The organism is Streptomyces sp. NPDC057697 (assembly GCF_042799335.1).
GTDB lineage: Bacteria > Actinomycetota > Actinomycetes > Streptomycetales > Streptomycetaceae > Streptomyces.
Genome location: NZ_JBHVJA010000002.1, coordinates 164,813 through 221,150, shown reverse-complemented (window position 1 = coordinate 221,150; position 56,338 = coordinate 164,813). Strand labels below are relative to the sequence as shown.

The window sequence follows — 56,338 nt, the reverse complement described above, 5'->3', positions numbered from 1 at the left end:
GTCGGCCTTCGCGGTGCCGTGCTTCCTGCGGTAGCGCCGGTCGCTGGTCTGCGAGCCGACCAGCGCCTCGGAGTTGGTACGGGTCAGCTCGCCGAGCCGGGCCGAGAGCCGGGGCAGCAGCCCCTTGTCCTTCATGGTGTGCAGCAGGGTCTGGGTGCCGTACGTACCGGCCGCGACGACCACCTCGCGGGCGCGCAGCCGGGTGGGCCTCGCCTTCCTGCGGCGGTCGGTGGGGACGGTGACGACGCGGTAGCCGCCCTCCGGGTCGTCGGTGACCGCGATGACGGAGGTCATCGGGTGGATGACGGCTCCGGCCTTCTCCGCGAGGTGGAGGTAGTTCTCGTTGAGGGTGTTCTTGGCACCGTGCCGGCAGCCCGTCATGCACTCGCCGCACTCGGTGCACGCCTTGCGGGCGGGGCCCGCGCCGCCGAAGTACGGGTCGGGGACCGTGCCGCCGGGCTTCGCCCGCGCCGTGCCGTCGGCGTCCTTGCCGTCGCCGAAGAAGACGCCGACCGGGGCGAGGTGGAAGGTGTCGCCGACGCCCATGGCCTGAGCGGCGGCCTTCAGATGGACGTCCGAGGGGGTCGTCGTCGGGTTGAGCCGCACCCCGAGCATCCGCTCGGCCTGGTCGTAGTAGGGCTTCAGCTCGTCGTGCCAGTCGGTGATGTCCGCCCACTGCCGGTCCTCGAAGAACGGCGCCGGAGGCACGTACAGCGTGTTGGCGTAGTTGAGCGAGCCGCCGCCGACGCCCGCCCCGGCGAGCACCATCACCTTGCCGAGCAGATGCACCCGCTGGATGCCGAAGAGCCCGAGCGCGGGGGCCCACAGGTAGTTCCTGAGGTCCCAGGAGTTCTTGGGGAGGGTGCCGGGGGTGAAGCGGCGGCCCGCCTCCAGCACCCCGACCCGGTACCCCTTCTCGCTCAGCCGCAGCGCCGACACCGCACCGCCGAAGCCCGAGCCGACGACGAGCACGTCGTAGTCGTAGGCGTCGTCGTCGGTTCCTTCCGGCGCGGCGGGCCGGTTCTGGGCAGGGCTGTCCTGGGACATGGCTCTCCTCGGTGCGGAACGGGCGGAAGGTGCTGCGGGTACGACCGGGGTCAGCGCAGGCGGAACGCCTTCATCGCCTTGAGGCTGACGCTCATGAACGCCGCGTACTTCTCGTCGTCCATGCCGAAGGACGGGGCGAGCGGGATCAGCCGCTGCTGGGCGACGGTCTGCGCCTCGGTGTACTTGAGGATGCCCTCCGAGCCGTGCCGGCGGCCGAGGCCGGAGTCCTTCATGCCGCCCATCGGGGACTGCACGCTGCCGTACGCGGGGGCGTACCCCTCGTTGATGTTGACCGTGCCGGTCCGCAGCCGGGCGGCGACCCGGTGGCCGCGCCGGGAGTCCTTGGTCCAGACGCTGGAGTTCAGGCCGTACGGGGTGGCGTTGGCGAGGGCGACGACCTCGTCCTCGTCGGTGAAGCGGTAGATGGAGACGACCGGGCCGAAGGTCTCCTCGCCGCACACGGCCATCGGCGCCTCGACGCCGTCGAGGATGGTCGGCTCGTAGAACAGCGGGCCGATGTCGGGGCGGGCGACGCCGCCCGCGACGAGCACGGCGCCCTTCTCGACGGCCTCCGCCACATGCCGGGTGACGGTCTCCAGCTGGCGTTCGCCGACCAGCGAGCCCATGTCGGCCCCGTAGGCGAGGGAGCTGCCGAGCCGCATGGCCTTCGTACGGGCGGCGAAGCGGGCCACGAAGTCGTCGGCGATCGACTCGTGGACGTACAGCCGCTCGATGGAGATGCAGAGCTGGCCCGCGGAGGAGAAACAGGCGCGGACGGCGCCCGCGGCGGCCTTCTCCACGTCGGCGTCCTTCAGGACCAGCATGGCGTTCTTGCCGCCGAGCTCCAGCGAGACGCCGACGAGCCGGGCCGCCGCGCCCTGGGCGACCTCGCGGCCGGTGCGGGTGGAGCCGGTGAACGAGACGTAGTCGGCGTGCTTGACGACCTCGGGGCCGACGACGGGGCCCTCACCGAGCACGACCTGGAAGACCTCGGCGGGCAGTCCGGCCTCGATCAGCAGGTCCCGGGCCCAGAGCGCGGTCAGCGCGGTCTCCGTGTCGGGCTTCATCACCACGGCGTTGCCGGAGACGAACGCGGGCAGCGCGTCGCCGACGGACAGTTCGAGCGGGTAGTTCCACGGCGCGATCTGCCCGATGACGCCGCGCGGCTGGCGCAGCTCGGTGACCTTGGTGAGGGTCGGGACGACCCCGGTGTGCCGCTTCGGCTTCAGATACGCGGCGGCCCTGCGCCCGTAGTGGCGGGCCGCGACGGCGACGGCCTGCACCTCCTCGTGGGCGTGCAGCCGGGCCTTGCCGGTCTCCAGCTGGATGAGGTCGAGCACCTCGGCCTGGCGGCCGAGCACCAGGTCGTGGAAGCGGAGCAGTACGGCGGCGCGCGCGCGGACGGGGGTGGCGGCCCAGGCGGGCTGCGCGGCGCGGGCCCGCTCGAAGGCGCCCGCCACGTCCTCGGGGGTGGACTCCGGCAGGTCGGCCAGCTTCTCCCCGGTGAAGGGGGTGTGGTTGGCCGTGCGGCCCGATCCGGCCACTCCCCGGGTCAGCTGGGCGACCACCTCGGGCGTCACCACATCGGCGGCGGTGCGCGCCCCCGCGGGGGCGGCGGCCACCGGGTTGGTGCCGAGCGGGGCTGCGGAGGTGGACGTGGGCGCCTGCGAGTCCGTCATGAGGGCGAGAGTACGTCCAGCCGCACACTTTGGGTACCCGTGGGTAACGGGTTTTCACACTCCCCACAAACAAGCCAGCGTTCACTGGCAACAAAGCCCCTGATCAGGAGCCCTTCCCCTGCGGCACGGCCCGGCGGACCTCATCCGGAGCTGTCGGGCGCCCGCCATCCGCGCAGCATCGTGTCGAACTGCGACCGGGTCGTGTCCCAGTCGTCCGCCGGTCCCGTCATGTACAGCGCGTACTCCGGACCGCCCTCCTCGCCGAAGTACATCTGGTCGATGGCGTGGCGCGGGCCCGGGTGGTTCTTGGTCTCGGTCCAGGTGAACTCCCAGAGCGAGCCGGGCCGGTCCCGGTACGTGTTGGAGTGCAGCGTCTTGCGCTGGTAGCCGGGCAGCCGTTCGGCGAGCTGCTTCTCCAGGCTCAGCATGTGCATGTACGGGTTGTCGAAGTCGGGGTCCGGGTCGTTGCTGATCCGGATGTAGTGCACGCCGTCGTCCGGGGTGTAGTCGACCTGGTTGCCGTCCGCCCGGCGCTCCCAGCCGTCGGGCACCACCAGGCTGAAGCCCTCGGGATCGTTCACCCGGTGCCAGCCGTCGGGCACCTCCTTCACGGGCTTGTCGGGCTTCTCCGACTCCGGCGAGGGCGTGGTGCCGGGCTTCTCGGGGGCGGCGTTCGTGTGCCTGGCCGTTTCCTCGCCCGCGGCGTCGCCCGTCCGGTCCCCGTACTTCATCGCGGCGACTCCCGCGCCGCCGCCGACCAGGGCCGCGGCGGCGATGACCAGGACCACGGTGCGCCAGCGGCTGCGCCGGGCGGGCGGTGCGGGCACCGGTGCGGCCGCCGGTGCCGGGGCCGGGTCCGATGCCGCCGGGTGGGGCATCCGGGTGGTTCCGGGCGCGGCCGGGCCGTCCCCGTCCAGGGAGCGTATGACCTCGTCGGGGACCCGCTGCGTCGGCACGTACGCCTGCGCCGCCACGGGCGCGCGGCCCTCCATGGCGTCCAGCAGCATCCGTTCCGTCTCCGCGGCCGTCGGGCGCTCCTCCGGCTCCTTGCGCAGCAGCGCGGTGATCACGGAGGTCAGCGGACCCGCCTTGGCGGGCGGCGGGGGCTCCTCGGCCACGACGGCCTGCATGGTGGAGATCGGGGAGGTGCGGCGGAACGGCGAGCGCCCCTCGACGGCGGTGTAGAGCGTGGCGCCGAGCGACCACAGGTCGGAGGCCGGCCCGGGGTCGCCGCCGCGGACCCGCTCGGGTGCCAGGTAGTCGATGGAGCCGACCAGCTCACCGGTCCGGGTGATGGTCGAGTCGCCCTCGATGGCGGCGATCCCGAAGTCGGTGAGCAGCACCTGGCCGTCCTTGGCGAGGAGCACGTTGCCCGGCTTCACGTCCCGGTGCAGGACCCCCGCCCCGTGGGCGGCGCGCAGGGCGCTCAGCACGTGGAGGCCGATCCTGGCGGCCTCGCGGGGCTCGATCTCACCGGACTCCTTCGCGGCGTCGGCGAGGGACGGACCGTCGACGTACTGCATGACGATCCAGGGCCGGTTGTCGTACTCGATCACGTCGTGCACCGTGACCACGCCCGGGTGTGTGATCCGGGCGGCCGCGCGGGCCTCCTTCTGTGTGCGGGCGTGCAGCACGATCCGATCGGCCTCGGCGACATAGAGACCGGCGGTCAACTCCTTGACCGCGACCGTACGGTGCAGCACCTCGTCGTGGGCGCGCCAGACCTTGCCCATGCCGCCGCGCCCGAGGACCTCGCCCAGCCGGTACCTGCCGGCCAGCACCAGTCCCGCGTCCGTTCCCTGTGATCGATCCACGTATCCCCGCCCCGTTCCTCGGGTGCCAGATTACGGAGGGGATGCACGGCCACGGAACCTCGCACCCCCCACGAGACCGCACTGTGATGCTTGTCGCTCCGTCACCGGGGGGTGGATTCACCCAGAGGGTTCACGGCGTCACACGGTAGGAGGAGATGGCTTGTTCGTAGATGTCCGAAACCTTGTCGCGCCGGTTCTCCGGGCCGATGACCTGGATGACGTGGTAGCGGCCGCCCACGACCATCACCAGATTGCGGGCGTAGACCTGGCGTCCCGACGCGTCCTGCCAGGTGAACTGGCCCTCCGCCATGGCCTGTCGCCCCACGTCGATCCGGCGCAGCCCGCTCGACCCGGACCAGGTGGAGTCGCGGAACTGCTGCAACTCCAGTTCCTTGTCGGCCTGGTACGCCAGCGGGTCGTCGCCCTTGGCCGCGACCGTGTCGCGCCCGGGGACGATCAGCAGGCTGAAGCCGTCGCTGCCGTAGCGGATCTGACGGTCCGCGTTGGCGGGGGTACGCCGCCAGCCCTTGGGCGCACCGACCTCGAAGCCCTCCGCGTCCTTGCGCAGGGTGTAGCCGGGGGCGAGCGCGACGGCGGAGCGGCTGGTCTGCGGCTGCTGCGCACCGGAGGACCCCGAGGACGCGCCGCTGCCGGAATCCGGCGCACCGGACACCGACGCACCCGGGCCCGTGGAGCGGGCGCCCTCCCGGTCGCCGGACTTGGGCAGGAACATCACGGCGTACGCGACGGCCGCGGCGAGGGCCAGCAGGATCAGCACCAGGAGCAGCCGCCCCAGCCGCCGCGGCGCCCGCCGCTCGCCGTCGTCGCGGGGGCGGGGCGGGGTGCGCAGCGCCTTGGGCCCCTTGGGCTCGCGCGGCGGTCTGGGCGCCCTGGCGGGCGGCAAAGGGGCTTGGGGTTCCTGGGACACCGGGGCCTGGAAACCCCGCTCCGCGACGGGCCGGTCCTGCCGGTCCTTGGTGTGGCGGTGGCGGCCGTGGGACGCGTTCCTGCCGCGCCGTCTGCGGACCAGCTCTCCCCTGCGGCGTACGACGGGGAGCCGGGCGGTGTCGGCGGACGGCAGGGGCACGACGTCCAGACCGGCCTCGGGCTCCGGCGCCGAGCGCACCAGGGAGCGCAGCCAGCCGCTCAGCTCCTCGAAGTCCGGCCGCTCGGTGGGGTCCTGACGCAGCAGGGACTCGACGACGGGGCGCAGCGGGCCGCACTCCTCGGCGAAGGCGGGCGGCTCGCCGCAGACCATCTGGACCAGCTCGGCGGCGTTCTCCTCGGGGTACGGGGCGTGGCCCTGGACTGCGCGGTAGAGCAGGGCGCCCAGCGCCCAGAGGTCGGTGGCGGGGCCGATCGGGGGCGCCAGCCGCCAGTTCTCGTGGACGGGGCCGGCCTGCTCCGGCGCCCAGCGCTCGGTGACCGCGCCGACCACGGCGATCCGGGCCTGCCGGGCGCGCTCGGCGGCGAGGGGGGTCTCCGGGCCGCGGTAGACGGAGTCCGTGTCCGCGCTCCCGGCGCCCTCGTCCCAGCGGCCCGGCCCCGGCTGCCCGCCGGAGCGGGGCGCGGGAAGTGCCGGGGGGCCGCCGCGCCGGGCGTCCGAGCCTCCGGCGGGGACGGGCCGCCCGGACGTGGGGCCGTCGCTCCAGGAACCGGTGAGATGCAGCCGCCGCGCGGGCGGCGGACCGTCCTCGTCGCCCTCGTCGTCGTCCCGGTCGTCACGGGACGCGTCGGCGTACGGGGAGCGGGCGTGCGCGTCCTCGGCGTACGGGTCGTCGGCGTACGGGTCGTCGGTGGCGTGGCTCCGGGGAGCGGGCGGGCCGGTCTCCTCCGGCCGCGCGGAACGCTGGAGGGGCAGGCTGCCGGTGTCCTCCACGCTCCCCGCCCCGGCGCGGCGGCGGTCCTCGCTGACGCGTGCGGCGGCGCGGGCGCCCTCCCGGTAGGCGGCGATGGCTCCGGCGCGCTCGGCCCGCAGGTGCGCGGCGTCCGCCGTGCCGTCGCGAGGGACATCGCGCCGGAAGCGGTCGCCGGAACGGCCGGCCGGGCCCGAGCGGTCGTCCGGGTCCTCACCGTCTTCGTGGTGGTCGTCCGGGTGGTCGCCGTGGCGGTCGTCCGGGCGGCGGCCACCGCCGTACGGGAAGCCGTCCCCGTACGCATCGCCGTCGCCGTCGTCGTACGCCCCGTCGCCGTGGCGGTCCTCCGTCACCCGGGCCGTCTCGATCGCCGCAGGAACCCGCGCGGCCGGCACCTCGGCCGGTGGTGCGGGGCTCGGCGGCAGGAGCGGCGGGGGCGGGGCGGCGGGCCGGGGCGGGGCGAACACGCCCGCCGGATCCGCGCCGGGCGCCGGTGGCCCGAACCCGTCCTCGTCGCCGAACCCGCCGCCGTGCCCGTCCTCGTCCTCGTCGGGCCGCGGTGTCGGGACGTACCCGCAGAGCGCCTCCTCCGCCGCACCGGCCGCCAGCCCGGTCAGCACGACGCGGCCGTCGTCGCAGATCAGCACCGTGCGGACGGTGATGTTCCGGTGGGTCCAGCCGTGGGCGTGCAGCACCCGCAGCGCGGCCAGCACGTCGGAGCCGATCTCGGCGGCCCGGAACGGGTTGAGCGGGCGGTCGGCGAGCAGCGCGGCGAGCGGGCGGGCCGCGACGAACTCGCTCACGATCCAGAGCGACCCCGCCTCGGCGAACACGTCGAAGACCTGGTCGAGCCGGGGGTGGTCGGGCACCTGGGCGGCCGCCTGCGCCGCTTCCACCGCGCGCCGGACGGCCGGGTCGGCGGGTGCGCGCCCCGCCCGTCCGGTGGTCCGGCGGGACGCCGGGACCGGATCGCCGGGGTCGAGCACCTCGGCATCCACCACCTCGGGCAACGGCACCTGCCGGACCAGGACTTCCTGTCCGCTGTACGTGTCGAACGCCCGGGTCTGGACCGGTTCGTACTCATCGGCGGAGGACAGCGGAAGGCGGTAGCGGTCGGCAAGCACCCGACCCGCGTAGTCGTCCACGACGCCTCCCCCGACGGACCCATCGGTCGCCTCGCCACCGTGCCCGGTCCCTTGCGCACACCCCAGGAATGCCACCACTCACGATACGTGCTCGAAAGGGACGGGGCACGGGGATGGGAGATCTGACGGACGCATCGGCCGTGCGCGTACCGCACTGCGCGCGTCAAGTCCCGTGCGGCGAGGCCCAGTAGGAGTGTCCGACATGTGGTCTAGGGTGAAGTTTCAGACAACGAGGCTGTGTACATCTGTGCACACGGGACCCAGGAGTTGCGTTGAACACTGGCAGACGAGTCGCCCTGGCCGCGAGCACGATCGCCCTGTCCCTGGGCGGCGTAGCAGCCACCGCCGGCCCCGCCGCGGCCGTCGACACCGGCAACTGCAGCAGCATCCACAAGACATGCATGGTCTTCTACTACAACAGCAACTACGGCGGTTCCGCGTTCATCGCCTCCGGCGACATCCCCAACCTGGGTGATTTCAACTTCACCACGGCGGGCGCGGGCAAGGGCCTGAAGGTCAAGAACCAGGCGGCGTCCGCCAAGTTCCGTGCCCACAACAGCTCGCAGGTCAGCTACGGGGCGATCTTCTTCAACAGCGGGTACGCGGGCCCCTGCGACCTCTTCGGGGGAATGGAGAACAGCGTCGCGTCCGCGCCGAAGCTCGCCAAGACGTACAACAACAACGCCTCGCTGCGCTTCTACCCGTACGTTCTGCCCAAGCTCCCGTCCGGGTGCAAGTCGTGGTGGTGACCCCGGCGCCATGACGGCCTCGTGAACGGCTCCCGCCCCCTGCCGGGGCGGGAGCCCTCACCGGGCGCGGTGCGGCACTTCGGCCCGACGGCGGCCGGCGAGGGACGTCGTCTCAGTCCCGGAGGACCTGCCGGGCGAAGCCGGTCTCCTGCCGCTGCGCGTCCTTGAGCCGGCCGAGGACGGCGCGGTGCTTCTGGATCAGCTCCCGCTGGATGGCCGCCTCCGCGGACATCCAACGCGCGACGAGCCCGGTGCGGACCTTGCAGTCCACGTCGGCGACGGCCACCGCACGCTCCTTGTCGGACGCCGTGCCGGCCCCGGTGAAGGCCCGGTCCGCCACGGATTCCAGCGGGCTCCCGTACGTCAGGCCCTTCTCCTTCATGCAGGCGGACCAGTCCTTCACCGCCGCCCCGACCTTTTCGTCCGTCAGGGACGTCTGGAAACTCTGTGTGTCGATGTCCGAGGCGACAGCGGCGGCGTCCTCCGCGCGGTAGCGCGTCCGCGTCCGGTACGCCGCCTGACCGGCACAGCCGTGTTCGGGGATCTTCTTTCCGTCGTACGTCCGCGCGCGCTCGCCGTTCTCCTTCTCGCCGGACAGCACCATGCTCTGCGCCGCGGTGAGCCGTCCGCCCGGGGCCGTGTCGGGGTGGGGCGCGAGGTGGTAGCCGTACCTGGCGGCCAGGGACGCGTCCGAGATCCCGTAGCGCCTGTTCTCCGTCGCGGCGGCGTCCTGCGGGGCCTTCGGGGGTTCGTACCGGAGCGAGAACCCCTTCATGCAGTCCTGGGTGAGCTTCGCCCCGGCCCGCGCGACCAGCGCCATGTCCTCGTCGCTCAGCGCGTAGGCGTCGATGGGCAGCCTCACCGGGGGCACGTCGCCGTCCGGCATCTCCCCACCGGGCCGCGCGGACCTCGTCGGGCTCTTCCCGGCGGGCTCTGGACCGGCGGTCTCTCCGGACGTGTCCGCCGTGCAGCCGCCGAGCACCACCACGGCCACCGCCGCGGCGACCGCGGCGGCCATCGCTCCACCGCGCCCCGTTCCCTCAGTCATGATCAGCGGCTCACGACTTGGGCGTGAACGAGTCGGCGAGGGTCTTCCAGGTGGCACGCCGCAGGCCGTCGTCCCAGTCGGCCGCGCGAGCGGTGTACATGAGCCCGTAGCCGAGGCGGTCGTTCACCACGAAACCGCGGTCCACGGTGTGGTACTTCACTCCGCCGTCCCGGTAGGTGAACTCCCAGTCGGCGGTGTTCCAGCCGCGGAAGTCGACCTTGTCGATCCGCAGGCGCTCGTAGTGGCCGCGCCTCATGTAGGACTCCTGGGCCTTCCAGTCCGCCACCGGGTCGCTCTTGGGGGTGGAGGTCCAGCCCACGAGGAGGCGCTGTTCGTCCGGACCGGTGAAGCGCGCCCCGGCGGCTCCGGTCGACTGGTACTTCCAGCCCTCCGGCAGACTGATCGAGAACCCCTGGGCGTGCTCGTAGCGGGTGGACTTCTCGTCGTCCTTCCCCTGCTCGGCGGACGACGTGGCCGAATTCGCCGGTTTCGACGGAGTGTTCGGGTTCTTTCCCTCGTCCTTGCCCTTCTCCGCTCCCTGGTCCTTCCCCTTGCCGCTGTCGGTCTCCGGGGAGCTGCCGCCGGTCGACGCCCCGGCCGAGGTGGACTTGTCGTCCTTGCCCGCGCCCTTGCTCGCGTCGTTGTCGTCGCCGCCGCCGAGCGTGAGCGCGAGGACCGTGCCGAGCACGGCGAGCACGATCACGGCCGCGATGATCACCAGGGTGCGGCGCGGCACCACGTCCGTGATGGAGGCCCGGGGCGGGGTGGCCGGTGACGCCGCCGGACGCTGCGGCGGCACGGCGACGGAGGCCGTGGCCGCGGGCCGGGAGGGCTTCGCGGGAGTGGCCGGGCCACCGGTCGACGGGGAGTCGGAGGGCTTGGGCGGCACGGAGGCCGAGGCGGCGGCGGTGGCGGCGGCCGGTGCGCCCTTCGCGTTCCGTACCGAGCGCAGGGCGCCCCGCAACCGGTCCCGTGTGCCCTCGCCCTGTTCCGCGGAGGGCGTCGCCGACTTGGCGCGGGGTCCGGCCGGGGCCCCGGGCAGTGCCATGATCTGGGTGGCCTCGGCGGGCGGGGGCGCCACCGGATCCGGCTTCTCGGCGGCGTGGATCACCTCGTTGAGCAGGGCGCGGGCGCCCGCGTCGTCGAGCCGCTGCTCGGGGTCCCGGGCGAGCAGGCCGTAGATGACCTCCTTCAGCGGACCCGCGTTCTTCGGCGGGTCGAGCGGTTCGGTCATCACCGCGGTCAGGGTGGCGATGGCCGACCCCTTGTCGTACGGCGGGGAGCCCTCGACGCTCGCGTACAGCAGTCCGCCGAGCGACCAGAGGTCGGCGGGCGGCCCCGGCTTGTGGCCGCGGGCGCGCTCGGGCGAGATGTAGGAGGGGGCGCCGACGAGCATGCCCGTCGAGGTGACCGACGGGTCGCCCTCGACCTGGGCGATGCCGAAGTCGGTCAGCACGACCCGGCCGTCCTCCGCGATCAGTACGTTGGACGGCTTCACGTCGCGGTGCAGGATGCCTTCGCGGTGCGCCGAACGCAGCACGTCGAGGATGGCGAGGCCCACCTCGGCGGCCCGCTTCGGCGTCAGCACGCCGTCCTCGCGCACGGCTTCGGCGAGGGACTTGCCCTCGATGAGCTCCATCACGATCCACGGCCGGTCGTCCTCGTCGACCACGTCGTAGACGGTCACCGCGCCGTTGTTGCGGATCCTGGCGATCGCCTTCGCCTCACGCAGCGTGCGCGTGATGAGGCGGCGCTTCTCGTCGTCGTCGATGGCCGAGGGGAACCGCAGTTCCTTGACCGCGACCGTGCGGCCCAGCGTCTCGTCGACGGCCCGCCAGACCGTGCCCATACCGCCCCGGCCGAGCACCTCCCCGAGCCGGTACCGCCCCGCAAGGAGACGTCCGTCCTTGTCCCGTTGGGGCTCCCGTGCCTGCTCCGCCTCCGACATGCGTCCCCTCTGCGATCAACCCGCCCTGGCAGAGCGTTCATTGTCCCTCACCCCGGCACCGGTCGTGGTGCGGGGTCCGCGGGCCCGTCATGATGTGCCCGGAGAAAGGGAATCCCACCATGCCGATGCCCAGGGCACTGTTCGTCGCCCCTTTGCTGCTGACCCTGTTCGGTCTGGGATCGGCGCCGCTGTCCAGCGAACCACATCCGGACCCCGCGGCCGCCCGTCTTCCCCCGCTCGTCACCGAGGGCGGCGCCCACGCGGCGGCGCTGCTGGCGCACCGCGTCTCCTCCGCACCGTACGACACCTATCGCTTGGCCGGTCCCGGTATCCGACGGTCGGACAGATTCCGCGCGGGCAGCATCACCAAGACGTTCGTCGCCACGGTCGTGCTCCAACTCGTCGGGGAACACCGGCTGCGCCTGTCGGACCCGGTCGAACGACTGCTGCCGGGGCTGGTGCACGGCAACGGGAGCGACGGCCGCCGTATCACCCTGCGCGCGCTGCTCGGCCACACGAGCGGCCTCTACGACTACACCGCCGACCCGTCGGCCCACCCCCTCTCCGCCACCGCGGCGCTCCACGTCGCCCTGGCCCACCGACCGACGAACACCCCCGGCCACTACGCCTACTCCAACACCGACTACGCCGTACTGGGACTTGTCATCCGAAAGGTCACCGGACACTCCTACGCCGCCGAGATCCGCCACCGCGTCCTCACCCCCCTCCGCCTCACGGGCACCTCGCTCCCCGGGGCCCGTACCTCGCTGCCCTCCCCGCACGGCCGCGGCTACACCCGCGACCCGGCCGACGGCAGCCTCCGCGACACCACCTCGATCGACCCGCGCACGGCGGGCGCGGCCGGCGAACTGATCTCCACGCTCGACGACCTGAACCGCTTCTACGCGGCCCTGCTGGGCGGCCGTCTCCTGGCACCCGCCCAGCAGGCGGCCCTGCTGAACACCCGCGCGTCGCACGGCGTGTACGGCCTGGGCATCTACCCGCAGAAGCTCTCCTGCGGCCTCACCGTCTGGGGGCACAACGGCCGCATCGCGGGCAGTCACGTCCGGACCGCCGCCACGCGCGACGGCGGACACACCCTGACGTACCGCGTCGACACGGACGCCTCGGCCGACTCGGAGGCCCTCGGAACCGCGCTCGTGGACGCGGAGTTCTGCGAGGCGTCGCCACCGTCGCGCCCCGGGCCCTGAGGGCCGCGGCCCACGGAGCCCCGCCGGGACGGCCCGTCAGATCGGCACGATGTCCGGCGCCCCGAGGCGCGCCGCGTCGGCCGTGAGGTCGTCCGGCTGGCGCTGCGACTCCCGCTCCGCCTGCACCCGCTTCTCGTAGTGCTCGACCTCCCGGTCGATCTGGCCCTCGTCCCAGCCCAGCACCGGCGCCATCAGCTCCGCGCAGAGCCTGGCGCTGCGGGTGCCCCGGTCGAAGGTCTCGATGGAGATCCGGGTCCGCCGGGTCAGGACGTCGTCGAGGTGCCGGGCGCCCTCGTGCGAGGCGGCGTAGACGATCTCGGCCTTCAGATAGTCGTCCGCCGCGGGCAGCGGCTCGCCCAGCGTGGGATCGCCGAGGATCAGTTCGAGGATCTGCTCGGTCATCGAGCCGTACCGGTTGAGCAGATGCTCCACCCGGGCGACATGGAGACCGGTGCGGGCCGCGATCCTCGCGCGGGCGTTCCACAGCGCCGGGTAGCCCTCCGCGCCCAGCAGCGGGATCTCCTCGGTGACGCAGGCCGCCACCCGCTGGTCCAGGCCGTGCACCGCCTCGTCCACGGCGTCCTTCGCCATCACCCGGTACGTCGTGTACTTGCCGCCCGCCACGACCACGAGGCCCGGCAGCGGATGCGCCACCGTGTGCTCGCGCGAGAGCTTGCTGGTGGCGTCGGACTCGCCGGCCAGCAGCGGGCGCAGCCCGGCGTAGACACCCTGGACGTCGTCCCTGCTCAGGGGGGTGGCCAGGACCGAGTTGACGTGTTCGAGCAGATAGTCGATGTCGGCGCTGGACGCCGCCGGGTGCGCCTTGTCCAGGTCCCAGTCGGTGTCCGTCGTCCCGATGATCCAGTGCCGTCCCCACGGGATGACGAAGAGGACGGACTTCTCGGTGCGCAGGATCAGGCCGGTCGAGGAGTGGATGCGGTCCTTGGGGACCACCAGGTGGATGCCCTTGGAGGCCCGGACGTGGAACTGTCCGCGCTCCCCGATCAGCGCCTGGGTGTCGTCCGTCCAGACCCCGGTGGCATTGACCACCTGCTTGGCCCTGACCTCGTACTCCCCGCCCGCCTCGACGTCCTCCACGCGGGCGCCGACGACCCGCTCCCCCTCCCGGAGGAAGCCGATCACCCGGGCGCGGTTGGCCACGTGCGCGCCGTAGCCCGCGGCGGTGCGCACCAGGGTGGCCACGTAGCGGGCGTCGTCCATCTGCGCGTCGTAGTACTGGAGGGCCCCGACCAGGGCGTCCTTCTTCAGCGCCGGGGCGACGCGCAGGGCGCGGCCGCGGGAGAGGTGGCGGTGCACGGGAAGGCCCCGGCCGTGGCCCGAGGAGACCGACATCGCGTCGTAGAGCGCCACTCCGGAGCCCGCGTAGAGCCGCTCCCAGCCCTTGTGCCGCAACGGATAGAGGAACGGCACCGGCTTCACCAGGTGCGGGGCCAGCCGCTCCAGGAGCAGCCCGCGTTCCTTCAGCGCCTCCCGGACGAGCGCGAAGTCGAGCATCTCCAGATACCGCAGCCCGCCGTGGATCAGCTTGCTCGACCTGCTCGACGTGCCGGACGCCCAGTCGCGGGCCTCGACCAGGCCGGTCGAGAGACCTCTCGTCGCCGCGTCCAGCGCCGTACCGGCGCCGACCACGCCCGCTCCCACGACCAGCACGTCCAGTTCGCGCTCGGCCATCGCGGCCAGCGCCTCGGCGCGCTCCGCAGGTCCCAGTGTCGCTGTCCTCACCGCTGCCTCCCGGGTAGATCGGGGTGGTCCGGCACAGGACGCCCTCCGGCCCGGCGGCCGGGGCGGCCCGCGCCCACCTCTCGATTCTGTCCGCCGTCCACGACTTCGGCCACCGCCTGTGGACAACACCAGGTCGACAGGAGGCCCACAATGCGACATATAGGTCATATTTAAGCCTAGTGTGACATTGCGCTGTCCACAGCGGTTGCGCTTTCTGCCCTCATGGTCTGGACCGACCGGGAAGGACGGCCCCTCCACATGCCCGCAGACCTCGCCGTCATCGGACTCGGCCACCTCGGCCTGCCGCTCGCCCAGGCCGCCGTGGCCGCGGGCGTGCAGACCGTCGGCTACGACACCGACCCACGCGCCTGCACGGAACTCTCCGCGGGCCGCACCCCCGTCGAGGGTTCGCTCTCCGCCTCGGACGTCCGCCGGATGCTCTCGGGGGGCTTCCGGCCCACCACCGACCCGGCCGAACTGGGCCGGGTCCGTACCGCGGTGATCTGCGCGCCCACCCCGCTCGGCGCCGACCGCACCCTCGACCTGACCGCCGTCGGCGACGCGGCCCGCGCGCTCGCCGCCCGGCTGCGCCCGCACACCACCGTCCTGCTGGAGTCGGCCGTGCCGCCGGGCACCACCGAGAACCACCTGCTGCCGCTGCTCGAAGAGGGCTCGGGGCTGCGCGCCGGCCGCGACTTCCATCTGGCCTGCTCCCCCAGCCGCCTCGACCCCGGCAACCGCACCCACGTCTACGCCAACACCCCCAAGGTCATCGGCGGCCTCACCCCCGCCTGCACCGAATCGGCCGCCGCCTTCTACGGACGGCTCACCGACAAGGTCGTCCGGGCCCGCGGGCCGCGCGAGGCCGAGATGACCAAGGTCCTGGAGACCAACTTCCGGCATGTCAACATCGCCCTGGTCAACGAGATGGCGGTGCTCTGCCACGACCTCGGCGTCGACCTGTGGGACGTCATCCGGTGCGCCGAGACCAAGCCCTTCGGCTTCCAGCCCTTCCGCCCCGGCCCCGGCGTCGGCGGCCACGGCGCACCCGTCGACCCGGGCTACCTCCCGTACCACAGCCGCACCCCCGGCCACCCGCTGCGGATGGTCTCGCTCGCCCAGGAGATCAACGACCGGATGCCGCAGTACGTGATCCAGCGCTGCGCCACCCTGCTGAACGAGCACGGCAAATCCGTGCGCGGCGCCCGGGTGTTGCTGCTCGGGGTCACCTACAAGCCCGACCTCGCCGACCAGGAGAGCTCCCCGGCCCGGGAGATCGCGAGCAGGCTGATGGACATGGGCGCCCAGATCGGATACCACGACCCGCACGTCCTGGACTGGCGGGTACGCGAACTCCCGGTGCCGCGCGCCGACTCGCTGTACGAGGCGGCGGCCGGCGCCGACCTCACGGTGCTGCTCCAGCACCACCGTACGTACGACCTCCAGGGCCTCGCGGTGAAGGCCCAGCTCCTCCTGGACACCCGGGGCGCCACCCCGGCGGGGGCCGCGCACCGGCTGTGAGGTCCTTCGCCCCGGGGATTTCGGTGGGAGATGTCACAGGCTGCTGCTAGCCTGCGGCGTCACTTCTCGCACAATCGTGCGTATCCGTCCCAGGGGGGATATCTCCATGAGCCAGCCCGTGCCGCCGTCGGACCAGCCGCAGCAGCCGTACAACGCCCAGCCCGGCGGCAACCCGTTCGCGGGCCAGCAGCCCGGCGGCGCCCCGACCGGCAACCCCTTCGCCGGCCAGCAGCCCGGCGCCCCGTTCGGCGGCGCGCCGTTCGCCCCGCCGGCCCCCGCGCGCGACAACATCGCCCTCGGCCTGGTCGCCGCCGTCGTCGCGGCCGTGGTCGCCGCCGGCATCTACGGGGCCATCATCGGCGCCACCAAGCACGAGATCGGCTACGCGGCCGTGGGCGTCGGCTTCGTCGTCGGCTTCGCCTCCGGCAAGCTCGGCGGCCGCAACCCCGTGCTGCCGGTCGTCAGCGCCGTGCTCGCCCTGGTCGCCGTCTACTTCGGCCAGCTGCTCGGCGAGGCGATGATCGCGGCCAAGGAGCTTCCGGTCACCGTCTCCGAGCTGTTCTTCGACCACTTCAGCCTGCTGAACGAGGGATGGAAGGCCGACTCCAACTTCCTCACGTACGTCTTCTTCGTCATCGCGGCCGTCGCCGCGTTCTCCGGCGCCAAGAAGGCCGCCGCCTGATCGCGGACCGCGACACACGGGAGGGCCCGGACCGCGCCTGCGGTTCCGGGCCCTCCCGTCATGTCCGGGGTGTTCAGCGGCGGTGCTGCGAGTCCGCCACCGTGACCTCGACGCGCTGGAACTCCTTGAGGTCGCTGTAGCCCGTGGTCGCCATCGCCCGGCGCAGCGCCCCGAAGATGTTCATCGAACCGTCGGGGGTGTGCGAGGGACCGGTCAGGACCTCCTCGGTGGTGCCGACCGAGCCCAGGTCCACCAGCTTGCCGCGCGGCACGTCCTCGTGGACGGCCTCCATGCCCCAGTGCCGGCCGCGGCCGGGCGCGTCCGTCGCGCGGGCCAGCGGGGAGCCCATCATCACGGCGTCCGCACCACAGGCGATGGCCTTGGGCAGGTCGCCGGACCAGCCGACGCCGCCGTCCGCGATCACGTGCACGTACCGGCCGCCGGACTCGTCCATGTAGTCCCGGCGGGCACCGGCCACATCGGCGACCGCGGTCGCCATCGGGACCTGGATGCCGAAGACGTTGCGCGTGGTGTGCGCGGCGCCGCCGCCGAAGCCGACGAGCACACCGGCGGCGCCGGTGCGCATCAGGTGCAGCGCGGCGGTGTACGTGGCGCAGCCGCCGACGATCACCGGGACGTCCAGCTCGTAGATGAACTGCTTGAGGTTGAGCGGCTCGGCGGCGCCCGAGACGTGCTCGGCGGAGACCGTCGTACCGCGGATGACGAAGATGTCCACGCCCGCGTCGACGACGGCCTTGGAGAACTGCGCGGTGCGCTGCGGGGAGAGCGCGGCGGCGGTGACGACGCCGGAGTCGCGCACCTCCTTGATGCGCCGGCCGATCAGCTCCTCCTGGATCGGGGCGGAGTAGATCTCCTGGAGGCGGCGGGTGGCCGACTCGACGGGCATCTCGGCGATCTCGTCGAGCAGCGGCTGGGGGTCGGCGTGCCGGGTCCACAGCCCTTCCAGGTTGAGGACGCCGAGGCCGCCGAGCTCACCGATGCGGATGGCGTGCTGCGGGGAGACCACGGAGTCCATGGGAGCGGCCAGGAACGGCAGCTCGAATCGGTAGGCGTCGATCTGCCAGGCGATCGAGACCTCCTTCGGGTCGCGGGTACGGCGGCTCGGAACGACGGCGATGTCGTCGAATGCGTACGCCCGGCGGCCGCGCTTGCCGCGCCCGATCTCGATCTCAGTCACGATGGTGTGGCCTTTCCCTCTACGTCTGCGCTGTCCAGTATCCCCGACACACGGCTGAGGGGCGGTCCCGGGAACCCCGGACCGCCCCTCGGCTGCGCCGTCGTGTTACTTCCTGCTGTAGTTCGGCGCCTCGACCGTCATCTGGATGTCGTGCGGGTGGCTCTCCTTGAGGCCCGCGGACGTGATCCGGACGAAGCGGCCCTTGGTCTCCATCTCGTCGATGGAGGCGGCACCCACATAGCCCATGGTCTGGCGGAGACCGCCGACGAGCTGGTGCAGCACGTTGGCCAGCGGGCCGCGGTAGGGCACCTGGCCCTCGATGCCCTCGGGCACCAGCTTGTCGTCCGAGGCCACGTCGGCCTGGAAGTAGCGGTCCTTGGAGTACGAGCGGCCCTGCCCGCGGGACTGCATCGCCCCGAGGGAACCCATGCCGCGGTACGACTTGAACTGCTTGCCGTTGATGAAGAGCAGCTCGCCGGGGGACTCCTCGCAGCCCGCGAGGAGGCTGCCCAGCATCACCGTGTCGGCGCCGGCGGCGAGCGCCTTGCCGATGTCGCCGGAGTACTGGAGACCGCCGTCGCCGATGACCGGGACACCGGCCGCGCGGGCGGCGAGGGCGGCCTCGTAGATCGCGGTGACCTGCGGGACGCCGATGCCGGCGACCACGCGGGTGGTGCAGATGGAGCCGGGGCCCACGCCGACCTTGACGCCGTCGACACCGGCGTCGATCAGGGCCTGCGCGCCGTCACGCGTCGCGACGTTGCCGCCGATGACGTCGACGCCGACGCTGGACTTGATCTTCGCCATCCAGTTCAGCGCGTTGCTGTTGTGGCCGTGCGAGGTGTCGACGATGAGGAAGTCCACGCCCGCGCCGGCCAGCGCCTGCGCGCGCTCCAGGGCCTCGGGGCTGGCGCCCACGGCCGCGCCCACCAGGAGGCGGCCCTCGGCGTCCTTGGCGGCGTTCGGGTACTGCTCGGCCTTCACGAAGTCCTTGACCGTGATGAGGCCCTTGAGCACACCCGCGTCGTCGACCAGCGGAAGCTTCTCGATCTTGTGGCGGCGCAGCAGCTCCATGGCGTCCACGCCGGAGATGCCGACCTTGCCCGTGACCAGCGGCATCGGCGTCATGACCTCGCGCACCTGGCGCGTGCGGTCGGACTCGAAGGCCATGTCGCGGTTGGTGACGATGCCGAGCAGCTTGCCCGCCGGGTCGGTCACCGGGACGCCGCTGATGCGGAACTTGGCGCACAGCGCGTCGGCCTCGGCCAGCGTCGCGTCCGGGTGCACGGTGATCGGGTCGGTCACCATGCCGGACTCGGAGCGCTTCACGAGGTCGACCTGGTTGACCTGGTCCTCGATGGACAGGTTGCGGTGCAGGACACCGACGCCGCCCTGCCGCGCCATGGCGATGGCCATGCGGGACTCGGTGACCTTGTCCATCGCCGCGGAGAGCAGCGGGATGTTCACGCGTACGTTGCGGGAGATGCGGGACGAGATGTCGACCGCGTTGGGCAGCACTTCGGATGCGCCCGGCAGCAGCAGCACGTCGTCGTATGTCAGCCCGAGCGTCGCGAATTTCTCGGGCACTCCGTCGACGTTTGCAGTCATGACACCTTCCCCAAATGGCCTTGATCGGTGCGGATGTCCATGCTAACGGCCTCCGGGGGTGTCTCATTCCACGAGCAAGATCACCCGGATGTTCTGTGGCTTCGTACAGAACCGTCCGCACGGGCCCAGCCGGGTCCGTTCACTGCTCGGCGAGGGCTCTCAGCCTGCTCAGGGCGCGGTGCTGGGCGACCCGGACCGCGCCCGGTGACATGCCCAGCATCTGTCCGGTCTCCTCGGCGGTCAGCCCGACGGCGACCCGCAGGACGAGCAGCTCGCGCTGGTTGTCCGGGAGGTTGGCGAGGAGCTTCTTGGCCCAGGCGGCGTCGCTGCTGAGCAGGGCGCGTTCCTCGGGACCGAGCGAATCGTCCGGCCGCTCGGGCATCTCGTCGGACGGCACGGCCGTCGACCCCGGGTGCCGCATGGCGGCCCGCTGGAGATCGGCGACCTTGTGGCCCGCGATGGCGAAGACGAAGGCCTCGAAGGGCCTTCCGGTGTCCTTGTAGCGCGGCAGTGCCATCAGCACCGCGACGCAGACCTCCTGCGCCAGGTCCTCCACGAAGTGGCGGGCATCACCCGGCAGCCGGCTCAGCCGGGACCTGCAGTAGCGCAGCGCGAGGGGGTGGACGTGGGCCAGCAGATCGTGCGTGGCCTGCGCGTCGCCCTCGACGGCACGGTGCACCAGGGCACCGATTCCCGTCGTCTCGTCGTCACGCATCGGACCATGGTGCCCCGGAGCCGCGTCATCCGCGGCGCCGCGGCCGTAGTTGTGCACCGAAGCGTTATGAGCGGGTGCGCCGGAAGTCATGTCCTGCGCCCTCCCCTTCCGCTCGACCGAATCGTTCCCGAGGAACTCCACGTATCAAGGATGCGGCATCGGCCGGGAAGCGTCACATGTCCTCGGCGCGACGGGCTCCGCCGGTGGAGCGGAGCCCGTCCCGCACACGTCGGTCATGTCACCCCGGCCGCCGGTGCGCGGACGGGGAATCGATCGACTGCCGGCCACGACCGGCCCTCAGCGGACCAGGCCCCAGCGGAAGCCGAGCGCCACGGCGTGTGCCCGGTCCGAGGCGCCGAGCTTCTTGAACAGACGCCTGGCGTGCGTCTTCACCGTGTCCTCCGAGAGGAACAGCTCACGGCCGATCTCGGCGTTCGAGCGGCCGTGGCTCATTCCTTCGAGCACCTGGATCTCACGCGCGGTGAGCGTCGGCGCCGCGCCCATCTCGGCCGACCGCAGCCGGCGCGGGGCGAGCCGCCACGTCGGATCGGCCAGCGCCTGGGTGACGGTGGCGCGCAGCTCCGCGCGGGAGGCGTCCTTGTGCAGATAGCCGCGGGCACCGGCGGCGACCGCGAGCGCGACACCGTCCAGGTCCTCCGCGACGGTCAGCATGATGATCCTGGCGCCGGGGTCGGCGGAGAGCAGCCGCCGCACCGTCTCCACACCCCCGAGACCGGGCATGCGTACGTCCATCAGAATCAGATCCGAACGGTCGGCGCCCCAGCGGCGGAGGACTTCCTCGCCGTTGGCCGCCGTCGTCACCCGCTCGACGCCGGGCACGGTCGCGACCGCGCGACGAAGCGCTTCTCGGGCAAGCGGGGAGTCGTCGCAGACGAGGACGGATGTCATGACCGTCCTCCGAAGCCGATGCGCGTCACCTTGAGCCTCCAGGCTGTTACATGTCGTCACCTGTGCGGTTGACACTCTCGGACACCTGCCCGATCGCTTTTTTCGTCAACCGCTTCCGCCCTCTCAACGATGGTCACTCGAAAGAGTTACGGGTCGGACAAGCGGGTTCGGCACTCTACGTGAGGGGCCGCACACGGAGGAGAACGGCGCGGATCATCCAATCCTCAACCGAAACTTCGTATGAAGCTATGCCCCATTTAGCGGGTTTTCTTCCCTTTTGCTGGTGTCTGTGGATAGATTCGCAATCAGTCATATTTACATCTGCTTACACCGTAGATGTACGGTCGTTGGCACGGTCGATGACGGAAGACAACGACGTTTCCGACTCAGCACGGTTTCGAGGGGACAAGCAATGGCAGATTTCTCCCGCCTTCCCGGACCCAACGCCGATCTGTGGGACTGGCAGCTGCTGGCGGCCTGCCGCGGGGTGGACAGCTCGCTGTTCTTCCACCCGGAGGGCGAGCGCGGGGCGGCCCGCAGCGCCCGTGAGAACTCGGCGAAAGAGGTCTGCATGCGATGCCCGGTGCGCGCCGAGTGCGCGGCGCACGCCCTGGCGGTGCGCGAGCCCTACGGAGTGTGGGGCGGACTGACCGAGGACGAACGCGAGGAACTCATGGGACGGGCCCGCAGCCGGCTGATCGCGGCCGCGCCCGCGGGCGTCCCGTCCCCGGCGGGGCACGGCTGATTCCGCCGGTCCCGTACGGCAATAGAGAAACGTTTCCGCACCTCACCCGGCCACCGGTCGTGGCGTGGGCCGGGCCGTCGGCGTGCCGCTCAGCGGGCGGCCGCCAGGGACAGCCGGTCCAGGGTGGCCGCCACCGCCGGGACCTGGGCCAGGTCGGGCAGGGTCAGTGCGACGATCTCGCGCTCGATGGCCGGTTCCACCGTCACCGCGCACGCCCCCTTGGGACGCACCGACTCGATCGCCAGCTCCGGCAGCACGGCCACGCCGAGCCCGGCGCCGACCAGGCCGACCACCGCCGGATAGTCGTCGGTGGCGAAGTCGATCCGCGGGGTGAAGCCCGACTCCTCGCAGACCTCCACGAGCTGGCGGCGGCAGCGCGGGCAGCCCGCGATCCACGACTCCCCGGCCAGGTCGGCGATGCCCACGGCGGCCGAGCCCGACAGCCGGTGCCCCTCGGGGACCAGGCCGATCAGCCGGTCGGTGAGCAGCGGCCGCACGACCAGGTCGTCCCACTCCGCGCCGGAGGCGCCGTAGCGGAACGCCAGCGCGATGTCGCAGTCGCCCTCCCGCAGCATCTCGACCGAGCGCGGCGGCTCGGCCTCCACCAGCGAGACCCGGGTGCCGGGGTGGGCCTCGCGCAGCGCGGCCAGGGCGCCGGGGACCAGGGTGGAGCTGCCGCTGGGGAACGAGACGAGCCGGACCCGGCCGGCCCGCAGCCCGGCGATCGCGGCGACCTCCTCCTCGGCGGCGGTGAGCCCGGCGAGGATGCCGGAGGCGTGCCGCACGAGGGCCTGGCCGGCCTGGGTGAGCCGCATCTCGCGTCCCGTACGGATCAGCAGGGTGGTGCCCGCGGAGGCCTCCAGGGCCTTCATCTGCTGGCTGACCGCGGGCTGGGTGCAGCCCAGCTCGCGGGCGGCGGCGGAGAACGAGCCGGTGGCGGCCACGGCGCGCAGGACACGGAGATGACGGGCTTCGATCACCCCTCAACCATAAGCGCCTCTTGGGTCTGGCGCGTATTAATACCGCACATCTTTGAGGGTGGAGTGGTTAGCGTCTCCGTATGACGTCCATGGAACCGACAGAGCCGATGCGGCTGCTGACCGTCAACGCGGGACGAGCGGAGCGCGTCGGCCACACCGACGCCCCGGGGGGAACGACCGGTATCGACAAGCGGCCCGTCGAGGGCCCCGTGCGCGTCGACGACCCCGGGCCCAAGGGCACCGGCGGCAGCGGGCTGGCCGGGGACGCGGTGTGCGACCTGCGCCACCACGGCGGCTCCGACCAGGCGGTGTACGCCTTCGCGCGCGAGGAACTCGACCGGTGGGAGCGGGAGCTCGGCCGCCCGCTGGCCAATGGCGCGTTCGGCGAGAACCTGACGACCCGTGGGCTCGACGTGAGCGGCGCCAGGATCGGCGAGCGCTGGCGGATCGGCCCCGATCTGGTGCTGGAGGTGACCTCGGGGCGGATTCCGTGCCGTACGTTCGCCGGTCATCTCGGCGAGCGGGGCTGGGTCAAGCGGTTCACCCGGGCGGCCGCTCCGGGCGCCTATCTGCGGGTGATCGAGCCCGGCGAGATCCGGGCGGGCGATCCGGTCGCGATCGTGCACCGGCCGGACCACGACGTCACCGTGGTGATGGAGTTCCTGGCCTCGACGACCCGGCGGGACCTGCTCCCGCGACTGCTCCCGGCCGGGGAGGCGCTGCACCCGGAGGCGCTGCGCGCGGCTCTGAAGTATGTCGGGAAGCAGGCGGTGGACAGCTGATCGCCCGGTGTCGCCCAGGCACTAACGTGCCGCGTATGACGACTGCACTGATTACGGGAGCGACCGCGGGGATCGGTGCCGCCTTCGCGCGGCGGCTCGCGGCCGACGGGCACAACCTGGTGCTGGTGGCACGCGACGCCGAGCGGCTGCGCGAGCAGGCGACCGAACTGCACGACCGGCACGGCATCGAGGCCGAGGTGGTGCGGGCCGACCTCTCCGAGGACGAGGGGATCGCTGCGGTGGAGGACCGGTTGACGGACCGTCGGCACCCGGTGGACCTGCTGGTCAACAATGCCGGGTTCGGCAACAAGGGGCACTATCTGGACGTGCCCATGGCCGATGAACTGAAGATGCTGAAGGTGCACTGCGAGGCGGTGCTGCGGCTGACCTCGGCGGCCGCGGCCGGGATGCGGGAGCGCGGCCGGGGCGGCGTGGTCAACGTGGCCTCGGTGGCGGCCTTCCTGCCGCGCGGGACGTACGGCGCGTCCAAGGCGTGGGTGGTGCAGTTCACCCAGGGCGCGGCGAAGGACATGGCCGGCTCGGGGGTACGGCTGATGGCGCTGTGCCCGGGGTTCGTCCGGACGGAGTTCCACCAGCGGGCCGGGATGGGGACGGGCAACATCCCGGGCTGGATGTGGCTCGACGCGGACAAGCTGGTGGAGGCGGCCCTCGCGGACCTGGCGCGCGGGAAGTCGGTCTCGGTCCCGGACCCCCGGTACAAGGCGCTGATGGGGCTCGTGAAGGTGACGCCGCGCGGCCTGCTCGGAGGGGTCGCCTCCAAGACAGGCCGCAAGTACGGTCCCCGGTGAGCGGTCGGTTACCGCACCCCGCGGCCCGCGTAGGCGCCGATGTTGGGGGCGCCGGGCTTGAGCCGGTTGCCGAAGTAGTCCTTGCCGCCGTTGTTCTCGATGACGGCTCCGGCGGCGAGGGCCGGCGAGCCCGCGCCGAGCCGGAAGTCGGCCCGGAGCTTCGGGTCGGCCGTGATGCCGCCGGGGTTCGGGCGGGTCATGTCGATGCCGTAGAAGGCGTTGTGGTCGAAGGAGAGCCCGGGGGTCGGGTTCTTGAAGGCGTAGCCGCCGGTGCCCTCGCTCACGAAGACGTTGTTGCGGATGGCCAGTTCGTGCTGGGTGGTGGCGGGGCTGCCGGCGTCGTCCTGGACCAGATAGCCGGGGATCTGTTCCTTGTTGTGGAAGGTGTTGTTGTAGATCTCGGTGCCCAGGATCGGGCCCCAGCAGTTCTGGACGAGGCGGGCGCCGTCGTCGCTGCTGACGTTGTAACGGGCGACCGTGCCAATGGTCTTGGCGCCGCTGTACGGGCAGATCAGCAGGAAGCCGCCCTTGTTGTCGTGGCTGTAGTTGTACTGGAAGACGGTGTTCTGCGAGGCGCCGTCGGCGTCGAAGGACATTCCGTCGTGGGTGTTGCCGCCGCCCGAGACCTCGTTGTACTCGACGGTGGTGTCGTCGGTGTTGAAGGTCCAGATGCCCGCGTTGGCGGAGGGCGAGCGGAGCTGGAAGCCGTCGACCCGGTTGTGGTCGACGCGGGCGCCGCTGGTGGTGTCGAGCTTCATGCCGTCACCGGCCAGGGACTTCAGGATGTTGTGGTGGATCCGGACGCCGGTGCTGGGCGTCCACTCCCCCGGGTACACGTTCGGGTCCTGCTGGTCGCCGACCAGATCGCGCTTGGAGAACGTCGACTTGAAGTAGATGCCCTCGCGGTCGACGTCCTCGATGCGGTTGCCGCCGATGTCCAGCCCGTCGTACCAACTGGCCTTCGCCGTGCCCTCGACGGCGATGTGGATCGCGCTGGAGCCGGAGACCGTCTTGTAGTCGCCGCCGCGCACATCGTGGATGTAGAGGCCGGAGATGTCGAAGCCGCGGGCGACGCCGTAGTCGGTGAGGCGGAGCCGGACGCCGTTGCGCTCGCTGCCGGGGTTGTCGGCGTTGGTGATCTCCAGCGCCTTGAGGTGCACGTACTGGGTGTTGGCGAGCAGGACGACGTCGTGGGCGCCCGCGCCGTCGAGCCTGGCGCGGGCCGGGCCGTTGCCGTAGTCGGCGATGGTGAACGGGGCGCGGGCGGAGCCGGTGCCGGTGGGGGCGAGGGTGCCGGTGCAGGTGGCGCCGCGCTTGAAGAGGAGCCGGTCGCCGGGGCCGTAGGTGTGCGCGTTGGCCTCGGCGAGCGAGGTCCAGGGGTGCTTCTTGCTGCCGGTGGCTCCTGCCGGGTCCGCGGCGCAGTCGACGTGGAAGGTGCGGCCGGCGGGCGCGGCCTGCGCGGCGGTCTGGCCGGCGACGGTCAGTCCGGCTGCGGCGGTCAGGGCCGCGAGCGCGGCGGCGGTGACGCGATGTCTCACAATTCCTCCGTACGAACGGTCAGGGTCGGGACGAACAGTCGGTGGCGGAGCGGGGCGAGTCCGCATCGCCGGAATCCTGGACTCGGATTGATCGAACGTCAATGGATTGCGTTTGAATGATCGAAACTCCCATCGTTCGATCACGTTGGTCTAGGGTTCTTTGTTTGAACGGGCCCGGCCCGGTCCGAGCGAAGGACCCCGGGGTCGGACGACGGCCCCGGCACCGGCCGGACCGCGGGCCGGGTCACACACTGCGAGGGGACTGCCGCCGTGCGCGAAAGTGCTGCTGAACGTCATGACCGCCTGCTCGGGCTGGTACGGGAACGGGGTTCGGCCCGGGTCTCGGATCTGGCCTCGCTGCTGGGCGTCTCGTCCGTCACGGCGCGCCGGGACGTGGAGGAGCTGGCGGGCCGGGGCCTGCTGGACCGCGTCCACGGATCGGTGTCCTGGCCGCAGGAGACCGGGCCGGGCAGCGGCTCCGGTGCCGGCTCCCCGCGCGGCGGCCTGGTCCTCGGCATGCTCGCGCCCTCGTCGACCTACTACTTCGCCGAGGTCATCCGGGGGGCCCACGAGGCCGCCGCGCGGGCCGGGGCCAGGCTCGTCCTGCGGATCTCCGACTACCGCCCGCAGGAGGACCACGCGCGCACCGAGGGGCTGCTCTCCGCGGGCGCCGAAGGGCTGCTGGTCGCGCCCGGCTGGCAGGATCCGGGCGACCCCGCCGCGTTCGGCGGCTGGATCGCCTCGCTGCCCGTGCCGACCGTGCTGCTGGAGCGCAGGCCCACCGCCGGCTCCCCGCTGGACGGCCTGGACCGGGTCTGCTCGGACCATGCCCACGGGGTGCTGCTGGCGGTGCGTCACCTGGTGGAGCTCGGGCACGGGGCGCCGCTGCTGATGGCCCGCGCGGACTCGCCGACCGCCGTCGCGGTGCGTTCCGGGTACGCGGAGGCGCTGGCGGTGCTCGGGCTGCGCGCCCCGCAGGACGTGATCGACTCCGTACCGGCCGAGCTGGCCCCGGACGCCTTCGAGCAGGCCGTACGGGCGCTGCGCGAGGCGGTCCTCTCGGGGGTGGCGACGGCGGCGCTGATCCACAACGACGTGGACGCGATCCAGGTGGTGCAGCGCCTGGCCGAACTGGGCGTGCGGGTGCCGGAGGACCTGGCCCTGATCGCCTACGACGACGAGGTGGCGGCGCTCGCGGACACCCCGCTCACGGCGGTGGCGCCACCCAAGCGCGAGGTGGGCCGCCATGCCACGGAACTGCTGGTGGAGCGGCTGGGCCAGAGCACGGACGAGCCCCGGCGCCATCTGACGCTGCTGCCGCAGCTGAGGGTCAGGGACTCGTGCGGGGCGCGCCACCGGTAGCCGGGTCCGCCCTCGGGGACGGTGTTCCCGCGAGCTTCATGCCCGGTTCCGCAGAGTGTCTCCTGTGCTTCCGTACGTAACTTATCTGATCTTTTTTCGATCAATCGATCTTTCGCTCTTGACTTCGGTCACGACTGGTCCAAGGATCACGGCCAACGCCAATGTCGCCGCCAGTTCAGGAGCCTCGCTGTGAGCCGCAGTCCGAGCAGAACGTCCCTCGCCGTAGTCGGCACCGCCACCGCCCTCGCCCTCCTCACGGCCTGTGGCGGCAGCGGCGACGACGACACCGCCACCGGAAGCGACGGCAAGCCCGTCAGCATCACCTTCTGGGGCTGGGCCAAGGGGTCCAAGGAAGTCGTCGACGCGTTCAACGCCTCGCACAAGAACATCAAGGTGGTGTACGAGGAGATCCCGTCCGGCAACGCCGGCGGCTACGCCAAGATCTCCAACGCGGTGAAGGCGGGCAACGCCCCCGACCTGGTCTCCATCGAGTACCCGCAGCTTCCGGAGTACGTCAGCCAGGGCGCGCTCCAGGACATCGGCCAGTACTTCACCGAGGACATCCGGAAGAAGCTGCTGCCGCAGGCGGTCGAGCTGACGACGCTCGGCGGCAAGAACTGGGCCGTCCCCTTCGACGCCTCGCCGCAGTCCTTCTACTACCGCAAGGACCTGTTCGAGAAGTACGGCGTCGAGGTCCCCAAGACCTGGGACGAGTTCCGCAAGGCCGCCGAGAAGATCAAGAAGGCCGACAAGAAGGCCCGGATCGGCACCTTCTTCCCCGACGACCCGACCACCTTCCAGGCGATGGCCTGGCAGGCCGGCGCCCAGTGGTACAAGCCCGAGGGCGACACCTGGAAGGTCAGCACCGCCGACGCGGCCACCAACAAGGTCGCCGACTACTGGCAGGGCCTCCTCGACGACGACCTGATCCGCGCGAACGCCTCGTTCAGCCCCGAGTGGACCAACTCCCTCAAGAGCGGCGGCACCGTCGGCTACCTCGGTGCCGCCTGGGGCGCGGGCGTCCTCAAGGGCACGCTGCCTGAGCAGAGCGGCAAGTGGGCCGTCGCCCCGATGCCCAGCTGGGACGGCAAGCCCGCCAGCGGCATGCTCGGCGGCTCCACCTTCGCGGTGACCAAGACCAGCAAGAAGGCCAAGGCCGCGGTCGAGTTCGCCACCTGGATGTCGACCACCGAGGAAGGCATCAAGGCCCGCATCGAGTCCGGCACGTCGAGCGCCTTCCCGGCCGCGGCGGCGCTGCGCCCGGTGGCCAAGAAGTCCTTCGACGCCGGCTTCTACGGCGGCGAGGACATCTACCAGGTCTTCGAGGGCGCCGCGACGTCGATCGGCCAGAACTGGAACTGGGGCCCGACGACCGGCACCACGAACACCACCATGAAGGACCAGTTCGGCAAGGTCGCGAGCGGTGGCACCACCATCAAGGACGCCGTCAAGGCCGGGCACGACGCCACGGTCGCCGAGCTGAAGAAGCGCGGTCTGAAGGTCGAGGACGCAGGCTGATGAAGCGCGCCCGGACGACCAGAGCCGCCGCCATCCTGCTGGGGCCCTTCTTCGTACTGTTCACCCTGGTGATGGTTCTGCCGATCGGTTACGCGGTCTGGCTCAGTCTGTTCACCGAGAAGCAGTCCGGCCTGGGCTTCGGCGGCACCGAGACCGTCTTCAGCGGACTCGACAACTACACGGCGGCCCTGGGCGACCGGGCGTTCCGCGAGGGCTTCGGCGTACTCCTCGGATACTGCCTGTTCTACATTCCGCTGCTGCTCGTCGGAGCACTCGCCCTCGCCCTGCTGCTGGACTCCACGCTGGCCCGCGCCCGCCGGTTCTTCCAGCTCGCGCTCTTCCTGCCGCACGCCGTGCCCGGCATCATCGCCGCGCTGATCTGGGTGTACCTCTACACCCCGCAGCTCAGCCCGGTGGTCAGCGCCATGGAGTCCGGCGGGATCGGCTTCGACTTCCTCTCCCCCGACGGTGCCCTTCCCTCCATCGTCAACATCGCGCTGTGGGAGTGGCTCGGCTACAACATGGTGATCTTCTACGCCGCGTTGCAGGCCATCGACCGCTCCGTGCTCGAAGCGGCCACCGTCGACGGGGCCGGTGCCTGGCGTACCGCGCTCAGCATCAAGGTGCCGCTGATCCGCTCCTCCCTGGTGATGGTCGCGCTGTTCACGATCATCGGCTCGCTCCAGCTGTTCACCGAGCCGCTGATCCTCAACATGGGGACCGGCTCCGCCGTCACCTCCACCTGGACGCCGAACATGTACGCGTACACCGCGGCCTTCGGGCGCAACGACTACGGACTCGCCGCGGCCTCCTCCATCCTGCTGGCGCTCACGGCCGCGCTGCTGTCCTTCGTCGTCACCCGCTTCACCGGCCGGAAGGGCAAGAAAGCATGAACTCCCCCGCCTCCCGAAGCCGCTGGATGTCGAAGACCGCCGTCAACGGCTTCCTCCTGCTCGCCGTCGTCTACATGCTCTTCCCCCTGGTCTGGCTGGTCACCGCCGCCACCAAGGACACCGGCGGGCTGCTCGCCGGCAACGCCTTCTCCTTCGAGGGCTTCAACCTCGGCGAGAACCTGTCGAACCTGGCCTCCTACGGCGACGGCATCTACTTCCGCTGGTACCTCAACAGCCTCCTGTACGCGGGCGGCGGGGCGCTCGTCTGCTCGCTGATCTGCGTCGCCGCGGGCTACGCCTTCGACAAGTACGAGTTCCGCGGCAAGGAGAAGCTGTTCGGTCTCGTGCTGATGGGCGTGCTCGTGCCGACGACCGCGCTCGCGCTGCCGATGTACCTGCTGGCCTCCAAGACCGGCTTGGTCAACACCTACTGGTCGGTCCTGATCCCGGTCCTGGTCAACCCCTTCGGCGTGTATCTCGCCCGGGTCTTCAGCACCGGCTACATCCCGAACGAGGCACTGGAGGCCGCCCGTATCGACGGGGCCGGCGAGCTGCGCGTCTTCTGGTCCATCGGACTGCGCATGGTCATGCCCGGATTCGTGACCGTCTTCCTCTTCCAGTTCACCGCGATCTGGAACAACTTCTTCCTCCCCCTGGTGATGCTCTCGGACCGCAAGCTCTTCCCGCTGAGCCTCGGTCTGTACTCCTGGAACACCAACACCCACGGCGAGCCGAGCTTCTATCCGCTCGTCGTCACCGGCTCCCTCCTCGCCGTCATCCCCCTGATCGTCGCGTTCGTCTCGCTTCAGCGGCACTGGAAGGCCGGACTGACCGCCGGCAGCGTCAAGTGACTCTCACCGCGAGCCCGAGGAGTACGAGTTCCACCATGCCCCACGCCACTGACAACCGGCCGACGGCCCTGCTCGCGATGGGGCCCGGCATCGCCGACCGCCTCCTCGCCGACCGCCACCGCACCCGGCTGGCCGCCCTCGCCCGCACCGACCCGCACCTCGTCGCCCACGACCTGGCCGACCCGACGCCCGAGGTGGCCGCCGCGCTCGCCGAGGCCGAGGTGCTGTTCACCTGCTGGGGAGCGACACCGCTCACCGAGGAGGTGCTGGCGGGCGCGCCCCGGCTGCGGGCCGTCGTGCACGCCGCGGGTTCCGTGAAGCACCACATCACCGACGCCTGCTGGGAACGCGGCATCGCCGTCACCTCGGCGGCCAACGCCAACGCGCTGCCGGTCGCCGAGTTCACCCTCGCCACGATCCTGTTCGCGGGCAAGCGGATCCTGCACACCGCGCACCGCTACCGCGAGCTGCGCACCGACCACGACTGGCTCTCGGAGCTCGACGGGGCCGGCAACTACCGTCGTACGGTCGGCATCGTCGGCGCTTCCCGCATCGGCCGGCGGGTGATCGAACTGCTGCGCCCCTTCGACCTGGACGTGCTGCTGTACGACCCGTACGTGGACGACGCGGAGGCGGCACGGCTCGGCGTGCGGCTCGCCCCGCTCGACGAGCTGTGCGCGAGCAGCTCCGTGGTCTCGGTGCACGCGCCGCAGCTGCCGGAGACCCACCATCTGATCGGTGCGGCGCAGCTGTCCGCCATGGCGTCCGGGACGACGCTGATCAACACGGCGCGGGGTTCGCTGATCGACGAGGACGCGCTGCTCGCCGAGCTGACGACCGGCCGGCTGCGCGCGGTGCTGGATGTGACCGACCCCGAACTCCCGCCCGCGCACTCGCCGTTGTACACGCTGCCCAATGTGCTGCTCACTCCGCACGTGGCGGGTTCGCTGGGCGACGAGCTGCACCGGATGGCCGATCAGGCACTGGACGAGCTGGAGCGCTTCGGATCCGGTCTGCCCTTCGCGGACCCGGTGTTCGCGGGGGCGCTGCCGCGCTCGGCGTAGGGCGTATACCGAAGTGCCGCCGTCCGGATCGGGCACCGGGCGCGCGAGCCCGGCACGATCCGGACGCGTAGCCCTGACACGGACGGTCCCGGCCGGTCGGCATCCCCCGAGCCGACCGGCCTTCTCCGTGCCCCGCTCCCCCGGGGTACCGGTGCACACCGCGTACGGTGCGCGGCTACCCGCCGCGGGGCGATCCGGTGGCCGATGACGCCTGCCACCCGGGCGCCCACTCTGCCGGACGGCGTACGGAGATCACATGGGGAGTTCTGCGTATTGACAGCGCCCGGACGAGCTGCGATGCCGAAGGCTTCCGGTGGCCCCCGAACGCCGAAAGGCCCCCTGTCCCACCGTCGAGCGGTGGGACAGGGGGCCTTCTGCGGCTGTGCGCCCCGAGCGGTTACGCGTCAGTGGGCGTGGCCGTGACCGCCGTGGGCGGCCTCGGCCTCTTCCTCGGCCGGCTTCTCGACGACCAGGGTCTCGGTCGTGAGCAGCAGCGACGCGATGGACGCGGCGTTCTCCAGCGCGGAGCGGGTGACCTTGACCGGGTCGATGACGCCGGCCTTCACCAGGTCGCCGTACTCGCCGGTCGCGGCGTTGAAGCCCTGGCCCTTGTCGAGCTCGGAGACCTTCGAGGTGATGACGTAGCCCTCGAGACCGGCGTTCTCGGCGATCCAGCGCAGCGGCTCGACGGCGGCGCGGCGCACGACCGCGACACCGGTGGCCTCGTCGCCGGTCTTGTCGAGGTTGCCCTCCAGGACCTTGACGGCGTGGACCAGAGCGGAGCCACCACCGGAGACGATGCCCTCCTCGACCGCGGCGCGGGTCGCGGAGATGGCGTCCTCCAGACGGTGCTTCTTCTCCTTGAGCTCCACCTCGGTGGCGGCACCGACACGGATCACGCACACGCCGCCGGCCAGCTTCGCGAGGCGCTCCTGGAGCTTCTCGCGGTCCCAGTCGGAGTCCGTGGCGTCGATCTCGGCCTTGATCTGGTTGACCCGGCCCTTGACGTCGCCGGGCTCGCCGCCGCCGTCCACGATCGTCGTGTCGTCCTTGGAGACGGTGACGCGACGGGCGGTGCCCAGCACGTCCAGACCGGCCTGGTCGAGCTTGAGGCCGACCTCCTCGGCGATGACGGTCGCACCGGTGAGGGTGGCGATGTCGCCGAGCATGGCCTTGCGGCGGTCACCGAAGCCCGGGGCCTTCACCGCGACGGCGTTGAAGGTGCCACGGATCTTGTTGACGACGAGGGTCGACAGCGCCTCGCCCTCGACGTCCTCGGCGATGATCAGCAGCGGCTTGGAGCCACCGGCCTGGATGACCTTCTCCAGCAGCGGGAGCAGCTCCTGGATCGAACCGATCTTGCCCTGGTGGATCAGGATGTACGGGTCGTCGAGGACGGCCTCCATACGCTCCTGGTCGGTCACCATGTACGGGGACAGGTAGCCCTTGTCGAAGGCCATGCCCTCGGTGAAGTCGAGGTCCAGACCGAAGGTGTTGGACTCCTCGACGGTGATGACACCGTCCTTGCCGACCTTGTCCATCGCGTCCGCGATGAGCTCGCCGACCTGCGGGTCCTGCGCGGAGAGCGCGGCCACGGCGGCGATGTCGGTCTTGTCGTCGATCGGGCGGGCGGTCGCGAGGAGCTCCTCGGACACGGCCTTGACCGCGGCGTCGATGCCCTTCTTCAGGGCGGCCGGGGAGGCACCGGCGGCGACGTTGCGCAGACCCTCGCGGACGAGCGCCTGGGCGAGCACGGTGGCGGTGGTCGTACCGTCACCCGCGACGTCGTTGGTCTTGGTCGCCACCTCCTTCACCAGCTGGGCACCGAGGTTCTCGTACGGGTCGTCGAGCTCGACCTCGCGCGCGATGGTGACACCGTCGTTGGTGATGGTGGGAGCGCCGAACTTCTTGTCGATGACGACGTTGCGGCCCTTGGGGCCGATCGTCACCTTGACCGTGTCGGCAAGCTTGTTGACGCCGCGCTCAAGGGCGCGACGGGCGTCCTCGTCGAACTTCAGGATCTTCGCCATGGGAGCTGAGCTTTCCTCTCGAACGAACTGCGCCCCCGGCCGCCCGGCTGGTTAGTTCGCAGGGGGCCAGGGGCGCAGAACAGAAAACGTGGGTGAATTACTTCTCGATGATCGCGAGGACGTCGCGAGCCGAGAGGACGAGGTACTCCTCGCCGTTGTACTTCACCTCGGTGCCGCCGTACTTGCTGTACAGCACGACGTCGCCGGTCTTGACGTCGAGCGGAAGGCGCTCGCCGTTCTCGAAGCGACCCGGGCCCACGGCCAGGACGACGCCCTCCTGGGGCTTCTCCTTGGCGGTGTCCGGAATGACCAGGCCGGAGGCCGTGGTCTGCTCGGCGTCGAGCGGCTGGACCACAATGCGGTCCTCGAGCGGCTTGATCGCAACCTTGGTGCTGGCGGTCGACACGATCCGGTCTCCCCCTTCGGAGATCTCACGGGGTAACAGTCTTGGGGTGGCGACCAGGCCGATCCGTCGTCGCGGGTGCCGGACCTGCCAGTCGCGCAGTACTGCTGGCACTCTCCAGTGGTGAGTGCCAGCACCGAGACTATGACCGGGATTAGCACTCGGTCAAGCGGAGTGCCAATTCGCGCGATCGTGGCGTCGCCGCCGCGGCGGCCGGGCATCGTCCGGACAACGGTCCGGACACCGTGGGGACAACGTACGGACGGACCGGACCGTTCCGTACGGCCGTGGGGACATGACGCGTCCCCCGCACCCCGCTCCGCGCCCGCGTCCGGACCCGCGTGCCGGGCGGCCGTACGCGTCGCGCGCCGTGAACGGCTGCCTCGATGTGGCGCTCGGGCCGCTGCCGATCCCGCTGGAGGCGCCGATCGGCGCGGTCGCGACGCTCCGGCCGGCGCTCTCCCGGACGGATCCCGGCGGCCCGGGGCCGACGGAGCCGCCCGCGGCGGCCCGGACGCCCGTCCCGGTCTTCGGCGGGATCACCGCGGCCGCCCGCCTCTTCGCCGTCGTGCCGATCCGGGCGCACCGGCCCCGGGCGGGCTCCAGGTGCCGACGCCGTGCGTGATGACACCGCGGGCCGAGGACGGGGCTACGGCCGCCCACAGCCGGTGCCCGCGCCCGTTCCCTCGTACGAACCCGGCGGGGACGGGGCTACGGCCGCCCGCAGCCGGTGCCCGTGCCCGTTCCCTCGTACGAACCCGGCCGGGCCGGCCACCAGTGCCTCAGCGGCGGCGACGGCCGCGAGCGCCGGGTCTCCGGCGGCCGACGGCAGGCGATCACGACCAGGGAGCCCGCCCCGCCGTGGTCGCCGTGCACCGGCGCCTCCGGCGGACGGTTCACCCGCTGGGCGGCCTTGCGGCCCAGCCGTTCGATCGGGTCCACCGACTGCGCGCAGCCGGTGGTGGTGAGGAGCGCACCGACCAGCAGCAGTCCGGCCGCCGACCGGTGCGCGCGTCTCATACGTAGTCCTCCAGCCGGGCCACGGCGTAGCCGCGGTCCGTGACGGTCTTCATGACCGCCCGGACCAGGTCGGCCATGCTGCCGCCCCATTCACCGCGCCCCCGGAAGTGCGTGAGGATGATGTCGCCCGGGTGCAGGTCCTCGTCCTCCTCGCGCCACTCCATGTGGTCGGGGAATGCCTCGGCGTTCCAGAGGGGCACCGCCTTGATCCCGCAGGACCGCGCGATGCGGAGCGTGTCCCCGTTGTAGTTGCCGTAGGGCGGGCGGAAGAGGACGGGCCGCTTCCCGAACTGCTTCTCGATGATGTCCTGCTGATGGCAGATCTCGCGCTTCTGCTCGGCGTACGAGAGGCCGGGGAGATAGGGGTGGGTGAGCGTGTGGTTGTCGAGGGCGACGCCCAGCCGCTGGGCCTCGCCGAAGTATCCGTAGTTGTCGTTCACCTCGTAGTCGCTGAGGAACGCGCTGTACGGGATGTCCAGCTCGTCCATCATCTGGAGCAGCTCGGGGTCCTTGTCGGAGCCGTCGTCGATCGTCAGGAAGACGACGCGGTCCTTGGTCGGGACGGTGGTGAAGACCGGTGGCAGCGAGTCGTCGCCGCCCTCCACCTCGAAGCCCTCGCGGGTGGTGATGCGCGGCTTCACCAGGGGCGGCGGCGGTGCGATCAGCGGTGTCTTCTCCAGCCCCCACTTCTTGGCGAGCGTCGCGCGCACGGCCGGGGCGAGCTTCGCGTTCTCGTGGGCCTCGCCGGGCTCCCGCGCCTGGGGGGCGCGCTGTCCGGGGCCGCCCGGACGTCCGGCGCCGGGGTTCGTGCCCGCCTCCGCTCCCGGGAAGCCGACGACGGGCCGCTCCCGGTGCTCGTCCTCGCCGCCCGCCCCGGAGGCGCAGCCGGAGCCGACCGCGGCGACCAGGAGGGCGGCCAGGACGGCGCAGGCGGGCCGGTGCCCGCCCGGACTCCGGCCGCGTCCGGTGCCCGATACGGAGGTTCCGTGACGCTTCATTGTGTTTTTTTCGTTTTGTCGTACTAGTTGCATGGCGCCGCATCCTGCCAGCACGCGATCGGCCTCCCGGCCCGACACCGCCGCCGGGCCCGCCGGTCTACCCGGCTGGCTCACAATGGGACGAGTGAACGCTCTCGCCCCGAACGACCCGTCCGCCGCCGGCCGGTCCGACGCCCCCGACCCCCTCGCCGCCTTCCAGGCCCTGCGCACCCCCGAGGGCGCCGCGCTCCTGGACGAACTGCGGACGTACGACCCCGCCCAGGAACTCGCCACCGCCACCCGGCTGCGCCGCAGCCACCCGGCCGCCCTGGTGTCGGCGGCGCTGGGACAGGCCCGGCTGCGACAGCGGGCGGTGGCGAAGTTCGGCGCCGAGGACGCGTACCGGATGTTCTTCACGCCGAACGGCGTCGAGCAGGCGACCCGTACCTCGGTGGCCGCCCATCGCGCGCGGCGGTTCGCGGAGACGGGCGGGGTGCGCCGGGTCGCCGACCTCTGCTGCGGGATCGGCGGCGACGCGATCGCGCTCGCGCGGGCGGGCATCGGCGTGCTCGCCGTGGACCGCGACCCGCTGACCGCCGAGGTGGCCCGCGCCAACGCCGCAGCCCTGGGCCTGGACGGTCTGATCGAGGTGCGGTGCGCCGATGTCGCCGACATCGACACCTCGCCGTACGACGCGGTCTTCGTCGACCCGGCCCGGCGCGGCGGCCGGGGCCGGATCTTCGACCCGGAGGCCTACTCGCCGCCGCTCTCCTGGGCGACCGGCGCCGCGCTCGCCGCCCCCCGCGCCGCCCTGAAGATCGCCCCGGGCATCCCGCACGAGGCGATCCCGGCGCAGGCGGAGGCCGAGTGGATCTCGGACGGCGGCGACGTGAAGGAGGCGGTGCTCTGGTTCGGCGAGGGCTTCGCGGCCGGTTCGTACCGCGCCACCGTGCTCCCGGCCGGGGCCTCCCTGTGGGCCGGGGCCCCGCTGCCCGCCCCGCCGGTCGGCCCGGTCGGCCGCTATCTCCACGAGCCGGACGGCGCCGTCATCCGCGCCCATCTGGTCGCCGACCTCGTGGCACGGTGCGAGGGCAGGCTGGTCGACGAGACCATCGCGTACATCACGAGCGACCGGCCGTACGCGTCCCCGTACGTCTCCGGGTACGAGATCACCGACCGGCTGCCGTTCAACATGAAGAAGCTGAAGGCGCTGCTGCGGGAGCGGAAGGTGGGCGTCCTGACCGTCAAGAAGCGCGGCTCGGCGGTCGAACCGGAGGAACTGCGCCGCCGGATGAAGCTCGCCGGGCCGAACTCCGCGACGGTCTTCCTGACCCGGGTGGCCGGAGCGCCGACGATGCTGCTCGGCCACCCGCTGACCGGCCCGGCCTGAGACCGGCGGCCGTCAGGCGAGGTCGGTCAGGTCCTCCGCGTACACCTGCGAGAGCGGCTGGGGACCCACGTACTGCTGGCAGTTGCACTGGCCGGACTCGAAGCGGACCGGCTTCTTGGCCTCGTCCCAGGCCGTCGGCACCTCGATCCGCTCATGGCACTTGCCCTGCTTGTCATGCTTGGCGAGATGGTGCGTGCAGCCGCAGATCGGCTCCGGCGGCCGGTTCGCCGCTTCGAGCGCCAGCCGTTCCTGCCTGGCCGCTTCGAGGAGTTCGAGCTTGCGGGCGTGCCGGTTGCGCAGTGCCGTACGGACGTTGTCGACGGCCCATCCGAAGCCGCCCGTCCAGAAGATGATGAGCACCCACCAGTACCACTCCATGTCGTCCTCCCCCTGACGTGATCCATGTGTCACGCCAGGATAGGACCGGGGTCAGCGGTGAGCGCCTCCTCCTACGGAGAACAGCGGCTCCGGCGCGGGTGCTCCGGCCAGCACCCGCAGCACCCAGCGCCGGTGGGCGAACGCCTTGACCAGGCCGATGAGTCCGACGATCCAGGCGGTCACCCCGAGCCCCATGACCAGCACGGCCAGTCCGTAGGGCTCGCCGTTCAGTCCGCCGCCGGCCGGGACGGCGACGCAGGCGTACAGCCCGACCGCGCAGAGCGCGAAGGACATCAGCAGCCAGGCGAGGGAGACGCCCGGCATCCGCAGGGCCGCGTCGCGTGCCGGATCGCGGTCCAGGCCGCCCCAGGCGTCGAGCAGCCGGCGGATCCTGCCGTCCCGGCGCAGGCCGATGACGACGACGATGACGGCGGGCACCACACAGCCGACGCCCATGGCGACGATGACCACCCCGACCGCGGCGCTGATGACGTCGTAGGACTCCTCGAAGGTGATCAGCGCCGTGCCCACCAGCAGCCAGCCGAGCGCGCAGAGCGCCCCCCACAGCCACAGCAGCGCCAGCCGCCCCGGTGCCACATGGTCCCGGACCAAGGCGTCGAGCACCGCGGCCCGGTCGGCGAGCAGGGCCTCCCGGTCGGGCCAGGAACGTATGCCCACGGGAGGCGGTGGCGGCGGCAGAGGTGCGCGGGGAGACATGGTGCAGACCCTACCGACCGTGTGTGCGGGGCCGGTTCGGGAGCGGCGCTTCCCGGGGCGCGGCTTCCGCGGCGCGGCGCGCCGGCCGGTGACGGGCGGTCAGCGGCCGTCCCGGGCCGGGTGTTCCGCGCGGGCCAGCAGCAACGCCCGTTCCCGTGCGTTGCGGGTCAGCCCGGCCGCCCGCGTGAACTCCGCCCGTGCCTCCGCCAGCCGCCCCGTCCTGGCCAGCAGGTCCCCGCGGACGCTGGGCAGCAGATGGTAGCCCCGCAGCGCCGGGTCACCGGCCAGCGCGTCGACCAGGGCGAGACCGGCCGCCGGTCCCCGCGCCATCGAGACCGCCACGGCCCGGTTCAGCCCGACGACCGGGGACGGGACGATCGCGGCGAGGCGGTCGTAGAGGGCGGCGATGGTGTCCCAGTCGGTGTCCTCGTACGTCGCCGCCCGCGCATGGCAGGCGGCGATCGCGGCCTGCACGGTGTACGGGCCGAGCCCGGCGCCCCCGCTCCGGGCCACGGCCCGCTCCAGGGCGGCGACCCCGCGCCGGATCAGCAGGCGGTCCCAGCGGGCCCGGTCCTGGTCGGCGAGGAGCACCGGCGCACCGTCCGGCCCGGTCCGGGCGGCGGTCCGTGCGGCCTGGAGCTCCAGCAGCGCGGCCAGTCCGTGGACCTCGGGCTCCTGTTCCATCAGACCGGCGAGCACCCGGGCCAGCCGCAGCGCGTCCTCGCAGAGCGCGGGGCGCAGCCAGTCGTCGCCCGCGGTCGCCGCGTACCCCTCGTTGAAGATCAGGTAGATCACTTCGAGCACCGGACCGAGGCGGGCGGCGCGCTCCGGCCCGTACGGCGCCTCGAAGGGGATGCCCGCGCGGCCCAGGGTCCGTTTCGCCCGGACGATGCGCTGGGCGACGGTCGGTTCCGGGGCCAGGAACGCGCGGGCGATCTCTTCGGTGGTCAGGCCGCCGAGCAGACGCAGGGTGAGAGCGATCCGGGCCTCGGTGGCGAGCACCGGGTGGCAGGCGGTGAAGATCAGCCGGAGCAGATCGTCGTCGATGCCGTCCGTCCCGGGGGGCTCGGGCGGCGGCACGTCCGCCAGGGAACGGCCCACCTCGGCCAGCTTGCGCGCGTAGGTCTCCTTGCGGCGTACGAGATCGATCGCGCGGTGTCTGGCGGTGGCCATGAGCCAGGCGCCCGGCCGGTCCGGGACACCTGACTCCGGCCACTGCTCCAATGCGGCCACCAGGGCGTCCTGCGCGATCTCCTCGGCCATGCCGACGTCCCGCACGATGCGGGCGACCGCCGCGATGATCCGCGGGGACTCGATCCTGAAGACCGTCTCGACCGCCCCGGTCGCGCCTGCTGCCGTCACGGTCACCCATCACAGCAGCCGCACCGGGGCGGGGCAAACGGGACCGGTCAGGCGCCCGGGGTGCCCTCGTCGATCCGGCGGACCTCGGAGGTCACGGTCCAGCTCTCCGGGTGGGTGCGCAGGAAGCGCCGGGTCCACTCCAGGGCCTCCTCCTCGTCCTTGACCTGGAGGATGGCGTAGCCGCCGACGACCTCCTTGGTCTCGGTGAAGGGCCCGTCGGTCCGGCTGAGCTTCCCGCCGGACCAGGTGACCCTGGTCCCTTGGGAGGTCGGGGCGAGCCCGGCCGTCTCCAGCATGACGCCCGCCTTGGTGATCTCCTCGAACAGGGCGCCCATGCGCTTCTCGAACTCGGGGTCCGGTTCGGGGAAGGGGTGCTGCTCGTCGATGCGGATCAGCGACATGAAGCGTGGCATGGTGCCTCCTGGGTCCGGGGGCGGGGTCGGTCCCCGCCTCTCACCCTTGCGTCGAACGGGACCCGGCCGGATCGACAGGTCCCGGGAAATTCTTCCGGGAACTCTCCGGCCCGGCGACCGGAGCGGTCTCCGGCTCGGGCGCCTCGGCGCTCTCCGGCGCCGGGGCGGTCCGCTGCACGGCCGCCCTGCCGCCCGGAAGCAGCACCAGGGCCACCAGCGCCGCCACCACGAGCAGCCCGGCGCAGACCCAGAACGCCGCCGCGTACCCGGCCGCGAGGTCGGCGGGCCGTGCCCCGTCCCCGGTGACCCGGGCGGCGACGGTGACCAGCACGGCGAGCCCCAGCGAGCCGCCCACCTGGCGGGCGCTGTTCATCAGCCCGGAGGCCATGCCCGTCTCCTCGGGCACCACGTCGGTCGTGGCGGCCGTGCCCAGCGGCACGAAGCACATCCCGACGCCGACGCTGCACACGAGGGACGGGCCGAGGATCGAGTAGAGGAAGCTGCCGTCCGCCTGCGCCGTCGCCGCGAACCCGGCCAGGCCGAGCGCGGCCAGGACGCCGCCGAGCGCCAGCAGCCGCCCGGTGCCGAGCGCCGCGACCGCACGGGTGGCGATGAGCGATCCGGCGACGACGCCCGCCGAGAACGGCAGGAAGGCGGCCCCGGCGGCGGTCGGCCCGTAGTCGAGGACCTGCTGCATGTAGAGCGAGACGAAGTAGAAGGCGGCGAACTGCCCGGAGCTCAGCAGCAGGCAGAAGATGTTCGCGGTCAGGACCGGCCGCTGGGTCAGCAGTCCGGGGCGCAGCAGCGGACTGCCGGTCCGCAGCTCGACGACGACGAAGGCGGCGAGCAGCAGCACGGCGGCGCCCAGCGTGCCCAGTGTCCGGGCCGATCCCCAGGCGTCGGTCGACGTCCGTACGAGCCCGAGGACCAGCAGCGTCGTGCCCGCGGTGGCCAGCAGCGCGCCCGTCACGTCGAGCCGGGCGCCGGTCCGGGCCCGGCCGCCGCGCAGTCCGCTGCGCGCGGCCCCCACCATCGCGAACGCCACGATCGGCACGTTCACCAGCATCACCGCGCGCCAGCCCGCCGCGTCGGTGAGCACCCCGCCCGCGAGCACGCCGACCGCGCCGCCCGCCGCGCCCGCCATGCCCCACAGCCCGAGGGCGCGGGAGCGGGCGGGTCCGGCCGGGAACGCCAGGGCGATCAGCGCGAAGGCGACCGGGGCGAGCGCGGCGGCCCCGGCCCCCTGGACCGCCCGCGCGGCGATGAGCGCGCCGGGCGACTGGGCGAAGCCGCCGGCCAGGCTGGCGACGCCGAACAGCACCAGGCCCGCCGTCAGGACCCGGCGGCTGCCGAGCAGATCGCCCAGCCGGCCGCCGAGCATCAGCAGTCCGCCGAAGGCGAGCGCGTAGGCGTTCACCACCCACAGCAGCCCCTGGGGCGTGAAGCCGAGATCGCCGCGCATGTCCGGCAGCGCGACGTTCACCACGGACATGTCCAGCGCCACCATGAACTGCACGACGAGAGCCACCACCAGCAGCCAACGCGTATGCCGCGACTGATCCTCCACGACTCTTCCCTTCCCTCTGGTCCATCCGGTCGAATGATTACTATACGCGTATAGAAATTGAGCACACGGGGGCCCGGGAAGGGGCCGGAACGGCGGCACGGGAGACAATGCCCAGGTGGCAGGGACAGAGAAGAAGCGGGCACCCGCGGCGAAGGCACCCATAAAGAAGGCGCCTGCGAAGAAACAGGCGCCGGCAAAACGATCGGTGGGGCGGCCGCGCCGGCTCGACCCGGACACGATGGTCGCCACCGCGCGCCGCATCGTCGAGGAAGAGGGCGTGGACGCCCTGAGCATGCGGCGGGTGGCGAAGGAGCTGGGCTCCACGCCGATGGCGCTCTACCACTACGTGCAGGACAAGGACGAGTTGCTGATGCTCACCCTGTCCGGCACCGCGGCCGCCTTCCCCCGTCCCCGGCTGCCCGAGGACCCGCGCGAGCGGCTGCTCGCCGTGGCCGTGCACATGCACGACATCCTGTCCCGGATCCCGTGGGTGCTGGACATCCTGGCGCTGGGCGAGCTGACCGACCGCAACGCGCTGTGGATGGTCGAGGAGATCGTCGACTCGGCGATCGCCTGCGGTCTCTCCCCCGCCCAGGCGGTACGCGCCTACCGGACGGTCTGGAGCTATGTCTACGGCGACCTGGTCTTCCGCCGGGCGGCCGAACGCCGAGCGGAGAATCCGCCGGGCAGGCACTGGTTCCCCGAGATGGTGACCGAGGAGGACGCGGCGACGCTGCCCCGGCTCACCGCGATCAAGGACGACTGGCGCGCGTACGCCGCCGACTACGAGGTGGCGGACGAACTCGACGCGATCGTCCGGGGACTGATCGACCGCGGGACGTCCACCGCCTGAGGAACCGGCGGAGTGACGGGCGGGACACAGGCGGGGAACCGGCCGGGTGGCCGCTGCCCCGGAGCGGGTCGGCCGCCGGTCAGACGGACGCGTCCGCCCCGTCCGCCCCCAGCGACTCGAAGCGCCAGCGGTGCACCGGGCGGGTGACCAGTGCGGCGTCCGGGTCGGGGAGCTCGGGCAGCTCGTCGCCGTAGCCGCCCGCCCACCAGGTGATGACCAGGACCCGGTCCTGCGGGGCGCGCAGCAGTTCGCGGCGGAGGGGTCGGCGGGCCAACTCGGCCGAACGGGCCCGCGCCCACTCCAGGAGTTCGGCGCCCCGTCCGGTCACGGCGCGGGCCTCCCACATCAGGGCGACGGTCATGAGTAGAGGTTGTCCTTGCTGATCTCGTGGACGTGGTCGTGGTCGTGCGCGTGGGCGCCCGGCACATGGGGGTCGGTCACCGGGAGCGAGGAGTCGGCGGACAGCTCCAGGTCCGAGGCGGGCCTGCCCCGGGCGACCATCTCCGCGCCCAGCGCCGCGACCATCGCGCCGTTGTCCGTGCACAGCCCGGGACGCGGCACCCGCAGCCGGATGCCGGCCCGCTCGCACCGCTCCTCGGCCAGCGCCCGGAGCCGCGAGTTGGCCGCGACCCCGCCGCCGATCATCAGGTGGTCGACGCCCTCGTCCTTGCAGGCCCGGACGGCCTTGCGGGTGAGCACGTCCACCACGGCCTCCTGGAAGGACGCCGCCACGTCCCGTACCGGCACCTCCTCGCCCGCCGCCCGCTTGGCCTCGATCCAGCGGGCCACCGAGGTCTTCAGGCCCGAGAAGGAGAAGTCGTAGGCGGGATCGCGCGAGCCGCTCAGACCGCGCGGGAACGCGATCGCCTTCGGGTCGCCCTCCCTGGCCAGCCGGTCGATGACCGGGCCGCCGGGGAAGCCGAGGTCCAGCACCCGGGCGATCTTGTCGAAGGCCTCGCCCGCCGCGTCGTCGATGGTCGCGCCCAGCGGCCGCACGTCGGCGGTGATGTCGGGCGCGAGGAGCAGCGAGGAGTGGCCGCCGCTGACCAGCAGCGCCATCGTGGGCTCGGGCAGCGGGCCGTGCTCCAGCTGGTCCACGCAGATGTGCGAGGCGAGGTGGTTCACCCCGTAGAGCGGCTTGTTCAGCGCGTAGGCGTACGCCTTCGCCGCCGAGACGCCGACCAGCAGCGCGCCCGCGAGTCCGGGGCCCGCGGTGACGGAGATCCCGTCGAGGTCGCGGGCGCTGATCCCGGCCTCCTTCAGGGCGCGCTCGATGGTGGGGACCATCGCCTCCAGATGGGCGCGGGAGGCGATCTCCGGGACGACGCCGCCGAAGCGGGCGTGGGTGTCGACGCTGGACGCGACGGCGTCGGCGAGCAGGGTCGTGCCCCGGACGATGCCGACGCCGGTCTCGTCGCAGGAGGTCTCGATGCCGAGTACGAGCGGTTCGTCAGCCATCAGTCAGTCTCTGTTCCCTGTACGTGCTCGTGCACGTGCTCTTGTACGTGGAGGCGCATGACGAGTGCGTCGACGTTGCCCGGCTGGTAGTAGCCGCGGCGGAAGCCGATCGGTTCGAAGCCGAAGCGTTCGTACAGCTTCTGGGCCCGGGTGTTGTCGACGCGGACTTCGAGGAGCACCTCGGCGCACTCGAAGGCCGTGGCGTGCTTCAGCAGGTCGGTGAGGAGTTCGGAGCCGAGGCCGCCGCCCCAGTGGTCGCGGGTGACCCCGATCGTCTGCACGTCGGCGAGGTCCCCGGCCGCGGCGAGGCCCGCGTAGCCGACGAGCCGGCCGGTGGCGGGGTCCTCGGCGACGACATAGCGGCGGGTGGCCCGCGGGCCGCGGGAGTACGCCAACTCGGACCAGAACATGCCGGCCGACCAGGCGTCGTCCGGGAACAGCTCGTGTTCGAGCTCCAGCACCGGATCGATGTCCCACCAGCGCATCTCGCGCAGAACGGCAGTCGTGGTCGTCACTTCGGGGTGACCACCTTGTAGTTCTTCGGCACCTGGGCGTCGGGCCTGCGGAGGTAGAGCGGCTGCGGCGGCAGCAGCTCCTCGCCCGCGGCGAGCCGCTCGGCGGCGAGGGCGGCCAGCGCCCCGGCGCTGACGTGCTCGGGCTCCCGGGCGTCCGGAAACGCCTCCGGGTAGAGCACCGCGCCCGCGCCGACGACGGGCAGCCCGGCGAGCTGTGCGGCGATGTCGGCGGGCCGGTCGACGGCGGGAGCGGTGGCCCGGGTGCGCGGGTCGTCGTACCTCGCCCAGTAGACCTCCTTGCGGCGGGCGTCCGTCGCGACGGCGAACGGCCCCTCCAGCCCGGCCCGGCCCGCGGCGTACGCGAGCCCGTCCAGGGTGCACAGCCCGTGCACGGGTACGGAGAGGGCGGAGCCGAAGGCCGCGGCGGTGACCAGGCCGACCCGGAGCCCGGTGTACGGCCCGGGACCGACGCCGACGACCACGTCCGTCACGGCGTCCAGGGCCGTCCCGGCCTCGGCGAGGACCCGGTCGACGGCGGGAAGCAGCAGCTCCCCGTGCCTTCGGGCGTCGACCTGTCCGGATTCGGCGACGACGGATTTCCCGTCGTGCAGGGCGACGGTGACGGCGGGGGTGGCGGTATCCACGGCGAGCAGGAGCACGCAAACAGCCTACGGCTCCGCCGGGGGAGGCACGGCGCCCCGTACGGCGTCCCGGCACGACCGGCCCCTGCTGCTACCGTCAGCGCGTACACGCGGGTACGACGTACACGCTAAACGCTTGTACGACATGCGGAAGCGAAAGGGGCGCGCACGGTGTCTAGGGGCAGCTCGGGAATCGTGGCCGGGCTCACTGCCGCGGCGCTCGTCGCGGTCGGCGTCCTGGCCTTCCAGGCGTCGGCGAACGCCCCCGCCAGTGTCGCGGCCCCCAGGCCGAAGGCGACCGGCAGCGCCGATGCCACCGCGCACGCGAAGCCGAAGGAGAAGCCGCGCCCGGCCGCGCTCCCCCGGCACTCCGGCACCGGGAAGCGGGTAGTGTACGCCCTGGCCGACCGCCGGGTGTGGCTCGTCGACGCGGCCGGGAAGGCCGTCCGGACCTTCGAGGTCATGCCGAGCGCGCTGAATCCGCGCCCCGGCACCTATCAGGTGAACACCCCGCGCCAGGGCTCCCCCACCAAGGGCTCGGACGGCGTGATGATCGAGCACGTGGTCCGGTTCGCGATGGTGGACAACGTGGCCGTGGGCTTCAGCGCGGCGGTGGACGGCTCGATGGAGAGCCCGGACCCGACGCTGAAGACGGGCGGCGTGCGGATGTCCCGGGAGGACGGGAACGCCATGTGGGACTTCGCGATGGTGAACACGAAGGTCGTCGTCCTCCCCTGAGGCGCGACCGCGGAGCCCCGCGCGCTCAGCCCGCCCGTCGTTCGGGGCCGGTGCCGGAGCGCTGCGCGGGAGCGGCGGCCGGGGTCTCCCCGCCGTCCGCGCCCTCGTCCTCGTCCGCGGACGGCGGCGGTGTGGAGACGGCCGAGGCCGCGGCGCAGGCCGCCAGCAGGTCTCTCATCGATGGCGGCGGCGGCACTTCGCGTTCGGCGGACGTCGTCATGGATGCCTCCCGAGGCTCCGGTGGAAGGCGTGGTTAGGCAGACCTAACCCGCTCTCGTCATCCATGTGACCACGCCCCTGCCGCCCGGCGCAACAATTTACCGACAGCCTGTCGGAACCCGGCTCCGCGCTCAGACCTCGCGCAGTCCCGCCCAGCGCGCGCCGATCCCGACCAGCGTCACCTCGCGCCGCTCGTCGTCCGTGTCGCCGACCGCGCGGTCGATCACCACGTGCAGCCGGTCGTCGGACAGCTCCTCGACCTTGCCGTCGCCCCACTCCACGACCACCACGGACTCCGGCAGCGACACGTCGAGGTCCAGGTCCTCCATCTCGTCGAGCCCGCCGCCCAGGCGGTACGCGTCGACGTGGACCAGGGCCGGGCCACCGGTCAGCGACGGGTGGACACGGGCGATCACGAAGGTGGGCGAGGTGACCGCGCCGCGCACGCCGAGGCCCTCGCCGAGCCCCCGGGTCAGCGTCGTCTTCCCGGCGCCGAGCTCGCCGGTGAGCATCACGAGGTCGCCGGGGAGCAGGACCGCGGCGATCCGGCGGCCGAGTTCCTGCATCTGTTCGGGGGACTCGACGGCCAGCTCCAGGGTGACGGTGCCGGGCACGGCGTCCCCGGCGGTCTCAGTCGTCAGGCTGTTGTGCGGTGCTTCCATGTCCGCCAACGTTAGCCGTTGCCGGTACCGCTCCGACGCGGACGAGCAGGTCCGCCAGCCGGTCCGTGACCGTCTCGGGGTGCTCCAGCATCACCAGATGACCGCCGTCCGGCACGATGACCAGCTCCGCGTCCGGGAGCTGGTCCGCGATGGCCTCGCTGTGCGAGCTGGGCGTCACCAGGTCCTTGTCGCCCGCCAGGATCAGCACCGGGACGTCGCGGAAGGCGGGCAGCGCGCCGCTCTTGTCGTGTTCGGTGAAGGCCGGGTAGAACTCGGCGACCACATCGATCGGGGTGGCCTCGATGAGGCGCTCGGCGAACCGTTCGACCACCGGGTCGACGTCCCGCGAACCGAACGAGTACCGCTTGATCAGCCCGGCGAAGAGGTCCGCGGTCGCCCGGCGGCCCCGCTCCACCAGCTCCGCCTGGGAGCCGAGCGCCCGGAGCACCCCGGGCAGCACCCGGCGCACCGCGTTCACGCCCGCGACCGGCAGCCCGAAGTCGACCTCGCCGAGCTTCCCGCTCGATGTGCCGACGAAGGCGACGGCGGCGACCCGGTCCCGGATCAGCCCGGGGTACTGGTCGGCGAGCGCCATCATCGTCATCCCGCCCATCGAGTGCCCGACCAGCACCAGCCTGCCCTCGGGGGCCGCCGCGTCGATCACCGCCTTCAGATCGCGGCCGAGCTGGTCGATGCCGACCGCCACCCCGTCCGCCTGGGCCCGGCCCCGCTCGGAGCGGCCGTGGCTGCGCTGGTCCCAGTGGACGGTGCGCACCAGGCCGCGCAGCGCCGCCCGCTGGAAGTGCCAGGAGTCCTGGCCGAGGCAGTAGCCATGGCTGAAGACCACCGTGACGGGCAGGGGGTCCTTGCGCCCGAAAAGCCTGCGGCGGCGCGGGCCGGTACCGGCGGTGTCGCCCGCGCCGTCCGGGGCGCCGCCCGCGCCACCGGCCGGCTCGACCTCGTCGACCTCGTAGTACAGCTCGGTGCCGTCGTCGGCGGTGGCCCGGCCCGGCAGTCCGCGCAGCGAGCCGTAGGGTCCGGTGGCGTCCAGCGCCAGCCTGGCCCGTCTGCGCATGCCCCGGCCGACGGTGAGCCGCTCGACCGCGACACCGGCGGCGGCGCCCGCCGCGATCACGCCTATGGCGGCTCCGGCGATGCCCGCCCGGCGCCAGCCGACCGCCGTGGCGGCCGTCGTCACCGCGTCCCCCGCGCTGATCTCGCTCACCGTGCCGCGCTCCTCGTCGGTCGTGTCCGTCAGGTCAGGGCCGGTACGTACCGGTCGTGATCAGATCGTGCCCGGTCGGCGGCGCACCGTCGATCAGGACTCGGCCGGGGTCGCGTGGAGATGCACGCGCGGTACGCGGGCGCCGATCCGGGTGACGATCTCGTACGCGATCGTGTCGGCGGCCCGCGCCCAGTCCTCGGCGCTCGGCTCGCCCCGGTCCCCCGGGCCGAAGAGCACCGCCTCGCTGCCCACCTCCACCTCGTCCCCGTGGAGGTCGACGACGAACTGGTCCATCGCCACCCGGCCGGCGATCCGCCGGGTGACGCCGCCGACCAGGACCGGGCCCCGGCCGGAGGCGTGGCGCGGGATGCCGTCCGCGTAGCCGACCGGCACCAGGCCCAGGGTCGTCTCGGCGGAGGTCGTGTAGTGGTGGCCGTAGCTGATCCCGTGGCCGGCCGGGACCCGCTTGACCAGCGCGACGGAGGCGACGAGCCGCATCACGGGGCGCAGCCCGAAATCGGCCGGGGTGCCCAGCTCGGGGCTGGGCGAGACGCCGTACATCGCGATCCCGGTGCGCACCAGGTCGAAGTGGGCCTCGGGGACCGTCAGCGTCGCCGGGGAGTTGGCCATGTGGCGCACCTCGGGTGCGACGCCCTCCTTCTCCGCGTACTCCACCATGTCCCGGAACACGGCCAGCTGGGCGGCGATGGAGGGGTGGCCGGGCTCGTCGGCGCAGGCGAAGTGGGACCACAGGCCGGTGATCCGGACGGCACCCGTCCGCTCGGCGGCGCGGGCGGCGGCGACCAGCTCCGGCCAGTCGGCGGGCTGGCAGCCGTTGCGCCCGAGGCCGGTGTCGGCCTTGAGCTGGATCCTGGCCGGGAGGCCCGCCTCCGCGGCCGCGGCGACGACCTCGTCCAGGGCCCACAGCCCGCTCACCGACACATCGATGTCGGCCTCGATCGCCTCGCGCCAGGGGCCGCCCGGGGTCCACAGCCAGCACATCACCCGACCGCCCAGTCCGGCCGCCCGCAGGGCCAGCGCCTCCTGCGGCGTCGCGGTGCCCAGCCAGGTCGCCCCGGCCTCCAGCGCGGCGCGGGCGCAGGGCACCGCCCCGTGCCCGTAGGCGTCGGACTTGACCACGGCCATGAGCTGCGCTCCGCCCGCCCGCGCGCGCAGTACGCGCACGTTGGCGCGCAGTGCGTCGAGGTCGATCTCGGCACGGGCTCTCAAGGACGCTGTCTCGTTCATCGCGCCCAGTCTCTCAGAGGCGTGCGGCAGGACCCTCGGGCGGCGGGTCGCCCGGCCGTCCCTCAGTGCCGGCCCAGCTCGTGTTCCAGCTGGTCGACGATGACCGGGACATGGCTGTGCGGTACGTCCTTGACGGCGGTGACCAGGGTCACCGGGCCGCCCGCCCGGACCAGTTCGACGAGTTCGCCGACGGCCTCCGCGTGGACGGGATCGGAGAGTTCCGCGCGGTAGCGCTCGACGAACTGGTCGTAGCGGGTGGCGGTGCGGTCCTGGTGGTACCAGTCGCGGAGCTCGTTCGACGGGGTGATGTCCTTGAGCCACCTGTCGATCGCGGCCTTCTCCTTGGACTCGCCGCGCGGCCAGAGCCGGTCGACGAGGACCCGGGTGCCGTCGCCGTCCTCCTTCGGCTCGTACACCCGGCGTACGCGTACCTCGCTGCTGCCCACGGTCGGCCCTCCTGTCGGCTGCGGTCGGTCCTCCGCTGCGCCCAGGATCACTCAGGCCCGTACGTCCCGCCATGCCGCCGGGATCGCCTCCGCGACGTCCTGCGCGGAGACCGGTGAGCCGTCGGAGGCGTGGCGGGCGGCGAGCCCGTGCAGATGGGCGGCCACCGACGCGGCGTCGCGCGGGGCGAGGCCCGCGGCCAGCAGCGAGCCGGTCAGCCCGGAGAGGACGTCGCCGCTGCCCGCCGTGGCCAGCCAGGAGGTGCCGGTCGGATTGACCCGTACGGGGGTGGCCGGGTCGGCGGCGGCGACCAGGGTCGTCGAACCCTTGAGCAGGACCGTGGCGCGGTAGCGGGCGGCCAGCTCCCGCACGGCGGCGAGCCGCCCCGCCTCGACCTCCTCGCGCGGGACGCCCAGCAGCGCGGCGGCCTCGCCCGCGTGCGGGGTGAGCACGGTCGGCGCGGTGCGCGCGCGGACGGCACCGGCGTCCAGCAGCCGCAGCCCGTCCGCGTCCACCAGCACCGCGACCTCCGCCGCCAGCACGTCCCCGATCGCCTCGGCGGCCTCCGTGCCGTCACCGAGCCCCGGCCCCACCACCCACGCCTGCACCCGGCCCGCCTTCGACGGCCGCCCCGCGTGGACCAGCGTCTCCGGGTGCCGGGCGATCACCGTGTCCGCGCCGGGACCGACGTACCGCACGGCCCCCGCACCGCCGCGCAGCGCCCCGGAGACGGCCAGCACCGCCGCTCCCGGGTAGCGCGCGGAACCGGCGACGACGCCGACCACCCCGCGCCGGTACTTGTCGCTCTCCGCGCCGGGGACGGGCAGGAGCGCCGCGACGTCCGCGTACTGGAGCACCTCCAGATCGGGCGTGCCGGGCAGTTCGGGCCGGAGGCCGATGTCGACGAGGTGCAGCGCGCCCGCCCGCGCGGCGGCCGGGTCGATGAGCAGGCCCGGCTTGTACGTGCCGAAGGTGACGGTCGCGTCGGCGCGCACCGCCTCGCCGAGCACCTCGCCGGTGTCGGCCTCGACCCCGCTGGGCAGGTCCACGGCGAGCAGCGGGGCGCCGGTCGCCGCGAAGGCCCGCACCAGCTCGGCGGCGTCCGGACGCAGCCCGCCGCGGCCGCCGATGCCGGTGATCCCGTCCACCACCAGGTCGATGCGGCCGCCCCGGACGTCGGCGCCCTCGGCGAGCCGCCCGCCGGCCGCGAGCAGGGCCGCGAGGCCGCCCTCGTGGGCCCGTCCGGGGGCGGTGAGCACGGCGCGCACACCGGCGCCCCGGCGGGCGAGCCGGGCGCCCGCGTACAGCGCGTCGCCCCCGTTGTCGCCGCTGCCGACGAGGAGGACGACGCGGGACCCGTAGACCCGGCCGCGCCGTCGCAGCACATCGGCGCAGGCCGCGGCGAGCCCGGCGGCGGCGCGCCGCATCAGGGCGCCCTCGGGCAGCTCGGCCATCAGGGCCCGCTCGGCGGCCCGTACGGTCTGAACGCTGTAGGCGGTACGCATGTGCTCAACCCTCCGCGATCACCACGGCCGACGCCACTCCCGCGTCATGGCTGAGGGAGACGTGCCAGTGCCGTACACCCAGCTCGGCGGCGCGGGCGGCGACCGTGCCGCGGACCCGCAGCCGGGGCTGCCCGCTGTCCTCGACGTACACCTCGGCGTCCGTCCAGTGCAGTCCGGCGGGCGCGCCGAGCGCCTTCGCCAGGGCCTCCTTCGCGGCGAACCGGGCGGCGAGCGAGGCGATGCCGCGCCGCTCGCCGCTGGGCAGCAGCAACTCCCGTTCCACGAAGAGCCGGTCGGCCAGCTGCGGTGTCCGTTCCAGCGCCGCGTCGAACCGTTCGATCTCGGCCACGTCGATCCCGACCCCGATGATCACGGGCGTTCCCTCATTCCTGACTGGCTTGCATGCGTGCAAGCAAGCTAGCCGGAGCGGGGGCGGCTACTCCACGGTCACCGACTTCGCCAGATTGCGCGGCTGGTCCACGTCGTTGCCGCGGGCCGTCGCCAGCTCGCAGGCGAAGACCTGGAGGGGCACGGTCGACACCAGCGGCTGGAGGAGCGTGGGGGTGACGGGGATCCGGATCAGGTGGTCGGCGTACGGGACGACCGCCTCGTCGCCCTCCTCGGCGATGACGACGGTGCGGGCGCCGCGGGCCCTGATCTCCTGGATGTTGGACACGATCTTGTCGTGGAGCACCGACCGGCCGCGCGGCGAGGGCACCACCACGACGACCGGGAGGCCCTCCTCGATGAGGGCGATCGGGCCGTGCTTGAGCTCCCCGGCGGCGAAGCCCTCGGCGTGCATGTAGGCGAGCTCCTTGAGCTTCAACGCGCCTTCGAGGGCCACCGGGTAGCCGACGTGGCGGCCCAGGAAGAGCACGGTGCCGTGACCGGCGAGGGAGCGGGCGAGCGCGCGTACCGGCTCCATGGTCTCCAGGACCCGTCCGACCGCGCCGGAGATCTCGGAGAGCTGGCGGATGACGGTGCGGATCTCGTCGCCCCACTTCGTCCCGCGGAGCTGTCCGAGGTACAGGGCGACGAGGTAGCAGGCGACCAGCTGGGTGAGGAAGGCCTTGGTGGAGGCGACGGCGACCTCGGGTCCGGCGTGCGTGTAGAGCACGGCGTCGGACTCCCGGGGGATGGTGGAGCCGTTGGTGTTGCAGATGGCGAGGACCTTGGCGCCCTGTTCGCGGGCGTGCCGCAGGGCCATCAGGGTGTCCATGGTCTCGCCGGACTGCGAGATGGCGATGACCAGGGTGCGGTGGTCGAGGATCGGGTCGCGGTAGCGGAACTCGCTGGCCAGCTCGGTCTCGCAGGGGATGCGGGTCCAGTGCTCGATGGCGTACTTGGCGATCATCCCGGAGTGGAAGGCGGTGCCGCAGGCGACGATGACGACCTTGTCGACCTCGCGCAGTTCGTGCGGCGGGATGCGCACCTCGTCCAGGCGGAGCGAGCCCTCGCCGTCGATCCGTCCGAGGAGCGTGTCGGCGACGGCCCTGGGCTGTTCGGCGATCTCCTTGAGCATGAAGGAGGCGTGGCCGCCCTTCTCGGCGGCGGAGACGTCCCAGTCCACGTGGTACGCGCGGACGTCGGCGGGCCGCCCGTCGAAGTCGGTGACGGTGACGCCCTCGCGGCGCAGCTCGACCACCTGGTCCTGCCCCAGCTCGATCGCGGAGCGGGTGTGCGCGATGAAGGCGGAGACGTCGGAGGCCAGGAACGCCTCGTCCTCCCCCACCCCGACCACGAGCGGCGAGTTGCGCCGGGCCCCGACCACCGTGCCGGGCGCGTCCGCGTGCACGGCGACGAGCGTGAAGGCGCCCTCCAGCCGACGGCAGACCAGCCTCATCGCCTCCGCCGCGTCGGCGCAGGAGGAGTACGCCTCGGCGAGCAGATGGGCGACGACCTCGGTGTCGGTGTCGGAGGCCAGCTCGTGGCCGCGCTCGGCGAGTTCGGCGCGCAGGGCGGCGAAGTTCTCGATGATCCCGTTGTGCACGACGGCGACGCGGCCCGCGTTGTCGAGGTGCGGGTGGGCGTTGGCGTCGGTGGGGGCCCCGTGGGTGGCCCAGCGGGTGTGTCCGATGCCGGTGGTCCCGGCCGGGAGCGGCGCCTCGGCCAGGGCCTTCTCCAGATTGACGAGCTTGCCCGCCTTCTTGACCGCGGCCAGACCGCCGTCCGCGAGCACGGCGAGGCCCGCCGAGTCGTAGCCCCGGTACTCAAGGCGCTTGAGACCCGCGACGACGACGTCCTGCGCCGACTGCCCACCGACGTAACCGACGATTCCGCACATACCGTTCCCTTCCTGGCCATCCGCCCCTCTTCTTCGCATCGTCGCAGAAGGCGAACGGAGCGGCAGGGAGGACGGCGGCCCGCGCGGTGGCGCGGACGGCGGAGTCCGGCCGGAAACGGCCCCGGCGGTACCCCACGTGACCGAGCCCACCCCCCACTCCATGCGAACTCCCGCGACAATGAACCCCGTGATCACTTCGCCGCCACGGAGCACCCACCGACGCGCCGAGCACGCGGCGACGCCGTACGTCGATCTGTCCCGCGCCGAGTGGAGCGCCCTGCGCGACAAGACGCCGCTGCCGCTGACCGCCGACGAGGTGGAGCGGCTGCGCGGGCTCGGGGACGTCATCGACCTCGACGAGGTGCGGGACGTCTACCTGCCGCTCTCCCGGCTCCTCAATCTCTACGTCCAGGCCACCGCGGGTCTGCGCGGCGCCCTGAACACCTTTCTCGGCGACGCGGGCAACGGCCACGGCGAGCAGCGCGGCACCCCGTTCGTCATAGGCGTCGCGGGCAGCGTCGCGGTCGGCAAGTCCACCACCGCGCGCATCCTCCAGGCGCTGCTGGCCCGCTGGCCGGAGCATCCGCGCGTCGAGCTGGTGACCACGGACGGGTTCCTGCTGCCGATGAAGGAGCTCCGGGCCCGGGGCCTGATGTCGCGCAAGGGGTTCCCGGAGTCGTACGACCGGCGCGCCCTGACCCGTTTCGTCGCCGACATCAAGGCCGGCAAGGACGAGGTGACGGCGCCCGTCTACTCGCACCTGATCTACGACATCGTGCCCCGGGAGCGGCTCACCGTGCGCCGCCCCGACATCCTGATCGTCGAGGGGCTGAACGTGCTCCAGCCCGCGCTGCCCGGCAAGGACGGCCGGACCAGGGTCGGCCTCGCCGACTACTTCGACTTCAGCGTGTACGTGGACGCGCGCACCGAGGACATCGAGACCTGGTACCTCGACCGCTTCCGCAAGCTGCGCGACACCGCGTTCCAGGACCCGTCCTCGTACTTCCGCACGTACACCCAGGTCTCCGAGGAGGAGGCCATGGAGTACGCGGCGACGATGTGGCGGACCATCAACAAGCCCAATCTGGTGGAGAACGTGGCGCCCACCCGGAGCCGTGCCACCCTGGTGCTGCGCAAGGGCCCTGACCACAAGGTCCAGCGGCTGTCCCTGCGCAAGCTCTGAGCCAGCGAGCCTCCTGGGAGTGGCCCCGTGCTGCATCTGCGCCTGATCGTCCCCGCCGCCCGCACGGACGAGGTGGTGCACCTGGTGGAGAACACCCTCGGTACGACGCATCTCGTCGTGCTGTCCGGTGCCGCCCGCAATCCCGCGGGCGACGTGGTGCTGTGCGACGTGGCCCGCGAGGCGGGTGACGAGCTGATCTCCGCGCTGCGCCGCCTCGGCATCGACAGATCCGGTTCGATCACCGCCGAGAACATGGACCTGACGCTCTCCGACCACGCCGACCGGGCCGAGGAGGCCGCGCCGGGCGATGGCGCCGACGCGGTGCTGTGGGAGGAGCTGACGGAGGTGACCCACGAGGAGTCGACGTTCAGTGTGACGTACGTGGCGTTCCTCACCGTCGCGACGATGCTCGCCGCCTGCGGTGTGATGCTCGACAACGCGATCCTGATCGTGGGCGCGATGGCGGTCGGCCCGGAGTTCGGGCCGCTGGCCGGGATCTCCACGGCCCTGGTGCAGCGTGCGCCGCGGCTCGCGCTGCGTTCGCTGTACGCGCTGATCGGCGGGTTCGCCCTCGCGATGGCGCTGACGGTCGGGTTCGCCTGGCTGATGGACGCCCTGGGGCTGTTCACCCGCTCGATGGTCGAGGGCGCCCGTCCCAACACGGCGTTCATCTGGAAGCCCGACGCGATGTCGTTCGTGGTGGCGTTCCTGGCCGGGATCGCCGGGACGCTCTCGCTCACCTCGGCGAAGTCCGGGGCGCTGATCGGGGTCGCCATCTCGGTGACGACGGTGCCGGCCGCGGCCAACGCGGCGGTGGCGTTCAGCTACCACGACTACCACCAGATGACGGGCTCCGTGACCCAGCTGCTGGCCAACCTCGGCGGGATCGTGGTCGCGGGGACGCTCACCCTGCTGGTCCAGAAGGCGCTGTGGGCGACCCACCGCCGCATGACCCGGCCCACGCCCCCGCCCGACGGCCTCTGAGCCCGCGGACAGCGGGGGCCGACCGGACGGATCGGGGCCGGCCGGGCCGCCGGGACCCGCGAGCCCGGCGCGTTCCGCACGAGAGGCCCCAGGGTCTTTCGTCCGGATCAGGCCGGATCAGTGAGCGGGGTCCGCTGCGTGCGGTCGCAAGGCGGAGGAGGGAGTCGACGCGGAGCGTCGGCGACCGACGACAACGCCACGAGCGCACGTGCCGGGGCCCGCGAGCCCGGCATGAGCCGCACGAGAGGCCCCAGGGTCTTTCGTCCGGATCAGGCCGGATCATTGACCGGGGTCCGGTGCGTGCGGTCGCAAGGCGGAGGAGGGAGTCGACGCGGAGCGTCGGCGACCGACGACAACGCCACGAGCGCACGTGCCAGGGCCCGCGAGCCCGGCATGAGCCGCACGAGAGGCCCCAGGGTCTTTCGTCCGGATCAGGCCGGATCATTGACCGGGGCCCCGGTGCGTGCGACCGCAAGGCGGAGGAGGGAGTCGACGCGGAGCGTCAGCGACCGACGACAACGCCACGAGCGCGCGTGCCGGGACCCGCGAGCCCGGCATGAGCCGGACGAGAGGCCCCAGGGTCTTTCGTCCGGATCAGGCCGGATCAGTGAGCGGGGCCCCGGTGCGTGCGACCGCAAGGCGGAGGAGGGAGTCGACGCGGAGCGTCAGCGACCGACGACAACGCCACGAGCGCGCGTGCCGGGACC

52 protein-coding genes (1 of these 52 only partly in view) are annotated in these 56,338 nt (G+C 72.5%); 18 read left to right on the top strand and 34 right to left on the bottom strand.

What is annotated here, in order from left to right; translation table 11 throughout:
* The 4 genes from ACFVFH_RS06160 to ACFVFH_RS06145 form a co-directional block, all read right to left on the bottom strand.
* Positions 1-1,047: the 5' portion of a GMC family oxidoreductase N-terminal domain-containing protein gene (locus tag ACFVFH_RS06160; RefSeq protein ID WP_383764065.1), read on the bottom strand. Its footprint begins 777 nt before the window's first position; the window shows 1,047 of its 1,824 coding nt (coding positions 1-1,047); its start codon is at positions 1,045-1,047; its stop codon lies beyond the left edge, outside the window.
* Positions 1,048-1,097: 50 nt separating this feature from the next.
* Positions 1,098-2,726: a succinic semialdehyde dehydrogenase gene (locus ACFVFH_RS06155; RefSeq protein ID WP_383764063.1), complete on the bottom strand. Its 1,629-nt coding sequence runs from the start codon at positions 2,724-2,726 to the stop codon at positions 1,098-1,100.
* A gap of 140 nt (positions 2,727-2,866) precedes the next feature.
* Entirely contained in the window at positions 2,867-4,540 is a 1,674-nt protein-coding gene (locus tag ACFVFH_RS06150; protein ID WP_383764060.1) for a serine/threonine-protein kinase, read from the bottom strand.
* Positions 4,541-4,670: 130 nt separating this feature from the next.
* The gene (locus tag ACFVFH_RS06145) at positions 4,671-7,541 is read right to left on the bottom strand and encodes a protein kinase (protein WP_383764058.1); all 2,871 of its coding nucleotides are present in this window, start codon (positions 7,539-7,541) and stop codon (positions 4,671-4,673) included.
* Between the two features lie 272 nt (positions 7,542-7,813).
* On the opposite strand from ACFVFH_RS06145, the gene ACFVFH_RS06140 reads away from it, so the two are divergent.
* The gene (locus ACFVFH_RS06140; RefSeq protein WP_383764055.1) at positions 7,814-8,290 is read left to right on the top strand and encodes a hypothetical protein; all 477 of its coding nucleotides are present in this window, start codon (positions 7,814-7,816) and stop codon (positions 8,288-8,290) included.
* A 112-nt stretch (positions 8,291-8,402) separates the two neighbouring features.
* Here the strand turns inward: ACFVFH_RS06140 and ACFVFH_RS06135 are convergent, their stop codons facing one another.
* Complete coding sequence (locus ACFVFH_RS06135) at positions 8,403-9,338, bottom strand: hypothetical protein (protein ID WP_383764052.1); 936 nt, start codon at positions 9,336-9,338, stop codon at positions 8,403-8,405.
* A 10-nt stretch (positions 9,339-9,348) separates the two neighbouring features.
* Positions 9,349-11,286 (bottom strand): protein kinase, encoded by a 1,938-nt coding sequence (locus tag ACFVFH_RS06130; protein WP_383764049.1) that lies wholly within the window; start codon positions 11,284-11,286, stop codon positions 9,349-9,351.
* A 119-nt stretch (positions 11,287-11,405) separates the two neighbouring features.
* On the opposite strand from ACFVFH_RS06130, the gene ACFVFH_RS06125 reads away from it, so the two are divergent.
* Positions 11,406-12,497: a serine hydrolase domain-containing protein gene (locus ACFVFH_RS06125; protein WP_383764046.1), complete on the top strand. Its 1,092-nt coding sequence runs from the start codon at positions 11,406-11,408 to the stop codon at positions 12,495-12,497.
* Positions 12,498-12,533: 36 nt separating this feature from the next.
* On the opposite strand, the gene ACFVFH_RS06120 is transcribed toward ACFVFH_RS06125, so the two are convergent.
* Complete coding sequence (locus ACFVFH_RS06120; protein ID WP_383764043.1) at positions 12,534-14,240, bottom strand: glycerol-3-phosphate dehydrogenase/oxidase; 1,707 nt, start codon at positions 14,238-14,240, stop codon at positions 12,534-12,536.
* 258 nt (positions 14,241-14,498) lie between these two features.
* On the opposite strand from ACFVFH_RS06120, the gene ACFVFH_RS06115 reads away from it, so the two are divergent.
* Entirely contained in the window at positions 14,499-15,761 is a 1,263-nt protein-coding gene (locus ACFVFH_RS06115; RefSeq protein WP_383764040.1) for a nucleotide sugar dehydrogenase, read from the top strand.
* 106 nt (positions 15,762-15,867) lie between these two features.
* On the top strand, positions 15,868-16,443 hold the full coding sequence (locus tag ACFVFH_RS06110) for a hypothetical protein (RefSeq protein WP_383764037.1): 576 nt from the start codon (positions 15,868-15,870) through the stop codon (positions 16,441-16,443).
* A gap of 73 nt (positions 16,444-16,516) precedes the next feature.
* On the opposite strand, the gene ACFVFH_RS06105 is transcribed toward ACFVFH_RS06110, so the two are convergent.
* The 4 genes from ACFVFH_RS06105 to ACFVFH_RS06090 form a co-directional block, all read right to left on the bottom strand.
* Positions 16,517-17,641 (bottom strand): GuaB3 family IMP dehydrogenase-related protein, encoded by a 1,125-nt coding sequence (locus ACFVFH_RS06105; protein WP_123461123.1) that lies wholly within the window; start codon positions 17,639-17,641, stop codon positions 16,517-16,519.
* 105 nt (positions 17,642-17,746) lie between these two features.
* On the bottom strand, positions 17,747-19,249 hold the full coding sequence (gene guaB, locus ACFVFH_RS06100; protein WP_093540711.1) for an IMP dehydrogenase: 1,503 nt from the start codon (positions 19,247-19,249) through the stop codon (positions 17,747-17,749).
* Positions 19,250-19,388: 139 nt separating this feature from the next.
* Positions 19,389-19,964 (bottom strand): sigma-70 family RNA polymerase sigma factor, encoded by a 576-nt coding sequence (locus ACFVFH_RS06095; RefSeq protein WP_383764034.1) that lies wholly within the window; start codon positions 19,962-19,964, stop codon positions 19,389-19,391.
* Between the two features lie 297 nt (positions 19,965-20,261).
* A complete protein-coding gene (locus ACFVFH_RS06090) occupies positions 20,262-20,873 on the bottom strand; it encodes a response regulator transcription factor (RefSeq protein WP_003948568.1) in 612 nt (203 codons plus the stop codon).
* Positions 20,874-21,285: 412 nt separating this feature from the next.
* Here ACFVFH_RS06090 and ACFVFH_RS06085 point away from each other — a divergent pair, with 412 nt between their 5' ends.
* The gene (locus ACFVFH_RS06085; RefSeq protein ID WP_383764031.1) at positions 21,286-21,618 is read left to right on the top strand and encodes a WhiB family transcriptional regulator; all 333 of its coding nucleotides are present in this window, start codon (positions 21,286-21,288) and stop codon (positions 21,616-21,618) included.
* 89 nt (positions 21,619-21,707) lie between these two features.
* Here ACFVFH_RS06085 and ACFVFH_RS06080 read toward each other — a convergent pair whose 3' ends face one another.
* Entirely contained in the window at positions 21,708-22,598 is an 891-nt protein-coding gene (locus ACFVFH_RS06080; protein WP_383764028.1) for a LysR family transcriptional regulator, read from the bottom strand.
* A 107-nt stretch (positions 22,599-22,705) separates the two neighbouring features.
* Here ACFVFH_RS06080 and ACFVFH_RS06075 point away from each other — a divergent pair, with 107 nt between their 5' ends.
* Positions 22,706-23,380 carry an MOSC domain-containing protein gene (locus tag ACFVFH_RS06075; RefSeq protein ID WP_383765552.1) on the top strand — a complete coding sequence of 225 codons (675 nt, stop codon included), beginning with the start codon at positions 22,706-22,708 and terminating at the stop codon, positions 23,378-23,380.
* A 35-nt stretch (positions 23,381-23,415) separates the two neighbouring features.
* On the top strand, positions 23,416-24,189 hold the full coding sequence (locus ACFVFH_RS06070; protein ID WP_383764025.1) for an SDR family NAD(P)-dependent oxidoreductase: 774 nt from the start codon (positions 23,416-23,418) through the stop codon (positions 24,187-24,189).
* Between the two features lie 8 nt (positions 24,190-24,197).
* On the opposite strand, the gene ACFVFH_RS06065 is transcribed toward ACFVFH_RS06070, so the two are convergent.
* Entirely contained in the window at positions 24,198-25,727 is a 1,530-nt protein-coding gene (locus ACFVFH_RS06065; protein ID WP_383764022.1) for a right-handed parallel beta-helix repeat-containing protein, read from the bottom strand.
* Between the two features lie 270 nt (positions 25,728-25,997).
* Between ACFVFH_RS06065 and ACFVFH_RS06060 the strand changes: the two genes are divergently transcribed.
* The 5 genes from ACFVFH_RS06060 (at position 25,998) to ACFVFH_RS06040 (ending at position 31,415) form a co-directional block, all read left to right on the top strand.
* Complete coding sequence (locus ACFVFH_RS06060) at positions 25,998-27,089, top strand: substrate-binding domain-containing protein (RefSeq protein WP_383764019.1); 1,092 nt, start codon at positions 25,998-26,000, stop codon at positions 27,087-27,089.
* Positions 27,090-27,278: 189 nt separating this feature from the next.
* Positions 27,279-28,607 (top strand): ABC transporter substrate-binding protein, encoded by a 1,329-nt coding sequence (locus ACFVFH_RS06055; RefSeq protein WP_383764016.1) that lies wholly within the window; start codon positions 27,279-27,281, stop codon positions 28,605-28,607.
* Positions 28,607-29,500 (top strand): carbohydrate ABC transporter permease, encoded by an 894-nt coding sequence (locus tag ACFVFH_RS06050; RefSeq protein WP_383764013.1) that lies wholly within the window; start codon positions 28,607-28,609, stop codon positions 29,498-29,500. The genes ACFVFH_RS06055 and ACFVFH_RS06050 overlap by 1 nt, the downstream gene beginning before the upstream one ends.
* A complete protein-coding gene (locus ACFVFH_RS06045; protein WP_383764010.1) occupies positions 29,497-30,351 on the top strand; it encodes a carbohydrate ABC transporter permease in 855 nt (284 codons plus the stop codon). The genes ACFVFH_RS06050 and ACFVFH_RS06045 overlap by 4 nt, the downstream gene beginning before the upstream one ends.
* Positions 30,352-30,386: 35 nt before the next feature.
* Entirely contained in the window at positions 30,387-31,415 is a 1,029-nt protein-coding gene (locus ACFVFH_RS06040; RefSeq protein WP_383764007.1) for a hydroxyacid dehydrogenase, read from the top strand.
* 404 nt (positions 31,416-31,819) lie between these two features.
* Here ACFVFH_RS06040 and groL read toward each other — a convergent pair whose 3' ends face one another.
* Positions 31,820-33,445 (bottom strand): chaperonin GroEL, encoded by a 1,626-nt coding sequence (groL, locus tag ACFVFH_RS06035; RefSeq protein ID WP_383764004.1) that lies wholly within the window; start codon positions 33,443-33,445, stop codon positions 31,820-31,822.
* Positions 33,446-33,542: 97 nt separating this feature from the next.
* Positions 33,543-33,851, bottom strand: a complete 309-nt coding sequence (gene groES / locus ACFVFH_RS06030) for a co-chaperone GroES (RefSeq protein WP_093540722.1) — start codon at positions 33,849-33,851, stop codon at positions 33,543-33,545.
* A gap of 292 nt (positions 33,852-34,143) precedes the next feature.
* Between groES and ACFVFH_RS06025 the strand changes: the two genes are divergently transcribed.
* On the top strand, positions 34,144-34,473 hold the full coding sequence (locus ACFVFH_RS06025) for a hypothetical protein (protein ID WP_383764001.1): 330 nt from the start codon (positions 34,144-34,146) through the stop codon (positions 34,471-34,473).
* 86 nt (positions 34,474-34,559) lie between these two features.
* Here ACFVFH_RS06025 and ACFVFH_RS06020 read toward each other — a convergent pair whose 3' ends face one another.
* Together ACFVFH_RS06020 and ACFVFH_RS06015 are read right to left on the bottom strand one after the other, a co-directional pair.
* The gene (locus ACFVFH_RS06020) at positions 34,560-34,868 is read right to left on the bottom strand and encodes a hypothetical protein (RefSeq protein WP_383763998.1); all 309 of its coding nucleotides are present in this window, start codon (positions 34,866-34,868) and stop codon (positions 34,560-34,562) included.
* Positions 34,865-35,866 carry a polysaccharide deacetylase family protein gene (locus ACFVFH_RS06015; RefSeq protein WP_383763995.1) on the bottom strand — a complete coding sequence of 334 codons (1,002 nt, stop codon included), beginning with the start codon at positions 35,864-35,866 and terminating at the stop codon, positions 34,865-34,867. The genes ACFVFH_RS06020 and ACFVFH_RS06015 overlap by 4 nt, the downstream gene beginning before the upstream one ends.
* A gap of 115 nt (positions 35,867-35,981) precedes the next feature.
* Here ACFVFH_RS06015 and ACFVFH_RS06010 point away from each other — a divergent pair, with 115 nt between their 5' ends.
* Positions 35,982-37,235: a methyltransferase domain-containing protein gene (locus ACFVFH_RS06010; RefSeq protein ID WP_383763992.1), complete on the top strand. Its 1,254-nt coding sequence runs from the start codon at positions 35,982-35,984 to the stop codon at positions 37,233-37,235.
* Between the two features lie 12 nt (positions 37,236-37,247).
* Here ACFVFH_RS06010 and ACFVFH_RS06005 read toward each other — a convergent pair whose 3' ends face one another.
* The 5 genes from ACFVFH_RS06005 to ACFVFH_RS05985 form a co-directional block, all read right to left on the bottom strand.
* Complete coding sequence (locus ACFVFH_RS06005; protein ID WP_383763989.1) at positions 37,248-37,613, bottom strand: hypothetical protein; 366 nt, start codon at positions 37,611-37,613, stop codon at positions 37,248-37,250.
* Positions 37,614-37,664: 51 nt separating this feature from the next.
* Positions 37,665-38,330: a hypothetical protein gene (locus ACFVFH_RS06000; RefSeq protein WP_383763986.1), complete on the bottom strand. Its 666-nt coding sequence runs from the start codon at positions 38,328-38,330 to the stop codon at positions 37,665-37,667.
* Between the two features lie 99 nt (positions 38,331-38,429).
* Positions 38,430-39,698: an RNA polymerase sigma factor gene (locus ACFVFH_RS05995; RefSeq protein WP_383763983.1), complete on the bottom strand. Its 1,269-nt coding sequence runs from the start codon at positions 39,696-39,698 to the stop codon at positions 38,430-38,432.
* A gap of 41 nt (positions 39,699-39,739) precedes the next feature.
* Positions 39,740-40,105 (bottom strand): YciI family protein, encoded by a 366-nt coding sequence (locus tag ACFVFH_RS05990; RefSeq protein WP_383763981.1) that lies wholly within the window; start codon positions 40,103-40,105, stop codon positions 39,740-39,742.
* Positions 40,106-40,145: 40 nt separating this feature from the next.
* On the bottom strand, positions 40,146-41,612 hold the full coding sequence (locus ACFVFH_RS05985) for an MFS transporter (protein ID WP_383765551.1): 1,467 nt from the start codon (positions 41,610-41,612) through the stop codon (positions 40,146-40,148).
* A 220-nt stretch (positions 41,613-41,832) separates the two neighbouring features.
* Between ACFVFH_RS05985 and ACFVFH_RS05980 the strand changes: the two genes are divergently transcribed.
* A complete protein-coding gene (locus ACFVFH_RS05980) occupies positions 41,833-42,525 on the top strand; it encodes a TetR/AcrR family transcriptional regulator (protein WP_383765549.1) in 693 nt (230 codons plus the stop codon).
* 79 nt (positions 42,526-42,604) lie between these two features.
* Here the strand turns inward: ACFVFH_RS05980 and ACFVFH_RS05975 are convergent, their stop codons facing one another.
* The 4 genes from ACFVFH_RS05975 to tsaB are packed head-to-tail and all read right to left on the bottom strand — an operon-like array spanning position 42,605 to position 45,157.
* Complete coding sequence (locus tag ACFVFH_RS05975) at positions 42,605-42,886, bottom strand: hypothetical protein (protein ID WP_383763978.1); 282 nt, start codon at positions 42,884-42,886, stop codon at positions 42,605-42,607.
* Complete coding sequence (gene tsaD, locus ACFVFH_RS05970; RefSeq protein WP_383763976.1) at positions 42,883-43,983, bottom strand: tRNA (adenosine(37)-N6)-threonylcarbamoyltransferase complex transferase subunit TsaD; 1,101 nt, start codon at positions 43,981-43,983, stop codon at positions 42,883-42,885. The genes ACFVFH_RS05975 and tsaD overlap by 4 nt, the downstream gene beginning before the upstream one ends.
* Positions 43,983-44,498 (bottom strand): ribosomal protein S18-alanine N-acetyltransferase, encoded by a 516-nt coding sequence (gene rimI, locus ACFVFH_RS05965; RefSeq protein ID WP_383763973.1) that lies wholly within the window; start codon positions 44,496-44,498, stop codon positions 43,983-43,985. Before rimI ends, tsaD begins: the two co-directional genes overlap by 1 nt.
* On the bottom strand, positions 44,495-45,157 hold the full coding sequence (tsaB, locus tag ACFVFH_RS05960; RefSeq protein WP_383763970.1) for a tRNA (adenosine(37)-N6)-threonylcarbamoyltransferase complex dimerization subunit type 1 TsaB: 663 nt from the start codon (positions 45,155-45,157) through the stop codon (positions 44,495-44,497). Before tsaB ends, rimI begins: the two co-directional genes overlap by 4 nt.
* A 153-nt stretch (positions 45,158-45,310) precedes the next feature.
* On the opposite strand from tsaB, the gene ACFVFH_RS05955 reads away from it, so the two are divergent.
* A complete protein-coding gene (locus tag ACFVFH_RS05955) occupies positions 45,311-45,877 on the top strand; it encodes a hypothetical protein (RefSeq protein WP_383763967.1) in 567 nt (188 codons plus the stop codon).
* A gap of 25 nt (positions 45,878-45,902) precedes the next feature.
* Here ACFVFH_RS05955 and ACFVFH_RS05950 read toward each other — a convergent pair whose 3' ends face one another.
* The 8 genes from ACFVFH_RS05950 to glmS form a co-directional block, all read right to left on the bottom strand.
* The gene (locus tag ACFVFH_RS05950; protein ID WP_383763965.1) at positions 45,903-46,097 is read right to left on the bottom strand and encodes a hypothetical protein; all 195 of its coding nucleotides are present in this window, start codon (positions 46,095-46,097) and stop codon (positions 45,903-45,905) included.
* 130 nt (positions 46,098-46,227) lie between these two features.
* The gene (tsaE, locus tag ACFVFH_RS05945) at positions 46,228-46,758 is read right to left on the bottom strand and encodes a tRNA (adenosine(37)-N6)-threonylcarbamoyltransferase complex ATPase subunit type 1 TsaE (protein ID WP_383763962.1); all 531 of its coding nucleotides are present in this window, start codon (positions 46,756-46,758) and stop codon (positions 46,228-46,230) included.
* The gene (locus tag ACFVFH_RS05940) at positions 46,727-47,983 is read right to left on the bottom strand and encodes an alpha/beta fold hydrolase (RefSeq protein ID WP_383763960.1); all 1,257 of its coding nucleotides are present in this window, start codon (positions 47,981-47,983) and stop codon (positions 46,727-46,729) included. The genes tsaE and ACFVFH_RS05940 overlap by 32 nt, the downstream gene beginning before the upstream one ends.
* A 93-nt stretch (positions 47,984-48,076) precedes the next feature.
* On the bottom strand, positions 48,077-49,231 hold the full coding sequence (gene alr, locus ACFVFH_RS05935; protein WP_383763958.1) for an alanine racemase: 1,155 nt from the start codon (positions 49,229-49,231) through the stop codon (positions 48,077-48,079).
* A gap of 62 nt (positions 49,232-49,293) precedes the next feature.
* The gene (locus tag ACFVFH_RS05930) at positions 49,294-49,677 is read right to left on the bottom strand and encodes a DUF488 domain-containing protein (RefSeq protein WP_383763955.1); all 384 of its coding nucleotides are present in this window, start codon (positions 49,675-49,677) and stop codon (positions 49,294-49,296) included.
* A gap of 51 nt (positions 49,678-49,728) precedes the next feature.
* Positions 49,729-51,180, bottom strand: coding sequence for an NAD(P)H-hydrate dehydratase (locus ACFVFH_RS05925; protein ID WP_383763952.1), 1,452 nt, complete (start codon positions 51,178-51,180; stop codon positions 49,729-49,731).
* 4 nt (positions 51,181-51,184) lie between these two features.
* Positions 51,185-51,553, bottom strand: coding sequence for a holo-ACP synthase (locus ACFVFH_RS05920; protein ID WP_383763949.1), 369 nt, complete (start codon positions 51,551-51,553; stop codon positions 51,185-51,187).
* 63 nt (positions 51,554-51,616) lie between these two features.
* On the bottom strand, positions 51,617-53,464 hold the full coding sequence (glmS, locus tag ACFVFH_RS05915; RefSeq protein ID WP_383763947.1) for a glutamine--fructose-6-phosphate transaminase (isomerizing): 1,848 nt from the start codon (positions 53,462-53,464) through the stop codon (positions 51,617-51,619).
* 187 nt (positions 53,465-53,651) lie between these two features.
* Between glmS and coaA the strand changes: the two genes are divergently transcribed.
* Positions 53,652-54,647, top strand: a complete 996-nt coding sequence (gene coaA / locus ACFVFH_RS05910) for a type I pantothenate kinase (RefSeq protein WP_383763944.1) — start codon at positions 53,652-53,654, stop codon at positions 54,645-54,647.
* Between the two features lie 27 nt (positions 54,648-54,674).
* The gene (locus ACFVFH_RS05905) at positions 54,675-55,631 is read left to right on the top strand and encodes a DUF389 domain-containing protein (RefSeq protein WP_383763941.1); all 957 of its coding nucleotides are present in this window, start codon (positions 54,675-54,677) and stop codon (positions 55,629-55,631) included.
* The last annotated feature ends 707 nt before the right edge of the window (positions 55,632-56,338 follow it).

Excerpts from the sequence above, each read along its gene's own strand:
- ACFVFH_RS06155 (WP_383764063.1), bottom strand. The coding sequence starts at position 2,726 with ATGACGGACTCGCAGGCGCCCACGTCCACCTCCGCAGCCCCGCTCGGC.
- ACFVFH_RS06135 (WP_383764052.1), bottom strand. The coding sequence starts at position 9,338 with ATGACTGAGGGAACGGGGCGCGGTGGAGCGATGGCCGCCGCGGTCGCC.
- ACFVFH_RS06130 (WP_383764049.1), bottom strand. The coding sequence starts at position 11,286 with ATGTCGGAGGCGGAGCAGGCACGGGAGCCCCAACGGGACAAGGACGGA.
- ACFVFH_RS06125 (WP_383764046.1), top strand. The coding sequence starts at position 11,406 with ATGCCGATGCCCAGGGCACTGTTCGTCGCCCCTTTGCTGCTGACCCTG.
- ACFVFH_RS06115 (WP_383764040.1), top strand. The coding sequence starts at position 14,499 with ATGCCCGCAGACCTCGCCGTCATCGGACTCGGCCACCTCGGCCTGCCG.
- ACFVFH_RS06110 (WP_383764037.1), top strand. The coding sequence starts at position 15,868 with ATGAGCCAGCCCGTGCCGCCGTCGGACCAGCCGCAGCAGCCGTACAAC.
- guaB (WP_093540711.1), bottom strand. The coding sequence starts at position 19,249 with ATGACTGCAAACGTCGACGGAGTGCCCGAGAAATTCGCGACGCTCGGG.
- ACFVFH_RS06095 (WP_383764034.1), bottom strand. The coding sequence starts at position 19,964 with ATGCGTGACGACGAGACGACGGGAATCGGTGCCCTGGTGCACCGTGCC.
- ACFVFH_RS06090 (WP_003948568.1), bottom strand. The coding sequence starts at position 20,873 with ATGACATCCGTCCTCGTCTGCGACGACTCCCCGCTTGCCCGAGAAGCG.
- ACFVFH_RS06085 (WP_383764031.1), top strand. The coding sequence starts at position 21,286 with ATGGCAGATTTCTCCCGCCTTCCCGGACCCAACGCCGATCTGTGGGAC.
- ACFVFH_RS06075 (WP_383765552.1), top strand. The coding sequence starts at position 22,706 with ATGCGGCTGCTGACCGTCAACGCGGGACGAGCGGAGCGCGTCGGCCAC.
- ACFVFH_RS06070 (WP_383764025.1), top strand. The coding sequence starts at position 23,416 with ATGACGACTGCACTGATTACGGGAGCGACCGCGGGGATCGGTGCCGCC.
- ACFVFH_RS06050 (WP_383764013.1), top strand. The coding sequence starts at position 28,607 with ATGAAGCGCGCCCGGACGACCAGAGCCGCCGCCATCCTGCTGGGGCCC.
- ACFVFH_RS06045 (WP_383764010.1), top strand. The coding sequence starts at position 29,497 with ATGAACTCCCCCGCCTCCCGAAGCCGCTGGATGTCGAAGACCGCCGTC.
- ACFVFH_RS06040 (WP_383764007.1), top strand. The coding sequence starts at position 30,387 with ATGCCCCACGCCACTGACAACCGGCCGACGGCCCTGCTCGCGATGGGG.
- groL (WP_383764004.1), bottom strand. The coding sequence starts at position 33,445 with ATGGCGAAGATCCTGAAGTTCGACGAGGACGCCCGTCGCGCCCTTGAG.
- ACFVFH_RS06025 (WP_383764001.1), top strand. The coding sequence starts at position 34,144 with ATGACGCGTCCCCCGCACCCCGCTCCGCGCCCGCGTCCGGACCCGCGT.
- ACFVFH_RS06020 (WP_383763998.1), bottom strand. The coding sequence starts at position 34,868 with ATGAGACGCGCGCACCGGTCGGCGGCCGGACTGCTGCTGGTCGGTGCG.
- ACFVFH_RS06015 (WP_383763995.1), bottom strand. The coding sequence starts at position 35,866 with ATGAAGCGTCACGGAACCTCCGTATCGGGCACCGGACGCGGCCGGAGT.
- ACFVFH_RS06010 (WP_383763992.1), top strand. The coding sequence starts at position 35,982 with ATGGGACGAGTGAACGCTCTCGCCCCGAACGACCCGTCCGCCGCCGGC.
- ACFVFH_RS06005 (WP_383763989.1), bottom strand. The coding sequence starts at position 37,613 with ATGGAGTGGTACTGGTGGGTGCTCATCATCTTCTGGACGGGCGGCTTC.
- ACFVFH_RS06000 (WP_383763986.1), bottom strand. The coding sequence starts at position 38,330 with ATGTCTCCCCGCGCACCTCTGCCGCCGCCACCGCCTCCCGTGGGCATA.
- ACFVFH_RS05990 (WP_383763981.1), bottom strand. The coding sequence starts at position 40,105 with ATGCCACGCTTCATGTCGCTGATCCGCATCGACGAGCAGCACCCCTTC.
- ACFVFH_RS05985 (WP_383765551.1), bottom strand. The coding sequence starts at position 41,612 with ATGGTGGCGCTGGACATGTCCGTGGTGAACGTCGCGCTGCCGGACATG.
- ACFVFH_RS05975 (WP_383763978.1), bottom strand. The coding sequence starts at position 42,886 with ATGACCGTCGCCCTGATGTGGGAGGCCCGCGCCGTGACCGGACGGGGC.
- tsaD (WP_383763976.1), bottom strand. The coding sequence starts at position 43,983 with ATGGCTGACGAACCGCTCGTACTCGGCATCGAGACCTCCTGCGACGAG.
- ACFVFH_RS05950 (WP_383763965.1), bottom strand. The coding sequence starts at position 46,097 with ATGACGACGTCCGCCGAACGCGAAGTGCCGCCGCCGCCATCGATGAGA.
- tsaE (WP_383763962.1), bottom strand. The coding sequence starts at position 46,758 with ATGGAAGCACCGCACAACAGCCTGACGACTGAGACCGCCGGGGACGCC.
- alr (WP_383763958.1), bottom strand. The coding sequence starts at position 49,231 with ATGAACGAGACAGCGTCCTTGAGAGCCCGTGCCGAGATCGACCTCGAC.
- ACFVFH_RS05925 (WP_383763952.1), bottom strand. The coding sequence starts at position 51,180 with ATGCGTACCGCCTACAGCGTTCAGACCGTACGGGCCGCCGAGCGGGCC.
- glmS (WP_383763947.1), bottom strand. The coding sequence starts at position 53,464 with ATGTGCGGAATCGTCGGTTACGTCGGTGGGCAGTCGGCGCAGGACGTC.